This window comes from Haloarchaeobius amylolyticus (assembly GCF_042678045.1).
Classification (GTDB): domain Archaea; phylum Halobacteriota; class Halobacteria; order Halobacteriales; family Natrialbaceae; genus Natrinema; species Natrinema amylolyticus_A.
Window position 1 is genome coordinate 1 of the sequence record NZ_JBHUDI010000013.1, and the last position, 55,966, is coordinate 55,966.

Sequence of the window (55,966 nt, forward strand, 5' to 3'; positions counted from 1 at the left end):
CCCTGCTCTTCCAGCAGGGCGACACGTACGAGCTGTCTGAATCGCCAGATAACGAGGAGCTATGGCTAGATGCTTCTTCTGCTGAACACTCCAAGGCTGTGGAGCCGTCCCAGCCGGCAGAATCATGCTCCTCAGGAGAGCAATCTGTACAGATCGAACCAGATAGTGATGGCATCGAGGCGTTCGCAGCGATGTACATCAGAGAAGCAGATGGTGTGCAGATACCGAAGGAGGAATTGTTTCAGGCGTACTCGAGATGGACTGATCAGCACGACATTGATGGGACAAATGCGAGCTGGTTCGGTCGGAAGCTTGCGAACGTCGTTGAGTATGAAGATGACCGTATCAGAGACGGCGATAATCTGGTAACAGTCTACACTGGAATCGACCTGACCAGCGATGGATCAAAGCTCCTTGAATGAGATTTATATCATAACTATGTCTGTATTTCAAGAGAATAAAACACCGGATACCTTTGCACTAGCACTAGTATTCCGATCTCCGCTCATCAGGCCATTTACACGCCAATCCCCGGTTTACACCACTATTTGTTCAGGGCAAATTAATTGTTCGGGTCAAGAATCTGAAAAATGTTCAGGGCAAAATCGCAGGACGGAAGCGATGTTCATGGAAAAACGAGGGTCAAAACCAACTAGTATAGAAGGGGTAGCCCCCGTTGGACAGGGTAGCGAACAGCCCACTGGTTTTCGGTGTGTTTGTCAGCATCGTGATAGTGGATGCACGATGTCCAACTGGACGCATATTACGAGGTCGATCGATGATGTCTGAGAGCGCTGTCTCGGTACTCCCCGAGGAACTACGTGAGCGCGACCAGTGGGTCTGCTGGAAAGAAGAACCTCGAGATGGGAAGCCGACGAAGATACCCGTGACGCCAGGCAGTGGCGCGTTCGCGTCATCGACGGACCCGGAGACATGGGCGTCGTTCGAGACAGCCCTCGAGTACACTAACACGGGGAACGCTGATGGCATCGGCTTCGTCTTTACCGACGACGATCCCATCGTCGGCGTGGATCTGGATGACTGTCGAGATCCCGCAAGCGACGACGTCGACGACACAGCACTGGACATCATCGAGCGACTCGATTCCTATACGGAAATCTCTCCGTCGGGTACTGGGTTCCACGTACTCATCAAGGGAGAACTCCCAGATGGGCGGAACCGCCGTGGCAGTATCGAACTATACGACACTGCTCGGTTTTTCACCGTGACCGGCGACCGCCTCGAGGACGCACCACCTCTCGTTGCACGTCGGCAGGACGCGCTGGTTGCGATCCATCGTGAGTACGTCCAAGACTCTGACCCGGATCCAGAGCACGAATCTGGGGACCGTCGCACTAGCGACGAGACGGAAACGACGGGCAGTGCAGCCGATACCAACGTCGACCTCAAGGATCAGGACCTGCTCGAGCGAGCGCAGAACGCATCGAACGGTGAGAAATTCGAGCGGCTGTGGCGTGGCTCGACTGCTGGTTACGAGAGTCAGTCAGAGGCGGACATGGCGCTGTGTTGTTTGCTGGCGTTCTGGACTGGCGGTGACCACCAGCAGATAGACCGGCTCTTCCGCCAATCGGGACTGCTCCGAGACAAGTGGGACGAAGTCCACTATGCTGACGGCTCTACGTACGGCGAAAAGACTATCGAACGAGCGGTTGCGAGTACCCCTGAGTTCTACGATCCGGACACTCGAGAGACGGCAACCGAATCTGCTCCCAGAACGAGCGAGACGTCGACCGCTGCCACCCGTGACAAATCGGAGCGGACTCCGAATCGTGCGTATCTGGTTGAGAAGAATCGACTGTTGACTGACCGTGTCGACGAACTCGAGGCCACGCTCGAACAGAAAACTGAGCGTATAGAGCAACTCGAGGCAACGATTGAGGATCTCAAAACCGAACTTGCAGAGCGTGACCAAGAGATCGAGCAGACTCGAGAAGAACAAGCCGAGACGACATCTGACTGTGATACCGCTTCAGAGACAGCCTCTCTATGGGGACGATTATTCGGCGATAGTTCGAAATAGCAATCGTTGGGAAGATCGTTTCTTCAATTCAGAGTAAGCTATGATAGGGACATCCGATTCGGTAAGTAAGTCTGCGTAGCAAACAATCATGCCCCAGAAAACACTTATAGAGCGCACCAATCTGATCAGTATGGAACGAAGAATATGTCTTTCTGCTATTACTAGTGGTATAGCTATAACTGCTGGCTGTATTTCAAATAAGGACGGTAAGAAGACAAGCGACGACGATTCAGACGTCTATGGTCCGCCGCCGGAGTATGGTCAGCCAACAGAGTTTGATGAAGTCAAGTCTCTCCAGGTTGAGAATAATCTTAATGAAACAGTGAACATGTCAATAACCGTTACAGGCGGTGATGGGGCTGTTCTCTCAGAAAAGAATGTCACTGCTCCAAAAGATGGGACTGCCAAGGAGCGGATCCCTGTTGCTGATGAGAGTGGAAACTATACAGTAGAGGTTACTATTGAAGGCCGAGGGACAGCAACTGATAATTTCAGCTTTCGGACTCCAGTTAGTGGACCCGAGCTGCATATTAGCGGAGGACGCGAATCTTTCTCAATATCTGTCGCAGAATCACCTAATGTTTAATTCTCTTCAATTGAATGACTCGTGTCGCCTGTACTGATCGATGTGTGCTTGGCCTGGACTTACCGTTTGTCGGGTAGGTGCAGAGAAGGTATGTGAACTGGTCTATGACATCCCCGAATGAACAGAACAGTACAGCAAGTACAGGTAGGCGTTGAGCACGCCCGATTCTTTGGTCATCAACGAATAGTCAACTCACTCCTCGCGATCAGATAACTGCTCGGCCAACCGATCCAACTTCTCCTGAACAGATTCACGACGCTCTCGCGTTGCGTCCGGTCGGTACTCCATCGATACGACCTCGCTATCCTTGAGCGTCACCGACAGCACGCCACCGTCCGTTCGGGCGGGCTCTGGGAGTCGATCAGCAGGGATATCCACTTGCTCAATCACCTGCTCGTCTTCTTCAAGCAAGATGACGGCAATCTCGCCATCCTCGATTCGGTCAACAACGCCGGTGTAAGTCCCATCCATCTCTCTCACCCCATAGCAGGGGTGACAGCTCCATCAATCCCACTGGCCACACTGCCTGCGACAAGCGGAGGGGGTGCCAGTGAATTCGTCTCGTCGTCGGAATCAGGTGTCTCCGCGAGGATATCCGCTGGGTCCGTCGAGAACGACTCACTCGTCTCGACAGCGATCGACGTCCCATCGGTTCGCACTACGATATCGCCGTGGACCCCAGTCCAGTACGTTTTGATATCCCGATCGGCAAACCGTTCGAGGACCTCGTCACTCGGATGCCCATACTGTGAGTCGTAGGCACTCGAGATGATGGCCGTCTCAGGAGCGATGGCGTCTACGAAGGCGTCACTCGAGGAAGTTGATGAGCCGTGATGGCCGGCTTTGTAGACGTCGCTCTCGAGGTCGCTTCCCCACTCGTCGACCAGCCGCTGCTCGACACCAGTATCGACATCGCCAGGCGCTAAATACTGGAAGTCGCCAAACTCGAATGCCAGCACCACACTGTTATCGTTAACGTCGCTCCCAGCGTCCCCAGCAGGCGGGTTCATTACCTGAGCAGAGACATCGCCCTCAAGCGGCAGTTCATCACCGCTTTCGACGAGGAGAAGCTCGACGTCGTGCTCGTCGACGGTATCGAGGTAGTTCTCATAGGTAGCTGAATCCGATGGAACACCCGAATCGTACGCGGTCCCGACACCCTCGCCAGTCGTCTCGAAGTGCTCGATCACAGCGGCGTGGCCACCGATGTGATCGGCATCAGCGTGTGTCGCAACGAGGTGATCTATCCGATCAATCCCTTGGGCCTCGAGATAGGCGATGACCTCACTGCCGTCCTGTCGCCAGTCGCCAGTATCGATCAGAATTGTCTCATTGGCTGGCGTGATAATGAGAGTCGAATCACCTTGCCCAACGTCGATGTGGTGAATCTTGAGTTCGCCGTCAACGGGACTCTGGTTGACGTCATCACTCTCGTCACCGGTGCCGTCCTCTCCATCGCCGTCCGACTCAGACTCATCGAGATCGATATCGCCGTAGGCGTGCTCGAGCACGACTTGGCCATTGGCGTCGACGAGCCGAATCACGTCGCCATCGTCTCGCCAGATATTCACGTTGTATCCCCAGTACAGTTCGGTCTCCGTTGAGTCGCCTTCACCGGTCGTTATCTTCACCGTCTCCCCGGACTCGAGGATGAACTCACTTGGAAACGAAAACGGTGAGAGGCCGCCATCGACCTGCCCACCCTCTCGGTCTCGGAGTTCAAACCCGGACAAATCAACGGGCTCATCGGCGGTGTTCTGGAGGACAATGTACTCCTCATCGGGCGATACGTCCGCAACGTTCAGCTCGACGACATCGAGGGCATCTCCAACCGACTGCGAGTCGTCGATCGCGTCCTCGGCTCCTTCGGTGCCGCCCGCACATCCTGCAAGAACGACGAGGAGCGTCACGAAGACTACGAGGATCGCTCGGTCCATACCTGTTCATGTCAAAGGAGCCGTTTGAGTGTTCCGTCCAGTAGAATAGTACCGTCAACGCCAGACTGGAAGCTACGTCACCGAACGAAGCACCCGTGATTGTGGGAGAACACCCCACTCTTTTTATTCAAAGCCGCGGCCAACGACAGCGATGCTCTCCAATCGACAGGAGGACCTCCTGATTGCGGTCGCTTTGGCGGAGTTTAGCTACGAGACCGAAGATGTCGATCCCGACCTTGCCAACCATGCGTGGCAACTGGCTGCGGACCGACTCGTTGCGTGGGATGTCACCCCGGCTGAGGCCGTCAGAGCACTCAATATTGGAAACTACTGATGCTGAACGACAGTAGTATCGTGCTTTCTACCTCCTGCAACTTGTGGCGGGTAGATACTAATCACCCCTTCCCTGTACTTGTCATGAGTTTCGTGAGCCGTTCAGAATAAAGAAACGGAGCAACGAGCTACCGATACCGTCGCGACTGTGATGGCGTGTTTGTTCTCCCCGAGAGGGGTGCGGGGCGATCAAACTGCCCCGAGATAGCGAATGACTTCTGAGCGACAGCACCCACGAGATCGTGATATTGGTCGGACACCAACTTACCGACAGCCCTCCGAGCCACCCTGGTCGGGCCTCGAGTTACGCGTTCCGAACGACCGGAGTCGAGAGTCACTCATTTCGTTCGTCGAGTGTGTCCTCGTCGAACTCACGCATGCAGACGTCGGTGCCGAGTATCGATCGTCGAACGTCTGGGGGGTTAAACTGACGCAGTACATCGCTGCCGATACGGTTGGCGAGAGTTTCAAGAAGCGCCATTACGACGAACGACTCGGCTGGCACGAACAGACGATGTCTCGGCAGGACGTACGTGATGAACTACTCAACCGACTCGCACGACCCGCGTCACTGGCGACAAACCAGAGTCATTCCCATCCTGTTGAAGAACCAGATACGTTCAGGGTGAAGCCGACGTGGCAACTGCGAACAGGTCGCCGGACCAGCAAGAGGTAATCACCAGCCGTCAGCACTCCAGCTCGCTGTTGAATATCGATCACTGACTCCAGTATGCATCATGCAGTGTCTTCGACTTAATTGTACTTCCAGCAGTGAATTTTTTGGCGCCGTGAGGCATGAGGCGCGCTCAACAGTGAGCCGCCATGTGATTGACAATGACTGATCCAAATCCGATTGACGACACTGCAGACGATTACAGCCGGTTCGAGGCCAGACTCGTTGTCCACGATCAAGATGCAACTCGCATTGTGACAGCAGATGTCGGCGAGACAACCGCCCGACAGCTCGTTACTGAACTCATCGATAACAGTGTGGTGACGCCGGTACCTGGCAAGCGGGTGTTCGTCCACGAGCCAAGTGGGACCGCCTTTGACTCGAGTACTCAGCTTGCTGTTTTTCATCAAGGCTGGACGGCAGCCTGCAACGCCGACAAGGAGGGTGAGTGATGCAGCAGACGCTCGCTGGCTGTGGCTTCTGCGACGCCCTGCCCGACACCGAGGCTGGTGGGGCACATACGTGGGGAAAAGACGAGCGAGTCTCTCACCCCATCTGTGTCGACTGCGCTATCCAGGCGGAGCCGGACCCTGATGAGCGCGATCATTGTACCTGCGATGGCTGTGGGCTCGTCGTCGACGCACTTGCGGCCCTCACGCGATTCCGCGTCGAACTCGGCCATCTCGAGGGCTCGCTACAACTATGTGCGCGATGTAGTCCGGATGGGTCAGCTACCTACTGGACGCGTGATCTCGAGGAGCACCTCATCACGATACCGACAGAGTGAATGACAGAGTCAGACCGGCCTTCAGATGTGAGTGTACACCTCCTGTAACAAACACCCAAAACAGCTATGCACCCACGGTACCAACAACAATCTATGTCGAGCGGCACCATCGATATCGACGAGTTCGAGAACGCCGACGACGACGAATTCGAGGAACGAAACGACACCGAGCGGATCGTGCTATTCCTCGACGAGAACGACGACCGGGCGTGGAAGGCGGCGACGATCGCTGACCAACTCGAACTGGATACGGACGCCGTCAGTGCGATCCTCTCGCGACTGAAGGAACGAGGTCTTGTGCGGCACAAGCGCCCGTACTGGGCGATCACAGACAACGAGGACCGGCTTCGAGCCGCCTACCGGCTTCACCAGCACCACCAGACTGCAAACGAGCAGTACGGCGAGGAGGATCTCGAGGAGTTGAAAACTGACGAGATGGAGGAAGTGCGGTGACCGCGTTCGAGGAATTGGAACGCGGCGACATTATCTGGGGAACCGATCCGCTCTCGAACAAAGGTCGTCCGATGCTTGTTTTAGGAACACCTCGGTTCCCGAACCACGGCGTACAGCTGATCACCGTCCTGATCTCCACGAAGACCTACCACGAGGAGTCTCTCACGATCCGCGACGACGACTACGAAGGCGAGCCACTCGGGGAACGAAGTCACGTCCTTCCGTGGTCGCTCGCGACCCTCAACAGTGCGACAGAGGTGGAATTCCATATGACCGCTCTCGTTGACGAACGGACCGAGGACGTGGCCACACAGCTAATCAGCTACATTTCTTCTTGAGCGAACCATGCTGTCGTTAACGGCGACACCGGGAAGTAGGAGTGATATCGGAGTAGGTAACACGAATACGTGATGGCAGGACAAGCGAGTCGCCTCCCCGATCTGTGACAACTTCCAGACGCGGCCGGATCCGGACGAGCGTGACCACCACGCTTGCGACGGGTGTGGAGTGGTTGTCGACACGATTGCTGCGTCGCCGGCGTTTCACGCCGGCTTCCAGCGGGACCGAGAGTGGTCTGCGTCACTTCTGAATCGTAGCTACGCCGGTACGCTATTCGAATTCGGCGACTCGAGCAGACGCTTCCGAAACGAGTATTCAAATCAAACCCTGATCGCTCAAGGTCTCGCCTGGCTCACGCGGTTCCGCGTCGAACTTGGCCATCTCGAGGGCTCGCTACAGCTGTGTGCGAGGTGTAGTCCCGTAGGCCCGGCAACGTACTGGATGCGCAACATCGACGGCATTCGTATCGGGACGACGGCCGGCTGGTTCCTTGAGAAGCTGAACGAACAGTAAGACGACTGAGACAAGTCTCGTGAAATCCCCGGACCGATCGACATTCTACATAGACAAGGCGAGCGCCTCGGGGCTTGACCCCGAGGAGATCAACGACCGTCGCTACCAGCCTCGTTATGCTCGGTGATTGCTGGATTAGGCATAGTCGCGACGATGTCCAACGGAGATCGAAGCTACAGGCACACGACGATATTTGGGTGTCCGATTCCTGACTCTGAGACTTTGATGTGCAAGTTCTGTGCATACGCCGAAACCGTTATCACTCTATGTGCAGAACTTGCACATAGAGTGAGCGCGAGTGACGACCCACGACGGGTTCATTTCCAGTCGCCGGAGTACCTCGTCGACCGGCTCGATGCGATTGCAGAGCTCTTCGACAAGGATCGGACGGATCTCCTCGTCGAGGCCATCCGGGAGTACATCGAAGACACTGCCGACAGCGAGACGTTTCAGGAACTCGTCGCGACGAAGTACTACGACGACCAGCTCGAGTTCGAGACGGTCAAGCAGTTGGTCGGTGCCGAGATGGCCCAGCGGCTCCGCCTTCTCAAAGCAGACCTCGAAGACGAGCCACTTGATCTCGCTGCCCCCAACGACGTCGACGTCTACAAGGGCGATGTGACGACGGTTGACACCGCGGCTGATGACGATCGATGAGCGGTCCACGACTGCGAACGGTCGTCGCCGACACCAGTGCACTCGTCAGTCTCTCCGTGCCCCGTGCCGACGCTGCCGTTGACACCGGCTCTCCGGACCCATTTCAGTATCTTCTCACCTCCTGTGACGTGTTCGTGCCACCGAAAGTGGTCGAAGAACTCCGCAACATCACACAGTATCAGGATATCCACGCCGCGGCTGCAAGTAACGTCCTCGCGGCCCGCAACCACTACACGGTTGAGTATCCCTACGAAGGCGACGATACCACAGACTCCCGGCCGACGTTTGGCCTCGATGACGGCGAAACTGATGGCATTGTCCTCGCGAACGCACTCGCAGTCGACGGGTTTCTTACCGACGAGTTCGGCGGAACGAACTTTCCACTCATCCACGCTGTGCTCCAGGGGCCGCGGATCGTCCCAACGCCGCGGCTCATCTGCGACTACGCCCGGAACGGGTATATGACCAAGGAAGAAGCGAGAATACTGATCACAACGATTAGCCCACACCGGAGCTGGGAGAACAGTCCCTACGTCACGCGATTGCTCCAGCGCCTCGAAGAGTAGCCCGTCCTGAGAGCGGCCTTCATCCATTTTCGGTTACGCCGAGAATCCAGCGACGGCGACGACTCCCGAAAGCCCTCGGCCGCTCGGCATCCCGCAACCGCCGCTGCGCTCCCCGTGCCTGCGGTGTTTGCGGGGTCGGGGGATAACCGAGGCAGCCTCACCCTTTCTGAGTCCCCTAGGGTAGTAAATGGTTCGCCAAGCGACACGACCGGCTGGACATGCGTGTACACGTATCGGCCCGCTCGCTCGCCGCTGCCGCTCCCCGCACCGCCCGCGTCTGTTCCGGGCTAAAGTACAAGCGGATTCAGAGTTGACGATCGTTTGTTGGGTCCGGTCTGAGTAACGAAGTCAGAGATACTGTAGCGTTTCCGTGATAGTCATGCAAATAAAATAGCCGATGGGATTATACTTCTTTGACCTGATGTGCAGATGCTATGTCAAACGATCAGGTCATTGATCTCCTCAAGCAGGCGTACAACGATGAAATGGAGACGGTAATGAACTATCAAGCACTCTCGATTATTCTTGATGGAATCCATGCGGAGGAGATCAAAGAAAGCCTCCGGCAGGACGTGCAGGAAGAACTCGGCCACGCCGAACAGCTCGGCCAGCGGCTCAAGCAACTGGATTCTAGTCCACCAGGATCTGAAGAGTTCGTCGCTCATCAGGATACGCTTCAACCGCCAGCGGATACCACGGATGTCGCCTCAGTTATTGACGGAGTACTTGATGCCGAAGAAGATGCGATCAACACATATCGTGAATTAGTCGACGCCGCTGAGGCCGCAAACGACCCCGTCAGTGAGGATCTCGCAGTAACGTTACTTGCTGACGAGGAAGCACACCGTACTGAGTTCCGTGGCTTCAAGAAGGAATACAAGGGCAACTGATGATCGGTACGCTCTAGGTGGTACTGCCGAGCCAGTCACGTTAGCGGGTCAGCAACGAGACTGTCACCTCGTAAAAATAGGGATGTAATTTTTGTATATCAGAGGTTGAGTTTCTTGTATGGTTTCAATAGCTGACAGTGTTGTCGTTGTTACCGGTGGAGCATCGGGCATGGGCCGATCGATGGCACTCGAGTTTGCAGATGAAGGTGCATCTGTCGTCGCCGTCGACATCGACGAAGATGCTCTCGACGAGGTCACGAGCAAGATTACAGGCGACGGTGGTGAGGCAATCGGCGTGGTCGGCGACGTCTCTGATCGCGATAGTGTCGAGGCAGTCGTCGAGCAAGCAACCGACGAATACGGCACGATCGACGTGCTCTGTAACAACGCAGGCATCCTCGACGATTACGCTCCGGTTGGGGAGACGTCTGAGGAACTGTGGGACAGGGTCATGGATATCAATCTCAAGGGCGTGTTCCTTCTCACGAAAGCAGCATTGCCAGCGCTCATGGATGGGGACGAGGAAGGCGTCGTAATCAATACCGCCTCCATTGCTGGCAAGGTCGCCGGTGGTGGTGGTACTGCCTACACGTCTTCGAAGCATGGCGTAATCGGGTTCACCAAGCAACTCTCACACGATTACGGTCCCGAGATTCGGGCAAACGCTGTCTGTCCAGGCTTCATCGAGACCGGAATGACTGAGGACATGATCGAGCAGACGCCCGACGAGGTCAACGAAATCGTCCAAGAAACACCAGCTGAACGCTACGCTGAGCCAGAGGAAGTCGCGCAGGTCGTTGCTTTCCTCGCGAGCGACAACGCCTCCTTCATGCACGGGACTGCCGTCGACGTTGACGGTGGCTGGCTCGTCGACTAACTGCCAGTCAAACCAGCCAGCCATTCTGCTTTGGAATGCTCTGTGGGCGTAAGACGTTGTAACTCTTGGAAAAGCTCGAGAGCAGAATGTGAATTTCCGTGTTGTCACTTGTTCTCGGAACGTTCATCAACTGAGACACATATCTCCAGGTATGTACGATCTCACCAAATTCCAGCGAGATCTGCTGTACGTGATCGCCGGTCAGGACGAGCCACATGGCCTCGCGATCAAAGACGAACTTGAAGAATACTACGAGAACGAGATCCATCACGGGCGACTGTATCCGAATCTCGACGACGTCGTCGACAAGGGACTCGTCGAGAAGGGGAAGGTCGATCGTCGGACGAACTATTACACGGTCACAGCGCGTGGTCGGCGCGAACTCGAGGCCCGGCAGGAGTGGGAAAATCAGTACGTCGGTGAGCTGCTCTCGAGTTCGGAGTGAGACGATCACGACCGCTGAGCGTGCGTATTGGATCCAATCAGGAAACTATTCCTCGAAGTAAGAATTATATCGGTAGGCGCGCAAGATCGAGTATGTCCAATACAGAGTCTCCAGATGGTCCCCCATCTTTTGAGGATGCGTTTCGTGACGATGATGTCGAACAGCGCATTTACGGGACAATCCTTCAGACCCGCGAGCCTGCAACGGCGAGCGCTATCGCAGAGCAGGCCGAATGCGACCCGAAGACAGCCCGAAAATATCTGGGCTGGTTCAGTGACCTCGGGATCGTCACGCGCCACGACGGCCATCCGACGACCTACGAGCGCAATGATGCATACTTCCAGTGGCGGCGCATCAATCAGCTCGCTGCCGAGCACACCATCGACGAACTCCAAGAGCACGTCCGCAACCTCACGACACGGATTACCGATTACGAAGACACGTACGACGCCACAACGCCGGCAGCCGTCAACGCCGTCGATGCTGCAGAGACGAGCGACGAACGGACAATCGACGATGTGTATAGCGACCTTGCCGACTGGGCGACCGCTCGAGATGAGCGCAAGCGCTACGAACGCGCCCGTCAGCAACGCGCTGGCGCTGATACCGACCAAGCATCCGGGTAATTCCATCGATGACGCCGCCTGCAGGAGATGGACGTAGCCCCGCGCCTATCGACCGCCCAGTTCTCGAGTTTCTCCAGACACGCCTCCAAGCCACAGCGCAGGCCGCTCGAGCGACGATCACGGATGCGAGTGGACATCTCGAACTCTATGTGACACTCGCACCATCGTACTATCCCGAAACCGTAGAGGAGACGAGCCTCACTGTTCGCTGGTACACGAACGACGACTTCAAAATTCATTACCGAGAGGTACATCCGGAGCACGCTTGGGAGTGCCGGTGGGACCGGCATCCGAACCCTCACAATACGCGAGACCATTTTCATCCTCCGCCTACTGCCCCGACACCCGGCGAGGACGAATCATGGCCAGGTGATCATCGAGATGTACTGCGTCTCGTCCTCGATACGGTCGAAGAACGAATTACCAGCTTATGGGACGAGTAAGTCACAGTGATGGCAGTTTTCTGCGCCAAAGTGGTTCTCCCACTTCCAACGTTGACATCTTGTACGTGAGCGCCGGCCAGAGCGACCCACATGGGCTCGCGATCAAAGACGACTCGAGGAGTACTACGAGAACGAGATCAACCACGGGCGACTGTATCCCAACCTCGACAGGGTCGTCGACAAAGGGCTTGTCGAGAAAGGCGAGGCCGACAAACGAACTACTACACGGTCACAGCGCGTGGTCGGCGCGAACTCGAGGCCCGTCGCGAGTGGGAAGATCAGTATGTCGATGAAGTCCTCTCGAGTTCGGAGTAAGACGGTTACGACCGTTGATCGTGCATACTGAGTCGGATCCCTCGAGTGTCGGTCCATTACGACCACAGTCTCAGGATGTCGTGAGCGGAAAGAGAGCCAGCTAGTGGTATAAGTAACAGACTAGTTGGATCAGCTTACATCTACGTACGTGTGGAATAACAAATATCACCTCGCCTGAATGGCTTGGCCATGGACGACCTTACGGGATTCCAACGAGACCTGCTGTACGTGATCGCGGGCGCTGACCAGCCATCTGGACAGGACGTCAAAGACGAAATCGAGCAGTACTACAGTTCAGAGATCAATCATGGTCGGCTGTATCCCAATCTCGATACGGTTGTGAATAAGGACCTTGTCGAGAAAGGACAACTCGACAGGCGCACAAACTATTACTCGATTACAGACGAGGGAGAACAAGCGATTGAGGATCGGCGTGAGTGGGTATTACAGTACATCGACTGATCGAGATCGGAGGCGATCTAGATTCTTGCTTTGCTCCCCGAATCGGTAAGTACAGGGGAAGTGGTTACCGGAGGTGCAATCGGTCTCACCGATAGCTATCAGGAACAGTGTACTGCTCCCGTGGACGGAGACGTTACCGGCTTTTTATAGCCCGAGGTTTCTCTTCGTCATCACCTTCTTGGTGATCATCCGATTCTCTGTTGTCAATCACCATCTCTTCGGCTACGTCGTCGGTCAGCTGTGTGGGTGGCACCTTCTGCGTCACGCGGAAGGTTTTGGTCGGACGGAGAATCGCCCACAGCGCCCCTGTTGCGTGGAGTACTGCAACGACTGGGAGCGAGACGAATAATCCAACTAATACGCGGAATCGTTCTGCGTAGTACCAATAGCCGATAAATCCCCACGCAAACATCCCCACGATCTGAATGCCAATGGCGACTTCATAGAGGGACGGTAGGAAGACGATTGACACGGGCGTCACTAGTGGAATCAAGAGCAACGGGGACAGCGCCACAAGTCCCCAGGCTGCGTTCCGGAGCAACGACAGCAGTTGGTACTGTCTGGGTAATAGATGCGAGTCGAGGGATGCACCCGAAATCCACCGACGTCGTTGTCTGATCAGTTCCCCGACTGACGGCGGAGCCTGATTGAGAAGTTTCACTGGGAGGACTGCCATCTCCCGGTCTGGGTCAGCGAATGCACGCCAGATGAAATTCGTATCCTCGGTGACTGTCGGGACGTCCCACGTGACCTCTTGCTCGACAGCTGTTTTGACGGCGAACCCACCACCCCAGGCATATAATGGATAGCGAAATCGCGGAAACACGCGCTGTTCAATTTGAAAGCCCATGCGGAAGATTTCCGCAAAATAACTCAACCACGACCCGGTCCGAACCGGCCGTTCCATCAACTGGACGATATCGGCATCGGGAAACGGAGGGAGTGATGGAACAATAGTATCTTCGTCAAGGTAGAGGACAAACGTTTGATCTGTGGGCACGTGGCGACGAGCCCACTCGGCAGCTCGTGCTTTTCGCGTTGCTTCACAGGTAAACGACTCAGGCACGACGTGAACCGTTGCACCATCGATGTCGATATCATGTTCGGCGATCACCCGCACGTCGCTCAGTTTTGCAGGAAGCGAATTGACGGTCTGCTGGACAACCTCTTGGGCATCGATAGTCATCACCCGAACCTGAATGTCGGAGAGGTCGTGCTCGGCAGGTCGCTTTCGTGCTTGCCCAACAACGATGACTTCTACAACCCAGAACGCCGTCGCCACAAAGAAAATTATGAGAAATGTCCAAGCTACTACTGAATAAACAGTATTAATCACAGTAGAAACGTCTGACGTGCTGCATCGTATTGACTGTTCATCTTGTGGTAAAATAATTCTTGCTTATACACACTTCTTTGAGTTGGGTTGTGCTGGATCGTGTAGGGACGGTCAGTTCGCATCTGTAGTGTGCGGATGGGTCACTGAAACAGTTGTGAAGGAGTAGGTCTCGGTAAGTGGCTTGCAACCATCGCTTTTGATAACAGGGAGAAAGCCCCTGGCACGCTCGAGTCCCGCGTCTCGCTGCGCTCCTCACAGGTTGCGGTGCTTACGTCGGCGGGGTTCCTCGAGCGCGCCAGCCTCTTTCAGACCCACCCACGTGGATTGATCGGGCTGCTGTTGCGTCGGTTGCTCGCGCTTGGGTATCGGCCCGCCCCGCTCGCCGCGTGCCGCCCTCCGCGTCGCTCGCGACCGACCATTCCGGGCTGCGGTTCGCTCCTGACGTCGCTCACCGTTCCGGGCTAAAGTGAATCTGGTCTCGACGCCAGCATTAAGCGCGTTTTCGGTTGCGCCCCTCGCGGGCTTTCGCGTTCCAGCGCTTGGTGCCGCCTGCGCTGTCGCGCGCCACACTGCGGCGCGCGTTCTCGACGACAGTCGCGCTGGACACGAACCCGCAGTCCGGGCCGGACACGAGAAACGGCTTAAAGCTGGCCGCTCGCTCCGGGCGGATCGCCGCGCGGTGCTGGTTGGAACACCGCATTCAGGCGCGCTCTCGCTCGCGCCCAGATGGGCGCTCGCGAAGGCGCGAGCGCGAGCGCGCAGATGGATCTAGTCGGTCGGTGTCGTCGGAAAACCGCGATGTAGTAGCATCGCGGTGGCAGACGCGTGAGCGCCTTCAGTGATCTGCAATGTCTAGTAACAACTCGAGTAGCAAGGTCGTTACGGTCGATGAACAGGCACTCAAACAGGCGGATGAGCAAGCAGTCGATGAAGACGGCTACCCAGTCGTCGACGAGACGCCGGAATTCGAGGCAACAGTCGAGCAAGAGGTCCAAGCAAAGGTGGATGCGAACCACCCGGACGGAATCGTCGATACAGATAATGAGCGGATCCACGGTGCGACCCTCGAGCAGGAAGAGCGGATTCGAGCACGAGAGGATGAACTCGAGCGAATCAGTGCCCAGGCCAAGATAGGAACACAAGAAGGTCGTGCAAAGCGGACGCGAACGATCGCTGCGAACCAGAACAAAGCGCGGCGTGTGGAATTCCAGAAACGGGCGGCAAGCGTGGATCCGATGGCGGATCCGGAACGAGCGGACCCCCGTACAGAACTCACCCAAGAGCAGTTGGCGGCCGTGAACAAGCAGTCGATGCGACTCGAAAAGCAGTTGGATGGCTGGTCTCGAGCGGCGATCAGCCGGCGGCTGAGTGAGGCCGTCGTCGGTGGCCAAGACCTGACGAGTGCGGTCGTCAACGTGTTCGAGGAGCGGCAGACGGCGCCCGGACACGTCATCCCCATTGGAAAACTCGAGGAGGTCTCTCGGAAGGAGGTGAGCATCGAAGGGCGTGTCGAAACCCTGTGGGATCCCTCGCATCCGAGCATCGCACAGGTCGGTCTCATCGCAGATGATAGTGGCCAGACGCGTGTGACGATCTGGAAGTCATCAGACGCGCCATGGATTGAGGAAGGCGAGCAGGTGCGGATTCACAAGGCTGCCCGGAACTGGCACGAAGGCCGTGTTTCACTGGCCGTGACCGGGTGGTCGATGATCCACTTCCCTGAGCGCGGCCGCTGGTGGGAATAGCCGGGGAGAAGCCCCTTTTTTGCTGGTGTGAACGCAGTCACCGCCACCTCCCACCACCTCCACGGTCCGGGCTGCTCACGGCCGGTGGCCGCTGCGCTGCCGGGCTTTCGCCACAGCATGAATCTGTTTCATGACGCTGCCATCTCCTGGTGAGTTTCTGTGCCCTACAAGTGGGTGAGGGGCAGTCGGAATTGCTCATCGCCCCTCGTGAGCACCATGACTTTTAGAGAGATTTACGAGATTACATTCGACGAAGACGTCCAGCCCAACTCGAACTCCAGTCCGTGTCCCAAATGCAACGGACGGGTGACCACCAACGCAGTCGAAACTCGTTGTGAGGGCTGTGGACACCTTATTGAACCACAACAATACCAGGCCCGGAAAAGAGTCAATCACACTCAGATAGACTGTCCTTGATGAAAGTAACACAAGTATTGAAACAAGATATTTACTGGAGTAGAAACATAGATTTGGATAATGCCAGAATGTGATGATTGTGGCTCTCATGTCACCGAGAACTACTATCGAGTTTTCTCCGTTAATGACGATCTGCCAGCGTGTATCCATTGTGCCAGCAACCGTGAAGCTCGAGAAGCAGGACTTCGCCAGCAATAGCGTCTCAGTGATCTCATTTCCAGATCTTCTCTCCCGAACTGGCCTGATCAAGATGTGAGACATACAACCCACTACCCAATCAATGACTGATCGCGATTCTGACTTTGAGGAGCTTCGTCCGACCGGCGAAGCGTCGCATATCCCAGATGAGACACTCAGCGAGTGTACTGACGGTGAGCCTGATCGACAACGAGTTGCGGCGACGACAGCTGGATATCCAGATACTCCAACGGAAACGGATACCGAGTGTCGGTCCTGTGGCGCACCGATCCCAGCTGACCGGACCAAATGCCTGTTCTGTCTCACCAACCATCTCGAAGACTGCTCTTCTGAGACAGACGCACCAGCAGCAGAGTGGACGATCCTCGGCGTTATTCACATGCTTGTCGAGTCGTCGACGTTCTACGGCGCCGTCGCGAAAGGAGCAGCCGCTGCGACACTCCTTGCCTCGAATGCGACCGAACAGGCTGTCGACGACTGCACGATCATCTACGATTTCGAGAACGAGCCTGCAGCCCAATTGACCGATCGGTGGCCCGTGCTTCCTGCTGCAGCACAGATTACGTCCACTGACGGTGAGCAACTTCTCGCGGCCGCTCGCGATCGAACAACATGGAGTGACCAACCCCAACCAGCTGCAGGTGACCACGAGCCAACAACGTATCTCTACGACGAAGGTGGGACTGGTATCCGCGACGAGCAACGACTTGCGACGCTGCTCGACAACGTCGGTGATGATGCGTGGTTAGTCCCCGCGATTGCCCTCCAGCAGGTACCCGAAGAGAGTGAACCTGAGCATCAGGACAGTGGCATCCCGACCAAAGAACGTCTCGAGTGTCACCAGTGCGGACGCACAACCGATCATCAATTCAGCGACCATGAATCGGTCCCCGACGAAACGTGGACCGGCCACGCAATCTGGGAGTGCCAGATCTGCGGGATGCCGCGCTATGGGCCGAGCCCAAAATGAACAAGATGTGAAATCACTTAGCAGTAAAATACAGGCGTCGGTTCCTGGATCGGAGGAAAGACTGTTTCACGGTTCAGAGACGCCGTAATTGACGTGTACAATCGGTGTGCATTTCAGCAGTATCCGACAGTCAGCCGGTGCTTTCCGGGTCGACGACTTCACCGCATTCAGGGCATTCTGCAAATACTCGTTGCTCGCCGTTCGTTTCGAACTCGATGATAGATTGATGTTTCAGGACTTTAGCGTTGCAGAACGAGCAGTTACCGAGCACCTGGTTTTCGGCTGTCATAGGGGTAGTGGTGGAACCATGGAGCGTGTGACAGGGGGAATCCACGGCTCCATTCGATGTGTTTGGCGTTTTGGCTGAAAAAGGTGAGCCAGCCACAGTGAAAGTAGAATAGCCCTGTGAACCCCCTCGGGATCAAGCCTCGAGGCACTCGCCTTGCTTATCTGCAGAGGCTTGATGATCCCCACTTGCAGCAAAACACACAGCAGTCCGGTTTTTGATGCCTCAATAGGGGCAGAGGCAACACTCAATGAACGACACGCCAGAACACTTCCAAGACTCGAGCGAACTCTCACCAGCACAGCGGCTCGAGGCACCGAATACGCGGCTCATCGACGCCGGCATCACGACGATCAACGATATGGACACGCTGCGAGCTTGCATTGCCTACGAAAACCAACATCAGCAACGCGTCCCAATTCTCCGCCAACTCGAGAAACGGGCCAACGAACTCCGCTCACAGGACGACGATGACTAGCTCGACACTGCCAGTGTCAGATTGCAGGACGACCGGGAGAAACTCTGCCAATCCCTTGCTCTGTACGTGATGCCACAAAAGCCGTCAGTAGTCATTCCTGTACCTCCGTCCCTGCTCGGAAGCTCGTGAGGTCGTCAATACGCTCTTCGAGTGCTTCGATTTCCTGTTGCAGTTCCTCAGCTTCCGTCTCTTCACTAGCGTCAAGGCGGTCCTTCAAGCCCTGGAGGCGCGACTCCTTGACGTCGTCATCGACCTCCGCATTGCGAACGTACTCGCTCTCATCGATCTCGTAGACATCGGACTCGGTGAGTGTCGTCATCTCGAGTGCTTCGTCGACTTTCTGGCGATCAACGCTCATGACGCGCTCGCGGTCGATCCCTTCCGCCTCGAGCATGGAGAGAACTTCCTCGTCATCTCTGAGCGAGCGGTTGCGGCGACTCGTACGCTGGACCGAGCCGTACTGACCGGCAACAGGACGGTCGTGATGAAGCCGTGAGAGAAGTACGTCAGCGACCTCCTGGCGAAAGTCGTTGGCGTCACGCTGGACATCCGACAGCAGCGTGTAGAGATTTACGAGGGTGGCCGTCTCCAAGTCAGGGAGGTCGGTTACGTCGTGGCGCTCGAGTGCATCGATCAGTAGCAGCGCATCCGAGTAGATGTCCAGACCGTCGGGTTCGGTGCGGTCGTCGTCATCGATATCTAGTTCGTGTGCTGTGTCAGCTAATTGGATCGTCGTCGGCCCGTCTGTCTCGGCGATCACACCCGCGTCTTCGTCGATCTCGAACCGAGGATGAACACTCAACACCGCTGGATACGGGTCAGCATCTAGCGGGAGCCGGTCGAGATCGAACCCATCGTGCGCGGTCTGTATCTGATGGTAGAGTGTCTCGAACTGCTCACGTTGGAGCGGACGCTTCTCGTTAGACTCGTCAAATCGGCCGATGACACGGTGTTTCTGAACATCTGTGATATGGATACGAGAGTTCGACAACGGTGTGATCAGTGTCCCGTCCGCCGGCAACTCATCAAGATGCTCGAGAAGCGTGTGCCAACTGACGCTGAATGGCCTACGGAGAAGTTACGCGCCATCCCGACTAAACCTTGTTCTCAGCGGTATCAGAGAATACATTCACTGGTTTGATATGAATGTTTTCGCGTTAGATTGCTTGGTAAATAGATGGGCGTACTTAGCCAAAATCAGAGAAGACCGTTCAGCGATCCCCGTACGTCATCCTCTTTCATAACCCTGTTACGGTTTTCCACACACTCTCCTGAGAATTGAAGATTCTGCTCCTTGTCTTCCCACTCAGTGTCATGTGTGTTCTTGCGTTCAGAAGCAGTGCTTCGGGAGTCATCTTGAGGCCATTCAGTGTATGGTACGACCTCAACGAACTTTTGCTTATTCTCCAGTTTCAGTTCGACGAACAAGTGCTTATTTCGATTGATCTTCTCCTTCGGAGAATCGACATCAGAATGGCACTTATTTCGTAGGATAAGGTGATCTGCTTCCCAGAGATCGATTGAGTTCACCACTAAAATATTTCCAGTGTTACTCTCTCGAATTGGTTTGGTCCAGAATCTTACACCGGGCTGGATACTCACGCCGGGTGCAACGGACAAATCTCCGGGTGTGTTGAGTGCAGCCACGATACTCTAGTACTACGCGAATTATAAAATATCTATTCCTATCCAGATAAGCCATAACATCATAATCGGGACGGCGTACGGTACATACCCAGCATCTCTCCTGAACAAGAGCGGAACACCAGACGACGCGCCGATCAAAGTGGAGATCGTGGCGTCCGCTGATTAGCGGCTCTCCAGCTGCTCGAGTCCGGCGTCTTTTTGAGCCCCACTGAGGGGTGGAGGTCTTCTCGAGTTCAATTCAATTCAGTTCGATTCGACTCGACTCGAGAAGCACTGATCGAACATGGTTACGAGCAGCAGCTCCCGGGAAACGTTCGACGATTCGGATACCCGGCACGACGAGATGCACAGTACGATCGAAGCATGGATTCAGGACCTCGTCAAAGAGGTCGATGACGCCGTCTCAAGCGAACAGTTCACAGAGTGGTTGGACGTTCAGAGTCGCTTCCATGACTACTCGCACCGAAACACGCTGTTGATCAAACTTCAGTGTCCAGAGGCAACGCGCGTTGCTGGCTATCGAACGTGGCAAAACGAGTTCGACCGGCACGTGAAAGAAGGAGAGACAGCGATCTGGATTTGGGCACCCATCATCGCAAAGCAGTGTCCCGACTGCGGAAACTCGCCGTCATACCACGAGCGCAGTGACTGTGAATACGATGAGACACCGCCGGATAGCTGGGAGAAAGGACTCGTGGGCTTTCGGCCAGCGCCTGTCTTTGATATTTTGCAGACTGACGGCGAGCCACTGCCCGACCTCGAGACAGAAGCCAGAGGACAGGCTGAAGAGTTGGTTCCCGCACTCCTCGAGGCAGCAAACTCACTCAAAGTAGATGTAGAGGTCGTGTCACCCCAAGACTGGTCGCATGGAAACGCCAAGGGCGTCTGTGAGTACCGCCCTCTAGAGCAGCCACGCGTCGCTGTTCGTGATCGCGAGAACGACGCTGACCTCGCCGTCACGCTCGTTCACGAGTACGCCCACGCGCTGTTACACAGTGGCGTCGACGACGAGGCTGAGCGATCGAAACGTGAGCTCGAAGCCGAAGCAGTCGGCTACATCGTTGGACGGTACTTCGAGTTAGATACCAGTGGGTCAGCGTTCTACCTTGCCGCGTGGCACGGAGACGAGCCAGAGACGATCATCGACCGGCTTGAGCGGATCAGTTCGACAGCCCAGGAGATCATCGATATCGTCAGTGAGGTGGTCGACAATGAGTGACCGACCGCTTCTTCTCGAGATCAGAAACGAACTCGACAAAGAGTGGTGTTGGATTCGGTGACTACACCAGAGTTCGGGTGTCGCCAGCAGACTGCCGTTCAGTGGGTCCGTGAGTTAGTTACTGGTCGCGGGTAACGAACCACCAGTCGTAGTAGTTCAGCTCCTCGTCGTCAGCAGCCTCGGCTTTTCGGTCCTGGGCGTCCGCTTCGGCACCCGGCGGTGACAGGAGGACCTGGTCACCGAACTTCTCGTTGTTCGGCCAGTCTGCGGGGGCAGCGACGCCATCATCGTCGCTCTTCTGGAGCGCACGCAGCGAACGGAGGACTTCGTCGATGTTGCGACCGATCTCCATCGGATAGGTCAGGCGCAGCCGAACTGCTCCCTCCGGATCGATGACGAAGACGGTGCGGACGGTTGCCGTTCCTGCACCGGGGTGGAGCATGCCGAGTTGCTGGGCAACCGTTCCCTGATCGTCAGCGATGATCGGGAACTGGATGTCGACGTCGAGGTTCTCAGCGATCCACTCAGTCCACTTGATGTGCGAGTGGACACGGTCGACCGACAGCCCGAGCAGTTCGGCGTTCAGTTCCTCGAACTCCTCGCGACGCTGCTCGAAGGCGACGAACTCAGACGTACAGACCGGCGTAAAGTCACCGGGATGGCTGAACAGGACGAGCCACTTGCCCTCATAGTCGTCGGGCAGCGAGCGCTCACCCATGCTCGTCTCGACAGTCAGGTCGGGGAACGTATCGCCAATACCAGGTACGTCAGTCGTCGCTTCGTCAATTTGATCTGTTTGTTTCGTCATCTACAGTTTTTCTTTGGGTAGCAGATTACTAAAGCACCTTCTTACAAACTATATTTTTGGATTCGACAACCCACTCTCTCGAGTGCAACACATAATTGCTGGTTGTTCACTCGATCGACCGTGTCAACGGATTAAAATTGAGTCTACTCGATTCCCACGTGACCGCCCGGTGCAGTTTGTATGTTATCATATAATTGATACCATGGCGGAACATCCGACGTTATCCGAGTTTGCGACGAACGAGACAACCGACTCGAGGCCAGCCAGTCAGCCATCGACTGACGAGACCATAACGATGACAGCTGACGAGCGGGTTGCAACGTATCTCATCGAAGATCAGATGGCGGATTTCACAGATGCGATCCGTGAAGCGGTCCAAAATGGCATCGACAGTCCGGGTTCATCTCGTGTTTTGGTTAGCATCTCACCCGAGCGATCGATTATCCTCGATGATGACGCTGGTGTTGACCTCGAGTCGACCGAAGGGCGACGCAACCTCTCAGTACTCGGCGCAGGAAGCAAGCAGCGATCGGACGACGAGACAATCGGCGAGTGGGGCATCAGCAAGGGTTCGATCATCGCGAAGGGTGCTGTTCGTATCTGGAGTCATAACACCGCACTGTGTTTCGACTACCAAGATCGACGCAACTCTGACCGTGGGCAGACATCAGCGGGCGCGATGGTCAACTCGTGGACGCTGAGCATCATCTCAAGGGGATGCTCGTCGAAATCGATCACTACGAAGACGAAGTGCCGGATCCAGACAGCTACCGGTGGCGGCGCTACGTTCGCGATCTTCGCAAGCGCTTCGCGTACGTGCAATCACGAACCGGCGTCTCGGTCGTGATCAACGGCGAGTCAGTCGACAAGGGCGACCCACTCGAGGCAGTGGCTGACTCGCCACATCCGTCACTCACACGCGAAATGGACGAATCGCAGTTGAACGCTGATCAGCGACAGTATCTCCGCTTCGCGCGAGTGCTCGCACGGGAGCTTGGGATTGAGCGGGACGTGTACTACGGCGAGACGAGTGCCGATGCCTGGACCGACAGCAGAACGTACATCGTGATCACCGACTCGGCCATGACGAGCCGCCAGCGTGCAGTCTGGATGCACGATCTGTATCTCGTGATGTTGCACGAGGCAGTCCACGAAACCTCGAGTCGTGATCGTCCCTCGCACGGACATCACTTCGAGAGTTCGTTTCGGTCACTCGTTGAGGAGCCAAGTAATCGACGTTCGTTCGCGGAGCTTGTTCAACAGGTCGTCGACGAGGGATTTGAGTCCGTATTTGAAGGTTATCGTGAGAAGCTAGTAAGGTGACAGAGCGGAAAGACAGGGTCGGTTTTACTCATCTATTTCACGCATGTTTTAATTGTAGTGTAGCTATCGTTCAAGTTCACTGCCACCGCGAGTGTGAACAGACGAACGGAAGATCTCGCGAATCAGACGGAGCATTGATTCATGTGCATCCGGCGGCATCCCGTCACACCAGGCATTTGTTCCGCCTACGATTCCATCGATACTACCAGCCATCGATGCCTGAACGAGCATCCGACGCTCTACTTCGGGATCATGTAATATGGGAGTCTGTGTCACGTGTGAGAGGCAGGCTGCGATCGCGTGCCCGCCCCAATTCGAAACTGTTGCTGGAACCAAGAGATCCGTTTCAATGTCCGCTGCTGTCCCTGCTCCACAGCCACATTGACACTCGTCCCCGTACTGAATTTCGTCTTCGACTGTTTCTTGAACAAGACCCATGCCGACCTCATTTCCCGCGTCGCCGACAGAGACCGTCAACACATCAGCCGGAAGTCGACTGTAGAGTTCATCCACTTTAGCTGTCTGTTCGGTCACGTCGTATCCAGCCATATTGTGGTAGACACCCTCCTTGTTCGGAGCGGCCTTCTCTACGGCGACGACCGCAGCCGGGTCAACCTCTGACAAGAGTTCCTCTACATACTTCTGAGCCTCGGAGCGGTCGGCGGGGAATGGTTCGACCGAGACAGACCGTTTGTTATTGGATACTGCCTCTCGATCAAGGACACTGAGTTCACCAGCCATTGCCGTTGCCTCACAAATATCGACAGCCGCAGGCTCACATGCAATGATCGCGTTTGCATCGAGAGCACTGTCGACAGCACGTGCAACAGAGACTGCACCGAGTGGTCCATCTGTCTCCTGAACCATCGACGGCGGAATCAAAAAACCAGTGAGCACAAGCACAGTATCTCCGGGATCGACAGCCTCATTCAGACGTTCAGCAGCTTGCATCGAAGGATTTCTCCCCTGTTTTTCGCGAGCTGCAGAGGAAATGGGGCAAATCGCATCGCGATTCCCGATATCAGTCGTCGTTAGGTCATCGACAATCGTAGCCACGTCTTTTGTATTTTCAGACACCATTATCTTAATTGAGGTATATTTAATGTTCTACAAAAATTTATCAGCGGTCACTCGTCTGCCTGGTCATCGAACTGGATTAGCTCTCGTTCCTCAAGTTGCATGAGGAAGTGAACAAGCGTTTCGTTTACTGGTTCGGCGCGATTGTATCTTCCGATGGTCCGTGAGACATGTTCGAATCAGGCGGCCGGCCCTGTTACTCAGTGCCGGAAAACAACTTGAGTGTCACAACGGAGAGCATTTCCGTGGTGATGCACCGAGTTCGTGGGAAAGCGGTGCCACATTCAAGCTTGATGTAGTCAGTTGCAGCTATAAATACAGAACGTTCTTCGGAAACGAATTGCTGGCCGGGTGAGCCGCCTCGGGATCAAGCCCCAAGGCACTCAGCCTGCTCCACCTGTAGAACTGATCTGCTGTCGTGCAAGGCAGTTCTTTGAAACATAACTATCACTGTTCTTCCGGCGACTTGACCCGAAGTTCGTTCTCGACTTCGTAGAAGTAGCCCCGCTCGAGGAGCCGCGTCAGTGCGTACTCGACGTCCCGTTGCTCGAGTGCTAACTCTGTATCGGCGGTCAGAATGTCAGTGGCATCGTCATAGTCGATCAACGGAACGCCGTCCCCTCCATGGTCTGGCTGACATGCCTGGGAACACAGTCGGTCGTAGCACTCGAGAATCCACTCCGGAAGTGGTGGCCGTGGATCTGTAATGCCAGCTATTGTAGTTCTAGTTGGTTGTTTCGACAATTGTCCGCTTAACAGTACTCGTCGAATCCGCTTCTCTGGCAGGGATAGAGCAATCTCCTGTCAGATTGAACTGACCACCTCTGCCTTATTGTTGAGCCGCGCGAGGATACAGATACCGATGGTATTCCCGAACGCAGCAAAGCGTCACTGCAGGCCTGTCTCGAGCTCGTCGACAGTTTCGTTCGTAGATGTCACGTACAAAGGAAGTCGATCACGAAGCCATACAAGACAGGCGCAGCGATTCGACGGAACCCATTCTGGCTAACTGAGAATTGAAGTGGGGTTGATAGTAACTCTCCCAAACATTTCACCTGTCGCGTTACCTGCGCGACAGGCCAGTTAAATCATCCACGACCCTATTTATTTCAGTTTGCCCGGCGGCCACCACTCTACGCCCATCCGGGCGGCTTTTGAGGTCCGATCAGGGACGTTGAATGCCAGCTACTCGATCCCGAGTGTATCGACGGCTTCACGTGGTTCAGCATTGTGTTCGAAGAGATGATTGACAGCCAACTGCCAGGAATGCTCGACGGGTTGCCTGAGCAAGTGAGCGTCAAGTTAGGGTGTGCATCGATGTCCCCTGTGGGTTCCAGATCGCAGTCGGTTCTGCGCCGCTGAGAAGCGGGAAGAATTGATAAATCCCGAATTAGTTGCATCACTTGTCGCGCTTCTCCTGTGCGACAGAGACAGAACCAACCGCCTGTTCGCCTCTATTCCATTACGCTCGGCGCCACCACCCTGTGCCCATCCGAGCGGGTTTGAGAACTATTCAAAGATGTCGGGTTATGGCTACCCAATCTCGGTCCCGTCAACGGCTTCGCGAGAGTTCGAGATCGGCCTCTTCATAGTGAACAGAGAACTCGGTCAGTACGACGGCAGTCAGGATGTCTTCTTGGCGATCAGTCAGTGGCATCGTAAGCGTTGGCTGCAGCTTCGCGTGTATAGCGTGATATTGACTCCACATCGAAACAATCAGAGGATGCAGCGAGGTTTCGGATAGCTGACCTCGTACCGCTCAAAGGCGTATCACAGCATCACACTGAGGGATGTGAGTTTAGCAGTCGCCAGATTCAGAGTTAGCCAACCCAGTCCGTCGGTCGGACAGCGACTGCACTCTGGGAGAGTGGTTTGTGAACCTTGAAAATACAGATCATACCCATGATTGCCGCAATCGTGAACATCCAAAGTTGTTTCCGGTAACGCTGGCCCAGTTCTCCATCCGACACTTCCCACGGACGTAGAATGTATCTCGAGACGACAGGGTCCCGGTGACAGCTGGCGTCTTCAGACACACCCACAGGAAAGTCATTGGAGTAAGACCGACAACAACCGATCAAGTGACGTACTATGGAGTAACAGTACACTGCATACAACGGCTCTTGTGCTAGATATTAGTTGAGTGGATAGAGTGAGACCCTTCCTAGGGGTTGTGGGTAGTCGGGAGACACTCTCAACTGTCGACGTCAGGTGTCTCCGGAACCGGCCATTTCACCGGGGATGTCGACATCGTCCATCAACAAGACACGTCGTTCAGTATACTCGAGGCCGTTCTTGCGCTGTGTCCGCTTTGGGACAGTGGGCCCGATCTACGAGGTCGAGAGTGAGAGCGGTGCTACCTACGAGGTCGATATCGAGGCAGCGACATGTACTTGTCCTGATTTCGAGCAGTGCCAGCCAGATGACGGCTGTAAGCATCTTCGCCGTGTCGACCTCGAGATCCGCACGGGACTTGTCCCTGCGCCGGATAGCACGTTCAGTCGCTGACTATTGAGCTATCTCGTCACTCGAGACGGTTTGTATCCCCCGAAAGGGGTGCGGGGGCTCAAAGGGAGTCCACCGCAGCAACCCCATGAGACAAAGAGAGACAGCAATCGTGTCGACAGACGTTGAGGCGACTCGACTCCTGAAGCGAGGGATCGACAGATGACAGATCGAGATGAGTGTCGAATGCCGACGTGTTCGGAGCCTGCTCGCGATCGTGCAGGATATTCTGGTCGGTTCTGACAGCTGTGAGGTCCGCTACGAACATCTCCAAGCAGACGGTCGAGATGCCGCAGTGGATGAAGCCGAGGATCGGTACTGATGCTCGAGCAGATCGATGAGCTTGCTGATCAGCTCCAAGAATGGGGCTATGACTTCGAATGAGAGATCATAGAGTCTTAGATTAGACTCTTAGGTTAGTATCTTGGCTTCAAATCTTAGAAAATTTAAGAACAAGCACGATTTGTAGGACCGAAGCGTCGAAACTGGAGTTCTTGAAGCTTCGAAAGACGGCATAGGAGCAATTCGACTGATGTGATCTATGGCTCAGAACAATCTCGAGTAATAGTGAAGGAAGCGGTTGAACTACAGTAGCCACTGAAAGTCAATGCACATCCGTTCGCACGACTGCTGTGCGATCGGTGTGTGAATCGTTTCAGTTGTTACTATAGGTACCTGATTCATCCGCTATCAGAATACACACCGGTGAGCCTGTCGGTTTAGGCTGCCCTAAGAAAACTGCATCGTATTGTTCACGACGTGTGATCCGCGAATATCCATCATCCATACTTAAGTCGAGAAAACGAGAATGGTGTTTTAGGCCAACCTAAACCGGTAGCTTTATATTTTTTAGGCTGGCCTAAAACTCATATGGGTCAATCGAGTACAAGAGCACAGGCGTCTCGTGCAGTAGTTTCGGCCTGTCGAGGAGGTGGCGTACGATGACCTACCTGGAACAGGGAAACAGCGCTATCCTCTCCCAGCAGGCCGGACGGGAATCGAATGCGCGGACGTACCCTCGGCATCTCCCCTTGGCCATCCGCGAAGCGCAGGGCGTCACCGTGACCGATATGGACGGGAATGAATACTACGATTGCCTCGCCGGGGCGGGGACGCTCGCGCTTGGTCACAATCACCCGCGGGTCGTCGAAGCGATGGAGCGCACGCTCGAGACCGGGCGACCGCTCCACACGCTCGACATCTCTACGCCCGCGAAAGAGCGGTTCGTCGACTCGCTGTTCGAGAGCCTGCCCGACGAATTCAGCGAGCGAGCGAAGGTCCAGTTCTGTAGCCCGGCCGGCACGGATGCCGTCGAAGCTGCACTGAAGCTCGTCAAAACGGCCACCGGGAACCGGAGTATCCTCGGGTTCCAGGGTGCCTATCACGGGATGACGAGCGGGGCGCTCTCGCTGATGGGCGATACCGATGCCAAGGAGCCGATTTCGGGGTTGATGAACGAGGTCCATCACCTGCCGTTCCCGTACGACTATCGATGCCCGTTCGGCGTCGGCGGCGAGGACGGACACCGAATCGGGAGCGACTACGTCGAAAACCTCCTTGATGACGGAGAAGGTGGGCTCACCGACCCTGCCGGGATGATTCTCGAGTCCGTCCAGGGGGAAGGGGGCGCGATCCCCGCACCCGATGCGTGGCTCCGAGAGATCCGTCGCATTACGCGTGAGCGCGACATTCCTCTCATTTTGGACGAAATTCAGGCGGGTCTCGGACGGACAGGCGAGACCTACGCCTTCGAGCATGCCGGAATAACACCCGACGTGGTCACACTCTCGAAGGCCATCGGTGGCGGTCTCCCGCTCGCCGTCGTCGTCTACGACGAGGAACTCGATGTTTGGGAACCCGGTGCACACGCCGGAACGTTCCGCGGGAACCAGCTCGCGATGGCAGCCGGGGAAGCGACCATCGACTACGTACTCGAGAACGACCTCGATGATCACGCCGCCGACGTAGGCGCACGTCTGCGGGATCACCTCGAGACGACGGCCGAGCGATTCAGTGCGGTCGGAGACGTCCGGGGTCGCGGGCTGATGCTGGGCGTCGAGTTTGTCGACACCGACGCCGACTGGCAGGGTCCAGGTCCTCACGCTCCGGACGGCGATTTCGCGGCGGCAGTTCAGGCCGAGTGTTTCGACCGCGGGCTCATCATCGAACTTGGTGGTCGCGAGAGCGCGACCGCCCGGTTCCTCCCGCCACTGATCGTCTCCGCGTCGCAGATCGACGAGATCGCCGCTATCTTCGAGGAGGCCATCGCTGCCGTCGCCGATGTCGAGGCAGAACCGGCGGGGGTGACCGTATGAGCGCAGACGAGTTGTTCCTCGACTCGGAAGCGGGCACTACCGCCTACCGTGAGGCCATGCAGCGGGCGACCGACGCCGTCGTGGATAGCTTCGCCGCCGCCGAGAACCCGTACTCGGGGCGGTCACCCGAAGCGCTCTCCGAGCAGTTCACGGACCCGATCATCCCTGAAACCGGAACGGGTCTGGATACTGCCATCGATGAAGTCGCTACCAAGGTTCTCGCCCACTCGGTTGGGACTTCGAACTCGCGGTGCGCGGCTCACCTCCAGTGTCCGCCGATGATTCCGGGGCTCGCCGCAGAGGCGATGCTCACCGCGGCGAACCAGTCGCTCGACTCCTTCGATCAGGCGCCCGCAGCCACCGTCCTCGAGCAGGAAGTCGTCGGCGCACTCTGTGAGCTGTTCGACCTTCCGGACGTCGCGGATGGCGTCTTCACGAGCGGGGGGACGCAGTCGAACCTCCAGGCCCTCCTGTTGGCCCGCGACCGATACTGTCGTCGGCAGTTCGACCGTGACGTGCAGGCAGACGGGCTCCCGCCAGCGGCCGAGTCACTTCGCATCCTCTGCTCGGAGGAGGCCCACTTCACTGGCAAGCAGGCCGCCCACCACCTCGGGCTCGGCGAAGACGCGGTCGTCGCCGTTCCGACCGACGAGAAGCGCCAGATGGACCCCGACGCACTCGACGAAATACTCGCTGAGCTCGATGCTAACGATGCGGTGCCCTTCGCGCTCCTCGGGACTGCCGGAACGACCGACTTCGGCAGCATCGACCCGCTGGACGCACTCGCCGACCGGGCTGCCGAGCACGACCTCTGGTACCACGTCGATGCAGCGTACGGCGGTGCCCTCGCGCTGACCGACTCCGACGACCTGCTCGAGGGCATCGAGCGTGCCGACTCTGTCGCTGTGGACTTCCACAAACTCTTCTACCAGCCCATCAGCTGTGGCGCGTTCCTCCTCGGCGATGGGGGCGATTTCGAGTGGATGGCGCGTAACGCCGCCTACCTCAACCCGGAGGAACACGACGAGACCGGCGTTCCGAACCTCGTCGCGAAATCGGTCCAGACGACACGCCGATTCGACGCGCTGAAACCCTACCTCGCGTTCCGTGCCCTCGGTCGCGAGGGAATGGCGGATCTCGTCGAGGAGACCGTGGCGTTGGCGTCCGATGCGGCATCGCTCATCGAGGATGCCACCGACTTCGAACTGTTGCACGAACCGACGCTGAACGCGGTCGTCTTCCGCTATCGGCCGCGCGAAGCGATGAGTGAGCAAGCTGTCAGCCGGTTGAACGCGGACATCCGGGAGCGGTTGCTCCACGACGGCCGTGCGATCGTCGCCAGGACGGAAGTCGCAGGCGTGACAAGCCTGAAGTTTACGCTGCTGAATCCGACCGCGACGCTTGATGACGTCGCCGAGATGTTAGACGTCATCAGGGACTGCGGCGCGGCGGTCGCCCGAGAGCAGGAGGTGCTCGCATGACACTGGCGTTCAACGGTCGTGCGGACCGGGACGTCGATCCGGCCGAACGGGCCGACAACGCCACGGTGCACGCGTTCCTCAACTGCTATCTCCGCGAGACCGGCGACTATACGGTCTCCGACGAGTCCGTTGCAGACGTCGCACCCGGGCCCGACGGCCTGCTTCGGACGCGGCTTCCCGAACAGGGGATCGACGTACTGGCACCCCTCGAGTACCGGTCACCGACAGAGCGCCATCTGTTCGACCTGCCCGTTCGATACCGTCTCCCTGACGGCACAGTCCACCCAGTCGACGCCGCGACGCTCGCCTCGCTCGTCGTGAAAGACCTCTCGCGAACACGAGAGGGCGGATCCGTTCCGGACGAACTGCTCGAGCGGGTCCTTCGGAGCAAGCGAAACGTCGAAACCTTCGTCCGTGCACGGACGGGCGACGAAGCACACCTCTACGACGAGCAGCTGTCGTTCCGCGATGCAGAGCAGGCGCTCGTCTTCGGCCACCACCGTCATCCGACACCCAAGAGCCGACAAGGTATCGCTGCCCGAAACCAGGAAACGTACGCGCCGGAACTTCGCGGGGAGTTCTCCCTCCACTATTTCCGCGCGGATCCCGATCTCGTCGCGGAGCGGTCGGCCCTCGATCGGCGCGCCACGACCTGGGTGAAAGACGCTCTGCGCGAGGACGACACCGTGCCCGAGACGTTCGTCGACGATCACGTCGAAAGCGACGACATCCTGTTGCCGGTCCATCCGTGGCAGGCGAACTACCTCTGTGACCAGCCACACGTCCAACGCCATCTCGGGGACGGGCTCGAACACCTCGGTGCAGTCGGACAGGAGTTCTATCCGACCACCTCGGTCCGGACGCTCTACAGCCCGGATACCCCGTTCATGGTGAAATCATCGTTACGCGTGAAGATCACGAACTCCGTACGGACGAACAAACGCCCGGAACTCGACCGCGGTGTGGCCGTCGCGGAACTCCTCGAGACCGCGTTCGGCGACGAACTTACCGAGGCGTTCCCCAACTTCGACATCGTCCGCGATCCCGCCTTCCTCGCGCTCGACATCGGGGACGAACCCGAGTCCGGACTCGAGACGGTCCTCCGGGCCAACCCCTTCCGCGGTGACCTGGCCGAGCGGTCGACCCCACTGGTTGCGCTCTGTCAGGACGCCATCACAGGCCAGTCGCGTCTCGGTCGTCTCGTCACGACCATCGCCGAGCGCGAGGGCCGCGATACCGCGGCGGTCAGCGAAGAGTGGTTCCGCCAGTACCTGGAAATCGCGATTCGCCCGGTGCTGTGGCTCTATCTCGTCCAGGGTGTCGGCGTGGAAGCCCACCAGCAGAACTCGGTGCTCACGCTCGACGAGGACGGCTATCCCTGCGAGTTCCGCTATCGCGACAATCAGGGGTTCTATTTCCCTGAGTCGCAGTATCCCGACGTCGACGCCTATCTCCCGGGCGTCGGCGAGCGAGCCGACACCGTCTGTGAAGACGCCATCGCCGACGAGCGACTCCGCTACTACGTTATCCTGAACAACGCGCTCGACGTCGTCAACGCCTTCGGGAGTGCCGGACTCGTCGCCGAGCAACGCCTGCTTTCGCTCCTCCGGGCGGAACTCGAGCGCGCCCGCGAGCACTACGATCGTCCCTCGTCGGACTTCCTGACGCCGCTGCTGGAATCACCGACCGTCCCGTGTAAGGCCAACCTGCTGACGCGGTTTCGCGGACTGGACGAACTGGAGAACGACCTCGAGAACCAGTCCGTCTACACGGACGTGAACAATCCCCTCGTCACCGAACTCGAACTATGACCGGACCAGACGCAACTATCGCGACGGACTACGACTACCAGACGTGCGACCCGAGCATCGAACGGACCATATCGCTTCGGCAGGCGACGCTCGACCGTGACCTCGGTCGACTCCACGCCTGGCTCGGGAGCGACCACGTGAAACCGTACTGGCAGCTCGATCTGCCACTCCCGGCGTTTCGCGACCGACTCGCGACGAAGCTCGCGGACGACCACCTGACGCCCTATATCGGGTGTCTGGATCACGTTCCGATGAGCTACTGGGAGTGCTACTGGGCCGCCAAGGACGACGTCGCGAACCACTACGACGCCGACCCAGCCGACCAGGGCGTCCACCTACTTATCGGCCCCGACGAGTATCTCGGCCGTGGCTACGCCCTCCCGCTGTTGCGGGCCGTGGTTACGATGCAGTTTCGCCACCCCGAGACGGAACGGGTAATCGCGGAACCCGACGCTCGCAACGACCACGTTATCCACATCTTAGAGCAGTGTGGGTTCGAATCGCGAGCGGAGTTCCACTTCGACGAGGCCGAGAAGGATGCTGTACTGATGGTTTGTGACCGAAACCGGTTCGAGACCGAGGTACTCACCGATGCGACGGCTGCACCACCGCAGAACGCGGACGACGGCAGCGAGGTGAGCGCCGATGACTGAATCGGAGCGCATTCACGACGTCGTCGGTATCGGACTGGGGCCGTTTAATCTCGGTCTCACAGCTCTGCTGGACGGCGTCGAGGAATCCGTCGATGCCGTCTTCCTCGAACGAGAGCCCGACTTCGACTGGCACGAGGGCATGCTACTCGAGGGGGCAACCCTCGAGGTGCCGTTCATCGCCGATCTCGTGACGCTTGCGGACCCGACGAACCCCCACAGCTACCTCAACTATCTGCGGGAGACGGGGCGCATCTACGAGTTCTACTTCTACGAGACGTTCCAGACGCCTCGTCGTGAGTACAACGACTATCTCAAGTGGGTCAGCGAGACCCTCGACAGTTGCCGGTTCAGCCGCGAGGTGACTACAGTCCGATGGAACGACGAGCACGACCACTACGTCGTCGTGGCTCGCCACCCGGAGACGGACGAGCAGTTCGAATACCGTGCTAAGAACCTCGCACTCGGAATCGGTTCGCGACCGCAGATTCCGGAGCCGCTTCAGGGGCATCCGGAGGAGGATGTCTTCCACACGGCACACTATCGGTACAACCGCGAGCGCGTAATGGACGCCGAGTCGGTCACGGTCGTGGGATCGGGACAAAGTGCCGCCGAGGTGTTCCAGGACCTGCTGGAACGCCAGCCGGATGGCGACTACCGGTTAGACTGGCTGACCCGCTCGGATGGCTTCTTCCCGATGGAATACTCCAAGCTGGGGCTGCAACATTTCACCCCCGAGTACGAGCAGTATGTCTACGACCTCCCCCAAGAGGTCAAGGACGATCTCATCCCGAATCAGGGCCTGCTTTACAAGGGGGTCGACCCGGAAACGAGCGCCGAAATCTACGATCTTCTCTATCACCGCTCGATCGGCGACCGCGAGCCCGACGTCGGGCTCTTCGCGATGACCGAGGTACGGGACATCGTCGACACGGATGGCGCATACGCTCTCGACTGTCATCAGTGGCAGACCGAAGAGTCCTTCGTCCACGAGAGCGAGGTCGTCGTCCTCGGAACCGGCTACGAGCGTCCGATTCCAGGCTTTCTCGAGCCGCTCGAAGCGGCGATCAGGTGGGACGACAAGGGCCGGTTCGAGGTGACCGAGGACCATCGACTTGAGGTCGACGTGGCGGGGGACGTCTTCCTCCAGAACGCCGAGGTCCACACCCACGGGGTCGGGGTCCCCGACCTCGGGCTCGGCTGTTATCGGAACACGAAGTTCGTCAATCGCCTCGTCGGCCGTGAAGCCTACCCTGAGGACACTGACACCGTCTACCAGGACTTCGCTGTGGAACAATTCGTCGAAGATGCACCGTCTGCCTCCCGTCAGCACGGGAGCGAAGCGATCCCAACCAACGACGACTAACAATGAACCCGAACGACACGACGCTACAGGACGCACTGGACAGCGAAACGTGGGAAACGGTCGAACGCCGCCTCCTCACGAAGATGCTCGAGGAGTTCACGTATGAGGAGATCATCACGCCGCGAAAAGTCGACGCCGACGACGAGCGCGCCACCTACCGCTTCGACCTCGGTGGGACATCGTACCGATTCGAGGCGACGGAGCGGCTGATGGATAGTCTCCACGTCTACGGCGACACTATCGAACGTCGTGATGGGGGCGAGGACTGGACCGAGTTCACGGATCCGCTCGGGCTCCTTCGCGACCTCGGCGAAACCACCGATCTCGACGGACTGACCGAAGGGAACCTCGTCCGCGAGTACAAGCGGACACTTCTCGCCGATGCCCACGTCGAGGCACGCAAGCAGGACCGTGACGATTTTGATCCGCTGGCCCTCGAGTATGCCGAACTCGAAGGGGAGATGGAGGGTCACCCATGGATCACGTACAACAAGGGCCGTCTCGGCTGGGGGTACGACGACTACCAGGCGTTCGCTCCCGAGCAAAAGAACCCGGTGACGCTCTCGTGGGTCGCCGTCCGCAAGGAAAAGGCGACCTTCGTCGCTACCGAAGACATCGATCACGACTCGCTCGTCCAGCGCGAGCTTGGGTCCCGCTACGAGGAGTTCCGTGATCGACTGGCCGCACAGGGGCTCGATCCGGACGCCTACTACTTCCTGCCGGTTCATGACTGGCAGTGGGAGAACAGTATCGTCCCGTTGTTCCCCGATCACATCGCCGCGGACGATATCGTAGCACTCGGCGAGGGGCCCGACGAGTACCTGCCACAGCAGTCGGTCCGCACCTTCGTCAACGTCGACAACGAGGAGAAACACCACGTGAAAGTCCCGATGCGGATCCTCAACACGCTGGTCTGGCGTGGGCTCCCCGGCGAGCGGACCGAACTCGCTCCGACCGTCACCGAGTATATCAAGGGAATCTACGAGGAAGACGAGTTCCTGCAAGACCGAGAACTCATCCTCCCAGGAGAGGTTGCAGGCATCAACTACGATCACTCGGAGTTTACCGACATCGAGGGGTCGCCCTATCAGTACCACGAACTGCTGGGCACTATCTGGCGAGAATCCATTTACACCTTCCTCGAGGACGACGAGGAGGCTATCACGCTCTCCTCGCTGATGCACGTCGACGGCGAGGGCGAGCCCTACATCTCGCAATTGGTCGCGGAGTCGGGGCTTACACTCGACGAGTGGCTCGCGGAATTCTTCGATACGGTTCTCCCACCACTTTTGCACTTCCTCTATCGCTACGGCACGGTCTTCTCCCCCCACGGACAGAATACGATCCTGGTCGTCGAAGACGGGGTCCCCTCGCGTCTCGCGGTCAAGGACTTCGTCGACGACGTGAACGTGAGCAACCAGCCGCTTCCCGAACTCGACGCACTCCCAGACGAGATGCACGACGTGCTCCGAAAGGAGCCGCCGGAAGGACTCTGCCAGTTCATCTTCTGTGGACTGTTCGTCTGCGTTCTCCGGTACGTCGTGGATCTTCTCGAGGAACACGAGAACTATCCTGAAGAACGATTTTGGGCACACGCCCGGGAGACGATCCTCGACTATCAGTCGCAGTTCCCCGAACTGGAAGAGCGGTTCGAGCTCTTCGATCTGCTCCAGCCGGAGTTCACGAAGCTCAGCCTCAATCGAAACCGAATCTTCGACTACGGTTACGACGACGCGCCCGGTCGACCCCACGCCTCCGAACACGGCACAGTGACGAACCCGCTCTACGAGGTCGCATCCGATACGCCGGAGAGCGCGACCGAGCCGAGCCCCGCTGACGACTAGACCATGCGCGGTGCGCTAGCACAGCGGCTCAGGGCAGTGTTCGTCGCCGACCAGGAGCCGCCGCTGTGGACGCGCGCCTTTCTGCTCGTTTGCGGGACGCAGCTGCTCGCGTACAGCAGTTACGCTGCGATCCACCCGACGTTTGCGGTCTATCTGGAAACGATCACGCATAGCGAGTCGCTCATCGGCGTCGCCTTCGGCGCGTTCACGTTTGCAGCCGTGGTTGCACGGCCCGTCGCTGGATGGCTGCTCGACCGCGTCGGTCGACGTGGCGTCCAGGCAATAGCTGCCGTCGCACTTGCGGGTACGACCCTCTCATTTACGTGGGCAACCGTAATCTGGGTCGCGATCGGCCTTCGGGTACTCCACGGGATAGCCTGGGGTGTCAGCAGTACCGCGACACCGACGATTGCTGCCGACGTGGTACCATCCGCCCGTCAATCCGAAGGGTTCGCGTACTTCGGTATCGTGCCGAACATTGCACTTATGGTGCTGCCACCGGCTGGCCTGTGGATAGCACACCGCTACGGGTTCGTGATGCAGTTCGCTGGCGCAGCCCTGCTCGCGCTCCTCGTGTTGGGGCCGCTGGCTGCACTCGAGGAGACGACACCGGCGGCACGCAGTGATGGCGAGTTCTACGCGCCGGAGGCGCTCCCGGCCGCCACTCTGGTTGCACTCGGGAGCATCCCCGTTGGGGCGATTGACGCGCTACTGCCGCTCTATGCTCCCACCGTCGGACTCGATAATGCTGGCTTGTTCTTTACAGTCATGGGTGGGGCGATTCTCCTTACACGTGCGGTTCGTGGGCGACTCCCAGGCACGATACCCGCGTTGCTCGTGGTGTCGTTTGTCTGTCAGGCTGTCGGGCTGGCGCTTCTTGCGCTTGCTCCGCGTCTCCTGGTCGTCAGTAGACTTCCACTTGGCTTGCTGGCAGGAGCAGCAGTATTCGGGGTTGGATTCGCGCTCGTGTTCCCGCTCCTACAGAGTGTTGCAGTTGCAGCGACGCCAGAGTCGCAAAACGGGAGTGCGACTGCGACAATCCTGATCGGGATGGATCTGGGAGTCGGTTTCGGCGCGATCGGGTTCGGAATACTTGGTGACTTGGTCAGTTTCACATCGATGTACACAGCCGCCGCAGTTGTTTCCCTTACCGGAGTGTTGGCAACCATTATGATCAGTCTAGAGGATTCACTACACTGAGGTCATTGATAATCGCTGGCCGCACTATCCGCAGTATGCGCGATTCGTCGGTCTCGATGATCCCACGGAAGATCAGCTCGATACGGTCGCCGAGGCGGCCTGCGTCGAGGAGGAGACGATTCTCAATGAGCCGTTCCCGGTCGAACCCGCGATGGTTCGGGGCGCTGTTAACCGTGAACGGGCTCGGCAAACGCCACAAGTAGCGCGCCCCGTATCAGAGCGAGACCGCTTGACGATCTAGCTTCCAGTGAGCCCTCCTGTCATGCGGGCGGACGATCCCACACGTCAACCTGCACATCCAGTCCCGCCTGCCGAAGCCTGTCAGCAAGTGGGTCACCGATACCTGACGCCGGCGTGAGAATCCCACCCGCGAGCGGTGAGTCGGTCTGGTCGCGCACTAGGCACATCGCAGCTTCGCTGAGCATCTTTGCAGTCGCGCCGTACCCCGGATCCCGATCGGCGCTAATCTGACTCTCCACGACGAACGGGCCGTCAGTGGCGGTCCCACGGCCGAGTACACGGACGGTGAAATACCCACTTTCGATTTGCTCTCTCGTCGGCCCCTCGCCCGGATCCGGGAACACGAATCGACGTAATCCTTCTCGTGTCGGTCCAAACGCCATCCCAGCAGTAGCGACCGTGATCCCCGCCCAGACAGCGTTTGCACGTGCCAGGCCGCCGAGGCCGTCGCCCATGGGCAGCACTTCTGTGCACTCGAACTCACGCCCCCACGGATACCCGAGCAGCGCGTTGCTGCGTCGAACGACCCGTTCGTTCACCACCGCCATCGGCGAGGGAGCTGTCCACACCGATCGTAGAGAGTCCTTTTTTGGTACGGACTGTGCGCCCGGATCGACGCCGTCGCGCTCGCCTTTCGGTGCCAACGAGTACGGGTTCCGAAGCGTCTGCTGGGCCAGCGGGTCGGTCGACGCAGCGCGAAACATTTCGATTGCACTGGCCATCGTGCCACCGCTCACACTACCGCGACTGTCCTCCAGATAGATTTGTGCCATATCACACGGAGTCCCGAACTCGTCGATGGCGAACGATTGAACGAGTTTCGTACCGAGGTCGCTAGGGATCGAGTCGAATCCACAGCTGTGGACAATTCGAGTGTCTGCCTCGACCGCGTCGTCGTGGTATCGATCGATCATCTCCCGCACCCAGTTCACCTCGCCCGTCAGATCACAGTAATCCGTTTCAGCAGCGATGCATGCCTCGACGAGTGGTGTACCATATTTCGTGTACGGGCCGACAGTCGTACAAACGACACGCGTGTCTTCGGCGATGGCGTGAAGACTTTCAGGCTCGGTTGCGTCGCCGAGGACGATCGGGATCTCATCCCACGCAGAACGCCGTTCTCCAAGTGCTGTTTCCAATTTGTGGAGTCGACTCTCGCTGCGACCGCCGAGTGCGAGCGAGAGCTGGTCTGGTGTGTATTGTTCAGTGAGATACTCCGCGACGAGGCGGCCAACGACGCCGGTTGCCCCCCAGACGACGAGATCGTGCTGCCGGTCAGTGTTCGACATAGGTATCGGTTGCAATTAGTTATCCATGGCCTCAACTGTTGGGTCAACTACCCCGACCTGACCTGACGCTCGCTTACGCTCGCGTCTAAGAACGGGGCTTGTCCGTGGACTCCCAGTCTGGCGACTCGAATGGGTCTCGGATGTGTCCGTTCCGTTCCCGTTCAGCGTCCCAGATTGAGGGCGAGTTGACCGTCGCCTAACCCCGAGGGACGTTCGCCCTCGGGTACAGTTATCAGCCTCTTTCCGATGTCCCTGGCAGCGTTGATTTCAGTTCCCATGAACGAAGTTATCTACGCGATTTTCCGACCGTGGGCTGAAAGAAACCAGTGAATCCGGGAGTGAACTCTCCCTGCCTGGAGCACCGACGAGTTTCCGCCGCCGTGGTGAATACACCCTCCGCATCTCGCACGCTGGTTCTGACAGCCTTCAAAGAGGTTGATTCGGGGACTTGCAAATAGATAGCGCAAATGCAGCACGGATCGACGTCTGTTTCCAGAAGCATTCTGCTTGTCCGCACGGACCCGTGCGTCCCGAATCCGGCCGCGGCACGATCCATGCTCGAGACGGCGCTTGAACCGCTCTCCGAGTTTGATATTGATACTACCGAGGTTCGCGAGCAGGCAGAGGAGATTCAGCGCCAAAAACAACAGGTCGCACAACAGTTACAACAGATACAGGAGCAACAGGACGAACCTGTCCGGGGTATGTTCCGGTAGTAGGAAATCACCGATCCAGATCGACCCGCACGAAGGATTGATTGCTGTTTCACCCGAATACGTGGCTGTGACAGTATCCGGCGCCGGCTTTCACTCGCTGACCACCGAAGTCCACGACCACCGTCCGACGGTCGAGGGTTCGATCCCCGACTGGCTCTCCGGGACGCTGATTCGCAACGGTCCCGCCCGTTTCGAGGTCGGCGATCGCCGCGTCAACCACTGGTTTGACGGTCTAGCGATGCTTCGCCGCTACGCCTTCAACGACGGTTCGCTCCGCTACTCGAACCGGTTCCTCCGCACCGATGCCTACGCGGAGGCAATGGACGGTCGGCTGACCGGCCAGTTCGGCACTGACACGCGTGGCTGGCGTCGTATCCTCGAGACCGTAACCTCTCTGGGAATCCCCGATCCGACCGACAACGCGAACGTTCACGTTACCCGCATCGACGGCGAATACGTTGCACTCACCGAGACCCCACGCCGGATCGCCTTCGATCCCGAGACGCTCGAGACACGCGGGCACTTTCGATTCCACGACGACCTACCCGAACACATCACGGCCGCGCATTTAGTCGACGACCCCCACCGGGACGAACTGGTCGGCTTCGCCACGCAGTTCGGTCGGACACCACAGTATCACCTCTATCGTCTTCCGACTGGGTGTCGGACGCGGGAGGTCATCGCCTCCATCGACGCGAACGGGCCGGCGTATATCCACGACTGCAGCGTCACCGCCGACCACGTCATCATCGTGGAGTCGCCGCTCGTTCTGTCGGTGTCTCAGGCACTGAATCCGTTTACCGAGGGTGCGATCGATATGCTCGACTGGCAGCCAGAGCGCGACACGCGCGTGCTCGTGGTCGATCGGAATACTGGCGACATTGTAGCCGATCCGACGCTCGATCCAGCCTTCACCTTCCACCATGTCAACGCCTACGTCGACGGCGAGACGATCGTCCTTGACCTCGTGGAGTTCCCGGACGGCGGCATCGTCGACACGATGTCGCTGTCCGAACTCGACGGCGACGGCTTTCCCGCCGTACCTGATGCCCACCTGATGCGGTACCGCATTGACCCCGATGCGAACACGGTCAGTCGGACACGACTCTACGATGGCGCGATGGAGATGCCACGCGTCGCCCGCTCGGTCGTCGGCCAACACCACCGCTACGCGTACGGCCAAGCGACCGACCGCGCAGGGGCGAACGGACTTGTCAAAGTGGATTGTGAGACAGGCACTGCAAGGGAGTGGTGGAAGCAGTCGGTCTACATCGAGGAACCAGTTCCCGTCCAGCATCCTGATGCCGACACCGAAGACGAGGGAGTCGTGCTCGCGACGGCGCTGAACCTCAAACGTGAGCGGACGGAACTCATGGTCTTTGACGCAGCGACGCTAGCTGTTCAGGCGCGGGCCGTTCTCCCACACGCGGAGCCCTTCGGCTTCCACGGCCGTTTCTTCAAAAACGTGTAGTTCAATAGTATACACCAGTAGTGCAGCCGATCAGTATTGCTGTTCGAAGCTGAATTCGTCGTGCTTGCACGAATACGATTTGATACCAGCCTCGTCACAGCGCAAGCTAAAAAACGAAGGTAGGTCGCGTTCGCTACTCAGTCATCAGAAGGACTGGCCACCGCCTTGTGACGACGGCATCTGGCCGCCCATACCCATCTGCTGTGACTGTCCCTGCTGTGCGACCTGCTGGCTCGCCTGTTGGATCGTCTGGGAGACCTGCTGGGCCTGCTGGATAACCTGCTGGACGCCCGGAGCCTGGGACTGCTGGAGTTGCTGTGTACTCTGCTGGAGTGCTTGTTGGGTGCACTGGCCGAACGTCTGTGCGAAGTCTGATTGCCGCAGGAGAAGGGTCTTCTGGAGGTGGATGATCTGGGTGAGGTCAGCCAGCATCCCGGAGGTGAACCGGTCGCCAGCCTTCATCGCCTGTCCGTGCGCCCACTCGGCGTCCGACTCGAGCTCCTCGAGCCGGTAAATGGCCTGCGAGACCTGCTGTGGGACGGCTTGGTCGAACGACTGGGGCTGCTGAGACTGCTGTCCAGTCTGTTGCTGTGGCTGCTGAGACTGCTGTCCGGTCTGTTGTTGTGGCTGCTGTTGATATTGCTGTCTGCTCCGTTGTGGCTGCTGCTGGCGTCCGGTTCGCTGTTGAGTTGGCTGTCCCATTTGCTGTTGCGGTGGCTGTTGGTGTGACATGGTTCTCTGGACGGTATCCTACGAGGTCAGGGATTCAGCAGCGTGTTGCCTCGTAGGGTATTGCGACCAGTCCCGCCGTCTCAATAAATACCTGGGCTACTGTTTCTCCCACTCGATCTACTGTTTTTCCACTCGATTTCCTGGTATGCCTGTTCCTGTCCATTCAGGCTTCCTGCTCGAGACTACTGGCTCTTCAAGAGAGAGTTACCGGGCGTGTTCACACAGTATAGTACTATCACGCTAGATTACACCGCTGCTGACGGGATTCATCTGCGTCGACCGAAGAGACTCACTGACGCCTCGGATAACGGCGGAAAAGACACGATTCCCCGATGTCGACAGTCGCTCTTCTGACTCTCGCGCTCGAGCGGTCAACTGTATCGAGGACGCAGATTCGAACGAACTGCACGAGTTGTCGATACTACCTGGCATCTCTCGACCCAATATATGAGATTTGCTAACAGTGAGCAATGGTTTAAGTGCCGTAACGCATAGCTTCCACTAGAGAGCTATGACCGACACTCCCCACCAGAACCTGGCCATCATCGGCCACGTTGACCACGGGAAGAGCACGCTGGTGGGTCGCCTCCTGTTCGAGACCGGTAGCGTCCCAGAACACATCATCGAACAGCACCGCAAAGAAGCCGAGGAGAAGGGCAAGGGCGGGTTCGAGTTCGCTTACGTGATGGACAATCTCGCCGAGGAACGCGAGCGCGGACTGACGATCGACATCGCCCATCAGGAGTTCACGACCGACACGTACGACTTCACCATCGTCGACTGTCCCGGCCACCGTGACTTCGTGAAGAACATGATCACGGGTGCGTCCCAAGCCGACAACGCCGTCCTCGTCGTCGCCGCAGACGATGGCGTCGCACCCCAGACCCAGGAGCACGTCTTCCTGGCTCGCACGCTCGGGATCGACGAACTCATTGTCGGCATTAACAAGATGGATATCGTCGACTACGATGAGGACCGCTTCCGCGCCGTCGTCGAGGAAGTCAAACAGCTGTTCAACCAGGTCCGGTTCGATACTGAAGACGCCTCGTTCATCCCGATCTCGGCGTTCGAGGGCGACAACATCGCCGAGCCCTCGGACAATACACCGTGGTACAATGGGCGGACCCTCCTCGAGGCGCTGAACGACCTGCCGGCGCCCGAGCCACCGACGGACGCGCCACTGCGCCTCCCGATTCAGGACGTCTACACCATCTCCGGGATTGGGACAGTGCCAGTCGGCCGGGTCGAGACCGGCGTCCTAAATACAGGCGACAGTGTCTCCTTCCGGCCCAGCGACGTAGGCGGCGAAGTGAAGACGATCGAGATGCACCACGAAGAGGTTCCCACGGCAGAACCCGGTGACAACGTCGGCTTCAACGTCCGCGGCATCGGCAAGGACGACATCCGCCGCGGTGACGTCTGTGGCCCCGCCGACGACCCGCCGAGCGTCGCCGAGACGTTCCAGGCCCAGATCGTCGTCATGCAACACCCAAGCGTGATCACTCCGGGCTACACACCGGTCTTCCACGCCCACACCGCACAGGTCGCGGGGACGATCGAGTCCCTCGACAAGAAGATGGATCCCTCGAGCGGCGAGGTCGCCGAGGAGAACCCCGATTATATCGAGGCGGGTGACGCTGCTGTGGTTACCGTCCGTCCGCAGAAACCGCTCAGCATCGAACCCTCAGACGAGATCCCCGAACTCGGGAGCTTCGCCATCCGCGATATGGGCCAGACCGTCGCCGCCGGGAAGGTCCTCGCAGTCAGCGAAAAGTAACTGATGAGCAAGCACTGGTGCCATCGCGCCACCGAAAATGACCAGGTCCGACCGGCTGGGACACGAGACCCAAACGTAGAGACACCGTCCATCGAGGCGAATACGAAGAATGCACATGAGATGCGCCAACTGTGGTGACGCGGTCCCGGTCCGGCAGTACCACGTCTATCTGGCGACGGACGAGGTCGTCGAACTCTCGCTCTGTGAAGGCTGTCGCTACAAATTCGTCACCGCGGACTGGGTCACGGCCGTAGTCTGATTCGGGAGCCTGCACGGGCGATCTCGAACACCGCTAAAAAGTGGTTGCCGGATCGGTCGACCCAGAAGCCAGCGCTACCGCCGTCGACCGTTTTCAATCGCAGATTCAGGTGTGCTCGTATGGCGGGATTTCCGCTTCGACGAGCTCGCCGAGCAACTCGAGTTCTCGGCTGAGGAGCACGACGAAGTCGTCGAACGTGACGATTCCGGCGAGCTGTCCATTGTCATCAGTAGCAGGGATCCGGCGAACGTTCGAATCCGCCATCACACGGATCACGTCGAAGATACCACTGTCCATCTCCACTGTGACGGGGCTGTCGCTCATCACGTCGGCAGCGGTCGCCGTCGTGGGATCTTCCCCATGGGCGACTGCTTCGATCGTGATATCGCGGTCCGTCACGATCCCGTGCGGTTGGCTGTCCTCAACGATTACAATGCTGCCGACGTTCTCGTCGTCCATCAACTCTGCCAGTTCGGTGAGAGAGGTCGTTGGAGACGCGCTCACGACCTCTTCGCGGACGATTGTCTTGATTTCTGGCATGGAAGATCGCCTCACCCATGTGCCGGTGGCCGTTCACCGGCACTACCCGGACCTTCGCTGTCCGGGGAAATAAACGTGGTATCGAACTATAGTAGCCACTGAACGTCACTGCATACCCGCTCGTACGACGGAAGCGCGGTTCGGTGCGAGCGCCGTGAGCGAGCACCGTGGGTGATTCGATCGGTGTCTCACTCGTTTCAGTCGTTACTACAGGATCAGGAGATCGAGACTGGTCAGCGGTGGCACTGGGGTACTGTTAAGCACACCAATATCGAATGTGAACATATGGCATACGAACTCCACTGTGACACGTGTGAGTTGGACCAAACGTTCACGGAGTGGGCCGATGCGAACTGGGCTGCAAGCAACCACGAGGAAGACAATCCGACCCACTGGGTGACCATTCTAGACACCCAGCCGGCCTGATACGGACTCCTGTCAGGCAGTGCCGGTGCACTCGCATGACGGGTTGCGGGTGCGGCGGTAAATCGTTTCAGTTGTTACTACCAGTACAGGTAGTGAGAAATCCGTGTTACTCTCTATCGTACATCATCCACTATATAATTAATAACCCTTAAATTTCCCAGTACTCTTATTAGGTGGGACGTTGCCATGGCAAGCGAGGACGAATGATACTTCCGAGTGGGTCTCGGGACGGTGCTACTGACGTGACGACGCCACGACGGGCTCTTTCACGAGTGGCCGGCGTGACCGCAGGACAGTTCGCGGTCGCGCCGGCACCGACTGACAGGAGTCCGTAACGGCCATCCAGGGCCGCGATGGCCGGTTGACCGGTCGCTGCAGCGTGCTTTTCGAGGTAACAGTGACTCGGCAAGTGGCGTTCGTTCCGGAGAATCACACTATGCCAACGTACGACTTCGAGGGGAAGGTGGCTTTCGTCACTGGGGGTGCCCGCGGTCAGGGGCGGTCCCACGCGGTACAGTATGCAAAACACGGTGCAGACGTCGTCGTCACGGACATCTGTGAGGACATCGAGACGAACCCGTACGAACTCGGGACGAGCGACGAACTCGCGGAGACCGCGAGTCTCGTCGAAGACGAGGGACAGAACGCGCTGGCCATCGAGATGGACGTCCGCAACGAGGACGAGGTAGAGGCTGCCGTCGACGACGCGATCGAGGAATTCGGTCGGATCGATATCCTGGCGAACAATGCGGGGATCTTCAACGCCGCCGAGCTGGTCGAGATGGACGAGCAAATGTGGGACGAGATGATCGACACCAACCTCAAAGGTGTCTGGTTGTGTTCGAAACACGTCGGCAAGCACTTCGTCGAGCGCGGCGACGGCGGTAAGATCGTCTCGACCTCCTCGACAGCAGGACTCGTCGGAGCGCTCGCGTCGGGCCACTACGTCGCGACGAAGTGGGGTGTCCGCGGCCTGACGAAGACGCTCGCCCTCGAGTTGGCCGAGTACGACGTCAACGTCAACTGCGTCTGTCCGACCGGCGTCGAGACGCCGATGATCGCCGGCTACTCCGAGGCCTACGGCGAGGAGATGTTAGAGGAGATCGCAGAACTGACCGGCCCGTTCAACGTCTTCGGCGAGGGTGGGATGATCGACGCACAGGACATCAGCGAGGCGTACCTGTGGCTCTCGAGCGACGCCGCCCGCTACGTCACTGGAATCGAACTGCCGGTCGACGCCGGTATGACGGCGAAGTGATCCCATGGTCGAATACGATTTCAGCGGCCAGGTGGCGTTCGTCACCGGGGCCGCACACGGCCAGGGGCAGTCACACGCACAGCACTACGCGAAACACGGCGCGGACGTCGTCGTCACCGACATCGCCGACGAAATGGCGACCGTCGAATACGACCTGGGGACGAGCGACGAACTCGCGGAGACCGCGAGTCTCGTCGAAGACGAGGGGCAAGACGCGTTGGCCCTCGAGCTGGACGTCCGCAACGAGGACGAGGTCGAGGCCGCCGTCGAGGAGGCCATCGACGAGTTCGGCGGGATCGACATTCTGGCGAACAACGCCGGGATCGCCCACTTCGGCGACCTCGTCGAGATGGACGAGCGCATGTGGAACGAGATGCTCGATACCAACCTCAAGGGTGTCTGGCTGTGCTCGAAACACGTTGGGAAACACTTCGTCGATCAGGGCCACGGCGGCAAGATCGTCTCGACGTCGTCGATCTACGGGCTCTCCGCCGGTCCTGGCTCGGGCCACTACATCGCAGCCAAACACGGCGTCGTCGGACTCACGAAGACGCTCGCCCTCGAGTTAGCCGACTACGACGTCAACGTCAACGCGGTCTGTCCGACCGGCGTCGATACGCCGATGATCTCGGGCGTGCTCGAGGCCTACGGCGAGGAGGCACTGAACGAGGCCACCGACGTGACCGGCCCGTGGAATCTCTTCGACCACGACGCGATGATCGAGTCCAGAGACATCAGCGAGGCGTACATGTGGCTCTCGAGCGACGCCGCCCGCTACGTCACCGGAATCGCACTGCCAGTCGACGCGGGAATGCTCGCGAAATAAGAGACCGATGCCAGCATACGACTTCAGCGGTAAGGTGGTCTTTGTCACCGGTGCCGCACACGGACAGGGCGAATCGCACGCAGTACACTACGCGAAACACGGCGCAGACGTGGTCGCCGTCGACGTCTGCCAGGATAAAGCGACGGTCGATTACCCCCTCGGGACGGACGACGAGCTCGAGGGCACCGCCGAGAAGGTCCGGGAACACGGCGGGGAAGTGCTGACCGTCGAAGCCGATGTCTCGAGCGAAGCCGAGGTCGAAGCCGCCGTCGAGGAAGCCATCGACGAGTTCGGTGGGATCGACATCTTAGCGAACAACGCCGGCATCGAGTCGATGGCGGCCGCGACGAAGATGGACGAACGGATGTGGGACGAGTTGATCGACACCAACCTCAAAGGCGTCTGGTTGTGTTCGAAACACGTCGGCAAGCACTTCGTCGAGCGCGGCGACGGCGGCAAGATCGTCAACACCGCCTCAGTCTCCGGGATGACCGGCATCCCCACCGAAAACGCACACTACGTCGCCTCGAAATGGGGGGTTCGCGGCCTGACGAAGACGCTCGCCCTCGAACTCGCCGAGTACGACGTCAACGTCAACGCCGTCGCGCCCGGTGCGATCGACACGCCGATGGTCGACGGGATGATCGAAGCCTACGGCGAGGAAGCACTCAGCGGCTCGGAAGAACTGGGCGGGCCGTTCAATATCTTCGACCCGGACGAGATGCTCGAGTCCCGAGACATCACGGAGGCGTACCTGTGGCTCTCGAGCGACGCCGCTCGCTACGTCACTGGCATCACGCTGCCGGTCGACGCCGGCTTCACGGCGAAATAATCTACGAGATACTGTCAAACCATGCCAGAATACGATTTCAGCGGCCAGGTAGCGTTCGTCACCGGGGCCGCACACGGCCAGGGACGCTCACACGCACAGCACTACGCGAAACACGGTGCAGACGTCGTCGTCACTGACGTCGGCGGCGACGTCGAGTCGGTTCCCTACGAGCTCGGAACCACGGACGAACTCGAGGAGACAGCGGGTCTCGTCGAAGAAGAGGGGCAAGAGGCGCTCGCCCTCGAGATGGACGTCCGGTACGAAGACGAGGTCGAAGCCGCCGTCGAGGAGGCAGTCGACCACTTCGGCCGGATCGATATCCTCGCGAACAACGCGGGCATCGTCACCGTCGCGGATACGGTCGAGATGGACGAAGCACTCTGGGACGACCTGATCGACACCAACCTCAAAGGCGTCTGGCTCTGTGCCAAACACGTCGGCAAGCACTTCATCGAGCGCGGCGACGGCGGCAAGATCGTCTCGACGGCCTCAACGGCGGGGCTCGTCGGTACGCCAGGGATCTCTCACTACGTCGCCGCGAAACACGGCGTCATCGGGCTGACCAAGACGCTGGCACTCGAACTCGCCGAGTACGACATCAACGCCAACGCGGTCTGTCCGACCGTCGTCGATACACCGATGGTCTCGGGGATGTCCGAAGCCTACGGCGAGGAAGTCCTCGGCGAGATGGGGGAGATGGCTGGACCGTTCAACGTTTTCGACACCGAAGACCCCGCGATCGAGGCCCGAGACATCACGGAAGCGTACATGTGGCTCTCGAGCGACGCCGCCCGCTACGTCACCGGAATCGCACTGCCGGTCGACGCAGGGTTCACCGCGAAGTAACGCTACTCCCAGGGAAGCTTCGGGTTTTCTTCGCTCCAGAACGACGCGAGCACGGCTGCAAGCGCGACGCCGGATGCGAACGCCGTCGCGAGCGAGACGCCGTCGATCGCGTCCCGATACTGCCACGCGAGTCCACCAGCGACGGCAGCGTTCGTGCTCCCCCAGAGGACGTTACAGAGGGCACTCGAGTCCGATCCGAACGGCGTCATGTGACGCTGACCGGTGATCCCACGGACGAAATGCGGAATCGCGTTCGTGCCGAACAGTCCGACGAGGGCGAAAACCGCCAGTTTCCGCGAGCGAACCATGCGACTGTCCACCACGGCGTCTGGAAAGTACCTGTCGCCAATCCCGGTCGGAGACAGGTCCCATCGTATCCGGTCGGCCCGTCGAAAGCTAATTCACCCTTGTTGACGAATGACGAGGAGATGCCGACGTACGACTTCGACGACGTGGTCGTGCTCGTCACCGGCGCGGGCCGAGGACAGGGGCGCTCGCACGCGGTCCGCTTCGCCGACCACGGCGCGGACGTGGTCGCTCTCGACGTCACCGCAGACCTCGAGACGGTCGCGTACTCGCTTTCGACGCCCGCCGACCTCGCGGAGACGGTCCGGCAGGTCGAGGCCGTCGGCGGTCGCGCCCTCGAAGTGACAGCCGACGTCCGCGAGGAGTCACAGGTCGAATCGGCGGTCGCGGACGCCATCGCGGCGTTCGGACGAATCGACGTCCTCGTGACCAACGCCGGGGTCTGGCACTCGCGGGACCTCCTCGCGCTCGAGGCGGCAATGTGGGACGAGACCCTCGAAACGAACCTCAAAGGCGCGTGGCTCTGTGCGAAACACGTCGGGCAGCACTTCCGCGAGCGCGGCGAGGGCGGCCGAATCGTCACCGTCGCTTCGACGGCCGGCCTGGTCGGCGCACGCGGGTCGGGCCACTACGCCGCCGCGAAACACGGCGTCGTCGGCCTGACGAAGACGCTGGCGCTCGAGCTCGCCGACGACGACGTCACCGTCAACTGCGTCTGCCCGACCGGCGTCGACACGCCGATGATCGATGGAGTCTTAACACAGGTCGGCACCGAGCCGTTCGAACGGCTCTCGGACGTCGCCGGCCCGATGAACGTCATCGACGGCGGCTTGATCGATCCCGCGGACGTAAGCAAGGCCTGCCTGTGGCTTGCAAGCGACGCCGCCCGCTCCGTCACTGGGGCGGTCGTCCCCGTCGACGCCGGGATGACCGCGAAGTAAGCGCGGTATACGGACCCCTATAAGTTATTCCAGGTACAACCGCGACACACCCTGCGATTGTACCTGAAAGTCGTTACAGCAGACCGTATCAGAGCCGCCGTCCGAGCATCTCGCCGTCGTAGTAGGCGCGATCGAGCTTTCGCGGCGAGACGGCGTCGCCGATCCGGTACACCGAGTCTCGCTGGGAATCCAGTTCGAGGTAGAGGTCCTCGTCGGCGTGCCGTCGCCCGACGACGACGACGGTATCCGGCGACCGGGTCTCCCGATCACCGGTCAGCGTGTTTCGCAGCGTCGCCGTCCCGGCCGCGTCGACCGCGTCGAGCGTGTGGTTCCCGGTGAACGTCGCACCGCGTCGCTGTAGCTGAGCGACGAACTCCGGGAGGTTCGGCTGTTCGGTTCGGAACCCGGGATAGTGATCGCGCGAGACCATCTCCACATCCTGGTCCCGGGAGAGCAACTCGAGGCCGGTCTGGATCGTGATGACCCACCGATTGTCGTCGAACAGGAGTACGTCCTCACCGACCTCGGCGCCGGTGAGGACATCGAACGCGTTCACAACCTCTCCCTCGAAATCGTACTCGTCGACGTCCGGTGGCGTCGCCCCCGTCGCGACCACGACGGCGTCCCACGACGGGTCGACGTCCGCGGCCGTCACGGGCGTCTCGAGTTCGACGGTGACGCCGGCGTCGATCACCGCAGCCTCGAGATCCTCGAGCGACCGCCGGAACGGCTCGAACGCCCCATTGGCTGCGAACTCGAGTTGTCCGCCGAGGCTGTCGCTCGCCTCGCGGATCGTGACGTCGTGACCACGGTGGGTCGCGACCGCGGCGAAGCGCATCCCCGCCACACCGCCGCCGACGATGAGGACGGTCTGGGGAATCGCGGCGGGCTCTTCGTCGGCGAGCGGCGGCAACTGGGTCTCCCGACCCGTCCGTGGGTCGACCACACACTCGACGTGACCGCCGTGAGCGTGGCCGTAGACGCCCTCGAGACACTTCTGGTTGCACTGGATACAGCGGTCGAAGCGCTGGTCCGCCCGCGCCTTCTCGAGGGTCTTCGCATCGGCGAGCAACTGGCGAGTAAAGGAGACGAAATCGACGCCAGCCTCGAACAGGTCCGCGGCGTCGTCGACCGACGTGAATGGGAGTCGTCCCATGACCGGGACATCGACGATGTCGACGACCGTCTCGATCGGTTCGCGGAGGTCCGGCGGCGTCGCGCCGACGCCCGCGTGGGTCATGTGATAGGTCGCTCTGGTCCCGAGCGTACACGAAAGATAGTCATAGCCTTCGAGGGCGTCGAGAATGGCCGGCACGTCCTCGAACTCGTAGCCGCCGTATTCGAGTTCGGCCAGCGAGAGGTGGAGTCCGACGGGACCTGTGGTCCGGTCGCCCACCGCGGCGAGCGCCTCGTTGACGAACCGGGCTCGGCCGCACCAGTCGCCGCCGTACTCGTCCTCGCGTGTGTTGTATCGGGGCGAGAGAAACTGTCGCAACACCGAGAACGGTCCGGCCGCGAGTTCGACGCCGTCGAAGCCGGCCCGCTCGAGGTTCGCCGCAGCGGTGCCGAAGCCAGCGATCACGTCGTCGATCTCGGCGTGGGACATGGGCTTCGGCATCTCGTAGGTGGCGTCGGAAGCAGCCGGGGACGGTGCAAGCTGGGGTTGCATCCGCCAGTCGCCGGTCTCCTCTGCACCCGTGTGCGTGAGTTGGCCGACGATCGGCGTTCCGGTCTCGTGGACGGCATCGGCGACGTTGCTGAGTCCAGTGACGGCACGATCGGCGTACGCGTCGATGAACGACGGACCGCTCGCGGACGAGTGGGCGAGCATCTGGGCAGGGCCGACGATCAGGCCAGCGCCACCTGCCGCCCGCGCCGCGAGGTGTGCCGCGAGTTCGGTCGATGGGACGCCGTCGTCCACGAATCGGGTTCGAACGGGTCGAAACACACCGCGTGTCGACGTCTCGAGCCCGTCGAAAGTCCCCTCTTCGAACAGATTCATGACAGTATGTACCAAAGTAACACACTTGAAGGTAGCGTCCGATCGTCGCGTCGATCAGGGACGAGGGTGTCGTCTCGATACCTGCCAGCGCGTATCTGACAGACCTAGTCTATAACGAATAAATATACTCAATTTGTTGTGAAAATCAGGAAATTGAGTTAGTTTTAAAACACCACCAGCACTCGATCGAATATGGATCGACCACTGCTCGTACCGCAGTTTTTAGACCGTGCCCGAACGTATTTCGGCGATCAGGAGGCCATCGTCGCTGCGAACGGCGATCGGTTTACGTACGATGAGTTCGGCGACCGGGCCGACCGACTCTCGGCAGCACTGCAGGAACGCGGCGTCGAAAAAGGCGACCGCGTCGCCGTCCTCGCGCCGAACACCCACTACCACCTCGAGTCCGTCTACGGGATCACCCAGATCGGCGCCGTCCACACGCCGCTGAACTATCGGCTCGTCCCGGCGGATTTCGAGTACATGCTCAACGACTGCGACGTGACCGCGATCATCGCGGACCACGAGTACGCCGACCAGGTCGAGGCCGTCCGTGACTCGGTTCCAGTCGAGACGTTCATCGCATCCAACGCCGACGCGGTCGACGGTGACTGGGAGGACTTCGACGAGGTCCTCACGGACACCGAACCGACGTACGAGCGGCCCGAGATGGACGAAGAAGACATCATCACGATCAACTACACCTCGGGGACGACGGGCGACCCGAAAGGTGTGATGCGAAACCACCGCGGCGAGACCATCCACGCCTACTGTTCGTCGGTCCACCGCGAGATCAGCGACGACGACGTCTATCTGTGGACGCTGCCGATGTTCCACGTCAACGGGTGGGGTCACGTCTTCTCGATTACCGGGATCGGTGGTACGCACGTCTGTACCCGCGGCGTCGACGCGGCCGACGTATTCGAGGCGATCCAGAACGAAGACGTCTCGTACTTCTGTGCCGCCCCAACCGTGCTCAACATGCTGCTCGACTACTACGATGACAACGACCCGGCGACGACCGGCGACAACGACGTCCGCGTCGCCACTGCCGGCGCCGCCCCGCCGGAAGCGACGATCCGAACCGTCGAGAACGAGTTCGGCTGGCAGCTCGCCCACGTCTACGGCGCGACCGAGACTGGCCCCCTCATCGCCACCTCCGAAGTCAAGCGCCTCCTCGAGGACGATCAGGCCCGCTACGACATCAAGAAGCGACAGGGAATCCCGATGCTCGGCACGGAGATCCGCGTCGTCGACGAGGACGGCAACGAAGTCCCGTGGGACGACGCGACGATCGGCGAGATCGTCGTCCGTGGCAACCAGGTTATGGAAGGCTACTGGGAGAACCCCGAGGAAACCGAGCGAGCGTTCAGCGACCGCCTCGAGGGCTGGTTCCACATGGGTGATCTCGCGACCGTCGACGAGAACGGCATGCTCGCGATCCAGGACCGCAAGAAGGACATCATCATCTCCGGCGGCGAGAACATCTCGAGTATCGAACTCGAGGACACGCTCTACGAGCACCCCGAGGTCGCTGAGGTCGCCGTGATTCCGTCCCCGAGCGACCAGTGGGGCGAGACGCCGAAGGCGTTTATCGTGCCGGCCAACGGTAATCCGAGGGAGCCAGGTGTGACTGCCGAGGAGATCATCGACTTTACCCGCGAGAACCTCGCGAACTACAAGGTCGTTCGCCGGGTCGAGTTCGTCAAGCAACTGCCGACGACGGCCACCGGGAAAGTCGAAAAGTACGAACTACGCGAACAGGAGTGGGACGACGAGGAGTCGCTGGTCGGTCAGGGATAACAGGAGCTAGTAGTGCGTTTTTATAGAGGTGTGTTTCTGACTTAAACGAGCGCGCTCCTCCTTACTCACTCGCTTAGCTCGTTCCTTGCGGAAGGGGACTCCGCGCTACCGCTTCAGTTGAACCTTCGGAACGTCTGCTCTCCGTTACCCGTTCGGAAAGGTGTCATGGAAACCGCTACACACGAGGGTATTTTTGTTCACGTAACCCGATCTGCCAGTATGTCCGAACGGAACGTCCTCGGCGGAGACCTTGCCACCTGTAGTACTGATCCGATGACCGGTGTCGAGCGCGACGGTTGCTGTGGAACCCATCCCAACGACCGGGGTAGACACGAACTCTGCGCAGTGATGACCGAGGAGTTTCTGACGTTCAGCAAAGAACGGGGCAACGACCTCGTGACACCACGCCCGGCGTTGCAGTTTCCCGGACTCGACCCGGGAGATCGCTGGTGTCTCTGTCTCGGCCGGTGGATCGAGGCGACGCGGACCGAACGCCTCCCGGAGACGACCGTCCCGCCTGTCGTGCTCGAAGCAACGAACGAGGCAGTGTTGGATTCCGTGGCAATGGAAACGCTCGAAGCTCACGCGTACGACGTGTAAGCAGCGTGGAGGGACGAAATCGGAGGATCGTACACAGGGTTCCGGATCTCCCCCTCCTCAGTATTCGACCTGCTCCCGGGGAAGGAACCGTTCTATGACGCTATTAAGTCTTGTCAACACATCCTTCCCAGGAGTAAAGAACGGAGAACGCCCGGTCAGTTGGCCGCGCAGTTGTTCGGGCCGAGTTCGAGCGCTTCGACGTCGCCATCGGGCTGTTCTTTGCCCCAGTTGATCTGCTTGATCTGGTTGTAGTTTGCGGGTTCGTCGGCGAGGCTCTCGACGATCGTCTCGACGAACGCGTCTTCGTCGCCGGCCTCAACATAGCTCAGGAGTTCGTTGGTCGATTTCTCGTGGAGGTCGCCGAGGTCGGTGGCAAGCGGGCGGATCGACTCGTCGCTGAAGTGCCCGGGCAACACGACGGTTCCGTCGTCAAGATCTGTCAGGCCCTCGAGACTGTCGAACAGTTGGCTCGCAGCCTCGCGGACGGCATCCTCCGCGCTATCCTCGAGGTCCGGCCGACCGACGCTGCGCAGGAACAGCGTATCGCCGGACAGCAGGGCCTCGCCGAACTGGAACGAGACGCTCCCCGGCGTGTGGCCCGGCGTGTAGACGACCTCGAGGTCGCGCTCGCCGACGGAGATCGTGTCTCCGTCCTCGATCGTCGTCACCGAACCGAGGTCGCCGGTGTCGGCTTCGTGGAGATAGTACGGGACGTCGAGTTCGCCGGCGAGCTGGCGCGCGCCCGAGACGTGGTCGGCGTGAGCGTGTGTGTCCGCGACGCCGACGATCTCGAGGTTGCGCTCGTCGGCCGCGTGCAGGTATTGATCGATGTACTGGCTCGGATCGACGACGATAGCCTCGTCGCCGTCGGAGACGAGATACGAGACACAGCCGGTTCCAGGACGGACGATCTGGACGACGCCGTCGACAGCTGTGACGTCGTACTGACGGTGGACACGCCCCCAGCCGTTCATCCCATCAGCGACCGATTTCGCGTCGAAGCCGTGGTCGCGAAGGAACTCCGCGGCGCGGGCTGACGTGATGCCAGCGACACAGACGACGGCGATCTCCGTCTCTTCGGGCAACTCGTCGAGATTCGTCTCGAGCGACGAATACTCGGACTCGAGCAACTCATCGTAGATGGGCAGGTTCGTACTCCCCTCGATCTGCCACTCGTCGTAGTCGTCTTCGTTTCGTACATCGAGGACGAAGAGGTCCTCGGACTCGTCATCGTGGAGACGACGAGCGACCTCCGTAGGGTCGAAATCTTGTGTGCTCATATCATACAATACTACGCAAGACAGATTATTAAATCCGTTGGATGGATAGATGGCCAGTACCGACAGAGACAGTAGCAGTTCCTGACTGACCGTCGTCGATCGGTCACAGCACTGTTTGACGTGTTAAAGTGGTACATTCGGTACCGTCAGCGGACGTATCGGTCATCGTGACCGTCGTCAAAAGGAGATATACATCATCTCCA

General features: G+C 58.8%; 56 protein-coding genes and 6 pseudogenes. 46 read left to right on the forward strand and 16 right to left on the reverse strand.

The genetic code is table 11. The annotated features are described in order from the left end of the window. From ACFR99_RS19820 to ACFR99_RS19830, 3 genes and pseudogenes are all read left to right on the forward strand, one after another. Positions 1 to 422: pseudogene (locus tag ACFR99_RS19820) on the forward strand (hypothetical protein); the annotation flags it as partial. 359 nt (positions 423 to 781) lie between these two features. Further along, positions 782 to 2,041: a phage NrS-1 polymerase family protein gene (locus ACFR99_RS19825; protein ID WP_390291353.1), complete on the forward strand. Its 1,260-nt coding sequence runs from the start codon at positions 782 to 784 to the stop codon at positions 2,039 to 2,041. Positions 2,042 to 2,171: 130 nt separating this feature from the next. Continuing rightward, the gene (locus ACFR99_RS19830; RefSeq protein ID WP_390291356.1) at positions 2,172 to 2,627 is read left to right on the forward strand and encodes a hypothetical protein; all 456 of its coding nucleotides are present in this window, start codon (positions 2,172 to 2,174) and stop codon (positions 2,625 to 2,627) included. Between the two features lie 192 nt (positions 2,628 to 2,819). On the opposite strand, the gene ACFR99_RS19835 is transcribed toward ACFR99_RS19830, so the two are convergent. Together ACFR99_RS19835 and ACFR99_RS19840 are read right to left on the reverse strand one after the other, a co-directional pair. Further along, entirely contained in the window at positions 2,820 to 3,098 is a 279-nt protein-coding gene (locus tag ACFR99_RS19835) for a DUF3006 domain-containing protein (protein WP_390291358.1), read from the reverse strand. 5 nt (positions 3,099 to 3,103) lie between these two features. Then, positions 3,104 to 4,564: a lamin tail domain-containing protein gene (locus ACFR99_RS19840; protein ID WP_390291361.1), complete on the reverse strand. Its 1,461-nt coding sequence runs from the start codon at positions 4,562 to 4,564 to the stop codon at positions 3,104 to 3,106. Between the two features lie 151 nt (positions 4,565 to 4,715). Here ACFR99_RS19840 and ACFR99_RS19845 point away from each other — a divergent pair, with 151 nt between their 5' ends. From ACFR99_RS19845 to ACFR99_RS19915, 17 genes and pseudogenes are all read left to right on the forward strand, one after another. Continuing rightward, positions 4,716 to 4,898, forward strand: coding sequence for a hypothetical protein (locus ACFR99_RS19845; protein ID WP_390291364.1), 183 nt, complete (start codon positions 4,716 to 4,718; stop codon positions 4,896 to 4,898). Positions 4,899 to 5,108: 210 nt separating this feature from the next. Further along, complete coding sequence (locus ACFR99_RS19850; protein WP_390291367.1) at positions 5,109 to 5,573, forward strand: hypothetical protein; 465 nt, start codon at positions 5,109 to 5,111, stop codon at positions 5,571 to 5,573. A 158-nt stretch (positions 5,574 to 5,731) separates the two neighbouring features. Continuing rightward, complete coding sequence (locus tag ACFR99_RS19855) at positions 5,732 to 6,022, forward strand: hypothetical protein (RefSeq protein ID WP_390291370.1); 291 nt, start codon at positions 5,732 to 5,734, stop codon at positions 6,020 to 6,022. Further along, the gene (locus ACFR99_RS19860; protein ID WP_390291372.1) at positions 6,022 to 6,357 is read left to right on the forward strand and encodes a DUF7558 family protein; all 336 of its coding nucleotides are present in this window, start codon (positions 6,022 to 6,024) and stop codon (positions 6,355 to 6,357) included. Before ACFR99_RS19855 ends, ACFR99_RS19860 begins: the two co-directional genes overlap by 1 nt. 93 nt (positions 6,358 to 6,450) lie before the next feature. After that, entirely contained in the window at positions 6,451 to 6,810 is a 360-nt protein-coding gene (locus ACFR99_RS19865; protein ID WP_390291374.1) for a MarR family transcriptional regulator, read from the forward strand. Further along, the gene (locus ACFR99_RS19870; RefSeq protein ID WP_390291377.1) at positions 6,807 to 7,148 is read left to right on the forward strand and encodes a PemK-like protein; all 342 of its coding nucleotides are present in this window, start codon (positions 6,807 to 6,809) and stop codon (positions 7,146 to 7,148) included. Before ACFR99_RS19865 ends, ACFR99_RS19870 begins: the two co-directional genes overlap by 4 nt. 76 nt (positions 7,149 to 7,224) lie before the next feature. Continuing rightward, a pseudogene (locus ACFR99_RS20400) lies at positions 7,225 to 7,341 on the forward strand (DUF7558 family protein); the annotation flags it as partial. Next, positions 7,318 to 7,662: a DUF7558 family protein gene (locus ACFR99_RS20405; protein WP_465260911.1), complete on the forward strand. Its 345-nt coding sequence runs from the start codon at positions 7,318 to 7,320 to the stop codon at positions 7,660 to 7,662. The pseudogene ACFR99_RS20400 and the gene ACFR99_RS20405, both read left to right, overlap by 24 nt. Positions 7,663 to 7,950: 288 nt before the next feature. Further along, positions 7,951 to 8,319 carry a hypothetical protein gene (locus tag ACFR99_RS19875; RefSeq protein WP_390291379.1) on the forward strand — a complete coding sequence of 123 codons (369 nt, stop codon included), beginning with the start codon at positions 7,951 to 7,953 and terminating at the stop codon, positions 8,317 to 8,319. Continuing rightward, complete coding sequence (locus ACFR99_RS19880) at positions 8,316 to 8,885, forward strand: hypothetical protein (protein ID WP_390291381.1); 570 nt, start codon at positions 8,316 to 8,318, stop codon at positions 8,883 to 8,885. Before ACFR99_RS19875 ends, ACFR99_RS19880 begins: the two co-directional genes overlap by 4 nt. Before the next feature lie 434 nt (positions 8,886 to 9,319). Further along, positions 9,320 to 9,775 carry a ferritin-like domain-containing protein gene (locus tag ACFR99_RS19885; RefSeq protein ID WP_390291384.1) on the forward strand — a complete coding sequence of 152 codons (456 nt, stop codon included), beginning with the start codon at positions 9,320 to 9,322 and terminating at the stop codon, positions 9,773 to 9,775. A gap of 118 nt (positions 9,776 to 9,893) precedes the next feature. Then, positions 9,894 to 10,652, forward strand: coding sequence for an SDR family NAD(P)-dependent oxidoreductase (locus ACFR99_RS19890; protein ID WP_390291387.1), 759 nt, complete (start codon positions 9,894 to 9,896; stop codon positions 10,650 to 10,652). A 151-nt stretch (positions 10,653 to 10,803) separates the two neighbouring features. Continuing rightward, positions 10,804 to 11,097, forward strand: coding sequence for a PadR family transcriptional regulator (locus ACFR99_RS19895; RefSeq protein WP_390291390.1), 294 nt, complete (start codon positions 10,804 to 10,806; stop codon positions 11,095 to 11,097). Positions 11,098 to 11,189: 92 nt separating this feature from the next. Beyond that, entirely contained in the window at positions 11,190 to 11,723 is a 534-nt protein-coding gene (locus tag ACFR99_RS19900) for a DUF7342 family protein (protein ID WP_390291393.1), read from the forward strand. An 8-nt stretch (positions 11,724 to 11,731) separates the two neighbouring features. Further along, complete coding sequence (locus ACFR99_RS19905; RefSeq protein WP_390291395.1) at positions 11,732 to 12,166, forward strand: toxin-antitoxin system TumE family protein; 435 nt, start codon at positions 11,732 to 11,734, stop codon at positions 12,164 to 12,166. 20 nt (positions 12,167 to 12,186) lie between these two features. Next, a pseudogene (locus ACFR99_RS19910) lies at positions 12,187 to 12,481 on the forward strand (PadR family transcriptional regulator). Between the two features lie 189 nt (positions 12,482 to 12,670). Beyond that, on the forward strand, positions 12,671 to 12,943 hold the full coding sequence (locus ACFR99_RS19915; protein WP_390291397.1) for a PadR family transcriptional regulator: 273 nt from the start codon (positions 12,671 to 12,673) through the stop codon (positions 12,941 to 12,943). A gap of 133 nt (positions 12,944 to 13,076) precedes the next feature. Here the strand turns inward: ACFR99_RS19915 and ACFR99_RS19920 are convergent, their stop codons facing one another. After that, a complete protein-coding gene (locus ACFR99_RS19920) occupies positions 13,077 to 14,279 on the reverse strand; it encodes a glycosyltransferase family 2 protein (protein WP_390291400.1) in 1,203 nt (400 codons plus the stop codon). Positions 14,280 to 15,127: 848 nt separating this feature from the next. Here ACFR99_RS19920 and ACFR99_RS19925 point away from each other — a divergent pair. The 3 genes from ACFR99_RS19925 (at position 15,128) to ACFR99_RS19930 (ending at position 17,609) form a co-directional block, all read left to right on the forward strand. Beyond that, the gene (locus ACFR99_RS19925; RefSeq protein ID WP_390291404.1) at positions 15,128 to 16,024 is read left to right on the forward strand and encodes a DNA-binding protein; all 897 of its coding nucleotides are present in this window, start codon (positions 15,128 to 15,130) and stop codon (positions 16,022 to 16,024) included. Positions 16,025 to 16,501: 477 nt separating this feature from the next. Continuing rightward, positions 16,502 to 16,639, forward strand: coding sequence for a DUF7563 family protein (locus ACFR99_RS20410; protein ID WP_465260909.1), 138 nt, complete (start codon positions 16,502 to 16,504; stop codon positions 16,637 to 16,639). Positions 16,640 to 16,721: 82 nt separating this feature from the next. Next, positions 16,722 to 17,609 carry a biosurfactant protein 1 gene (locus ACFR99_RS19930; protein WP_390291407.1) on the forward strand — a complete coding sequence of 296 codons (888 nt, stop codon included), beginning with the start codon at positions 16,722 to 16,724 and terminating at the stop codon, positions 17,607 to 17,609. 130 nt (positions 17,610 to 17,739) lie between these two features. On the opposite strand, the gene ACFR99_RS20415 is transcribed toward ACFR99_RS19930, so the two are convergent. Further along, the gene (locus tag ACFR99_RS20415) at positions 17,740 to 17,898 is read right to left on the reverse strand and encodes a DUF7837 family putative zinc-binding protein (RefSeq protein ID WP_465260910.1); all 159 of its coding nucleotides are present in this window, start codon (positions 17,896 to 17,898) and stop codon (positions 17,740 to 17,742) included. A gap of 247 nt (positions 17,899 to 18,145) precedes the next feature. Between ACFR99_RS20415 and ACFR99_RS19935 the strand changes: the two genes are divergently transcribed. Next, the gene (locus tag ACFR99_RS19935) at positions 18,146 to 18,373 is read left to right on the forward strand and encodes a DUF8129 domain-containing protein (RefSeq protein ID WP_390291410.1); all 228 of its coding nucleotides are present in this window, start codon (positions 18,146 to 18,148) and stop codon (positions 18,371 to 18,373) included. A 91-nt stretch (positions 18,374 to 18,464) separates the two neighbouring features. Here ACFR99_RS19935 and ACFR99_RS19940 read toward each other — a convergent pair whose 3' ends face one another. Next, positions 18,465 to 19,394: a DUF7983 family protein gene (locus ACFR99_RS19940; protein ID WP_390291413.1), complete on the reverse strand. Its 930-nt coding sequence runs from the start codon at positions 19,392 to 19,394 to the stop codon at positions 18,465 to 18,467. A 176-nt stretch (positions 19,395 to 19,570) separates the two neighbouring features. After that, the gene (locus ACFR99_RS19945) at positions 19,571 to 20,020 is read right to left on the reverse strand and encodes a hypothetical protein (protein WP_390291416.1); all 450 of its coding nucleotides are present in this window, start codon (positions 20,018 to 20,020) and stop codon (positions 19,571 to 19,573) included. A 283-nt stretch (positions 20,021 to 20,303) separates the two neighbouring features. On the opposite strand from ACFR99_RS19945, the gene ACFR99_RS19950 reads away from it, so the two are divergent. Beyond that, the gene (locus ACFR99_RS19950; protein ID WP_390291419.1) at positions 20,304 to 21,239 is read left to right on the forward strand and encodes an ArdC-like ssDNA-binding domain-containing protein; all 936 of its coding nucleotides are present in this window, start codon (positions 20,304 to 20,306) and stop codon (positions 21,237 to 21,239) included. Between the two features lie 118 nt (positions 21,240 to 21,357). On the opposite strand, the gene ACFR99_RS19955 is transcribed toward ACFR99_RS19950, so the two are convergent. Beyond that, the gene (locus tag ACFR99_RS19955; protein ID WP_390291422.1) at positions 21,358 to 22,047 is read right to left on the reverse strand and encodes a peroxiredoxin; all 690 of its coding nucleotides are present in this window, start codon (positions 22,045 to 22,047) and stop codon (positions 21,358 to 21,360) included. Between the two features lie 202 nt (positions 22,048 to 22,249). Between ACFR99_RS19955 and ACFR99_RS19960 the strand changes: the two are divergent. Next, positions 22,250 to 23,370: pseudogene (locus ACFR99_RS19960) on the forward strand (hypothetical protein). Positions 23,371 to 23,433: 63 nt separating this feature from the next. Here ACFR99_RS19960 and ACFR99_RS19965 read toward each other — a convergent pair. The 3 genes and pseudogenes from ACFR99_RS19965 to ACFR99_RS20420 form a co-directional block, all read right to left on the reverse strand. After that, a complete protein-coding gene (locus ACFR99_RS19965) occupies positions 23,434 to 24,450 on the reverse strand; it encodes a glutamate cyclase domain-containing protein (RefSeq protein ID WP_390291425.1) in 1,017 nt (338 codons plus the stop codon). A 444-nt stretch (positions 24,451 to 24,894) separates the two neighbouring features. Further along, positions 24,895 to 25,164 (reverse strand): hypothetical protein, encoded by a 270-nt coding sequence (locus tag ACFR99_RS19970; RefSeq protein WP_390291591.1) that lies wholly within the window; start codon positions 25,162 to 25,164, stop codon positions 24,895 to 24,897. Between the two features lie 1,490 nt (positions 25,165 to 26,654). Then, a pseudogene (locus ACFR99_RS20420) lies at positions 26,655 to 26,765 on the reverse strand (DUF8008 family protein); the annotation flags it as partial. Here ACFR99_RS20420 and ACFR99_RS19975 point away from each other — a divergent pair. From ACFR99_RS19975 to ACFR99_RS20010, 8 genes and pseudogenes are all read left to right on the forward strand, one after another. Then, positions 26,749 to 26,955: pseudogene (locus ACFR99_RS19975) on the forward strand (SWIM zinc finger family protein); the annotation flags it as partial. The pseudogenes ACFR99_RS20420 and ACFR99_RS19975 overlap by 17 nt on opposite strands. A gap of 938 nt (positions 26,956 to 27,893) precedes the next feature. Then, complete coding sequence (locus ACFR99_RS19980) at positions 27,894 to 29,267, forward strand: diaminobutyrate--2-oxoglutarate transaminase (RefSeq protein ID WP_390291429.1); 1,374 nt, start codon at positions 27,894 to 27,896, stop codon at positions 29,265 to 29,267. Then, positions 29,264 to 30,748, forward strand: coding sequence for a pyridoxal phosphate-dependent decarboxylase family protein (locus ACFR99_RS19985; protein WP_390291431.1), 1,485 nt, complete (start codon positions 29,264 to 29,266; stop codon positions 30,746 to 30,748). The genes ACFR99_RS19980 and ACFR99_RS19985 overlap by 4 nt, the downstream gene beginning before the upstream one ends. Next, on the forward strand, positions 30,745 to 32,559 hold the full coding sequence (locus ACFR99_RS19990) for an IucA/IucC family protein (RefSeq protein WP_390291434.1): 1,815 nt from the start codon (positions 30,745 to 30,747) through the stop codon (positions 32,557 to 32,559). Before ACFR99_RS19985 ends, ACFR99_RS19990 begins: the two co-directional genes overlap by 4 nt. Beyond that, positions 32,556 to 33,212: a GNAT family N-acetyltransferase gene (locus ACFR99_RS19995; RefSeq protein ID WP_390291437.1), complete on the forward strand. Its 657-nt coding sequence runs from the start codon at positions 32,556 to 32,558 to the stop codon at positions 33,210 to 33,212. The genes ACFR99_RS19990 and ACFR99_RS19995 overlap by 4 nt, the downstream gene beginning before the upstream one ends. After that, positions 33,205 to 34,575, forward strand: a complete 1,371-nt coding sequence (locus ACFR99_RS20000; protein ID WP_390291440.1) for a lysine N(6)-hydroxylase/L-ornithine N(5)-oxygenase family protein — start codon at positions 33,205 to 33,207, stop codon at positions 34,573 to 34,575. The genes ACFR99_RS19995 and ACFR99_RS20000 overlap by 8 nt, the downstream gene beginning before the upstream one ends. Before the next feature lie 2 nt (positions 34,576 to 34,577). Further along, positions 34,578 to 36,419: an IucA/IucC family protein gene (locus tag ACFR99_RS20005; RefSeq protein WP_390291443.1), complete on the forward strand. Its 1,842-nt coding sequence runs from the start codon at positions 34,578 to 34,580 to the stop codon at positions 36,417 to 36,419. A gap of 3 nt (positions 36,420 to 36,422) precedes the next feature. Beyond that, positions 36,423 to 37,619: an MFS transporter gene (locus ACFR99_RS20010; RefSeq protein ID WP_390291446.1), complete on the forward strand. Its 1,197-nt coding sequence runs from the start codon at positions 36,423 to 36,425 to the stop codon at positions 37,617 to 37,619. A gap of 260 nt (positions 37,620 to 37,879) precedes the next feature. Here the strand turns inward: ACFR99_RS20010 and ACFR99_RS20015 are convergent, their stop codons facing one another. After that, positions 37,880 to 39,148, reverse strand: a complete 1,269-nt coding sequence (locus tag ACFR99_RS20015) for a saccharopine dehydrogenase family protein (protein WP_390291449.1) — start codon at positions 39,146 to 39,148, stop codon at positions 37,880 to 37,882. Positions 39,149 to 39,615: 467 nt separating this feature from the next. Between ACFR99_RS20015 and ACFR99_RS20020 the strand changes: the two genes are divergently transcribed. Together ACFR99_RS20020 and ACFR99_RS20025 are read left to right on the forward strand one after the other, a co-directional pair. Then, entirely contained in the window at positions 39,616 to 39,864 is a 249-nt protein-coding gene (locus ACFR99_RS20020) for a PAC2 family protein (RefSeq protein ID WP_390291452.1), read from the forward strand. Between the two features lie 67 nt (positions 39,865 to 39,931). Beyond that, positions 39,932 to 41,335, forward strand: coding sequence for a carotenoid oxygenase family protein (locus ACFR99_RS20025; RefSeq protein WP_390291455.1), 1,404 nt, complete (start codon positions 39,932 to 39,934; stop codon positions 41,333 to 41,335). Between the two features lie 144 nt (positions 41,336 to 41,479). Here the strand turns inward: ACFR99_RS20025 and ACFR99_RS20030 are convergent, their stop codons facing one another. Then, complete coding sequence (locus tag ACFR99_RS20030) at positions 41,480 to 42,037, reverse strand: hypothetical protein (RefSeq protein ID WP_390291458.1); 558 nt, start codon at positions 42,035 to 42,037, stop codon at positions 41,480 to 41,482. Positions 42,038 to 42,578: 541 nt separating this feature from the next. Here ACFR99_RS20030 and tuf point away from each other — a divergent pair. Together tuf and ACFR99_RS20040 are read left to right on the forward strand one after the other, a co-directional pair. After that, a complete protein-coding gene (tuf, locus tag ACFR99_RS20035; protein ID WP_390291461.1) occupies positions 42,579 to 43,844 on the forward strand; it encodes a translation elongation factor EF-1 subunit alpha in 1,266 nt (421 codons plus the stop codon). Positions 43,845 to 43,959: 115 nt separating this feature from the next. Next, the gene (locus ACFR99_RS20040; RefSeq protein ID WP_390291597.1) at positions 43,960 to 44,103 is read left to right on the forward strand and encodes a hypothetical protein; all 144 of its coding nucleotides are present in this window, start codon (positions 43,960 to 43,962) and stop codon (positions 44,101 to 44,103) included. 105 nt (positions 44,104 to 44,208) lie between these two features. Here ACFR99_RS20040 and ACFR99_RS20045 read toward each other — a convergent pair whose 3' ends face one another. After that, positions 44,209 to 44,643 (reverse strand): CBS domain-containing protein, encoded by a 435-nt coding sequence (locus ACFR99_RS20045; protein ID WP_390291464.1) that lies wholly within the window; start codon positions 44,641 to 44,643, stop codon positions 44,209 to 44,211. Positions 44,644 to 44,928: 285 nt separating this feature from the next. Between ACFR99_RS20045 and ACFR99_RS20050 the strand changes: the two genes are divergently transcribed. The 5 genes from ACFR99_RS20050 to ACFR99_RS20070 all read left to right on the forward strand — a co-directional run bounded on the left by ACFR99_RS20050 (position 44,929) and on the right by ACFR99_RS20070 (position 48,831). Next, on the forward strand, positions 44,929 to 45,069 hold the full coding sequence (locus ACFR99_RS20050) for a hypothetical protein (RefSeq protein ID WP_390291467.1): 141 nt from the start codon (positions 44,929 to 44,931) through the stop codon (positions 45,067 to 45,069). 436 nt (positions 45,070 to 45,505) lie between these two features. Beyond that, complete coding sequence (locus ACFR99_RS20055; protein ID WP_390291470.1) at positions 45,506 to 46,327, forward strand: mycofactocin-coupled SDR family oxidoreductase; 822 nt, start codon at positions 45,506 to 45,508, stop codon at positions 46,325 to 46,327. 4 nt (positions 46,328 to 46,331) lie between these two features. Then, positions 46,332 to 47,153 carry a mycofactocin-coupled SDR family oxidoreductase gene (locus ACFR99_RS20060; RefSeq protein WP_390291473.1) on the forward strand — a complete coding sequence of 274 codons (822 nt, stop codon included), beginning with the start codon at positions 46,332 to 46,334 and terminating at the stop codon, positions 47,151 to 47,153. Between the two features lie 7 nt (positions 47,154 to 47,160). After that, positions 47,161 to 47,985: a mycofactocin-coupled SDR family oxidoreductase gene (locus tag ACFR99_RS20065; RefSeq protein ID WP_390291476.1), complete on the forward strand. Its 825-nt coding sequence runs from the start codon at positions 47,161 to 47,163 to the stop codon at positions 47,983 to 47,985. A gap of 21 nt (positions 47,986 to 48,006) precedes the next feature. Beyond that, the gene (locus ACFR99_RS20070; RefSeq protein ID WP_390291479.1) at positions 48,007 to 48,831 is read left to right on the forward strand and encodes a mycofactocin-coupled SDR family oxidoreductase; all 825 of its coding nucleotides are present in this window, start codon (positions 48,007 to 48,009) and stop codon (positions 48,829 to 48,831) included. Positions 48,832 to 48,833: 2 nt separating this feature from the next. Here ACFR99_RS20070 and ACFR99_RS20075 read toward each other — a convergent pair whose 3' ends face one another. Continuing rightward, on the reverse strand, positions 48,834 to 49,139 hold the full coding sequence (locus ACFR99_RS20075) for a hypothetical protein (RefSeq protein ID WP_390291482.1): 306 nt from the start codon (positions 49,137 to 49,139) through the stop codon (positions 48,834 to 48,836). A gap of 120 nt (positions 49,140 to 49,259) precedes the next feature. Between ACFR99_RS20075 and ACFR99_RS20080 the strand changes: the two genes are divergently transcribed. Continuing rightward, entirely contained in the window at positions 49,260 to 50,078 is an 819-nt protein-coding gene (locus tag ACFR99_RS20080) for a mycofactocin-coupled SDR family oxidoreductase (protein ID WP_390291485.1), read from the forward strand. 88 nt (positions 50,079 to 50,166) lie between these two features. Here the strand turns inward: ACFR99_RS20080 and ACFR99_RS20085 are convergent, their stop codons facing one another. Then, positions 50,167 to 52,080 (reverse strand): oxidoreductase, encoded by a 1,914-nt coding sequence (locus ACFR99_RS20085; protein ID WP_390291488.1) that lies wholly within the window; start codon positions 52,078 to 52,080, stop codon positions 50,167 to 50,169. A gap of 192 nt (positions 52,081 to 52,272) precedes the next feature. On the opposite strand from ACFR99_RS20085, the gene ACFR99_RS20090 reads away from it, so the two are divergent. After that, entirely contained in the window at positions 52,273 to 53,883 is a 1,611-nt protein-coding gene (locus tag ACFR99_RS20090) for a long-chain-fatty-acid--CoA ligase (protein WP_390291491.1), read from the forward strand. Positions 53,884 to 54,102: 219 nt separating this feature from the next. Further along, positions 54,103 to 54,483: a DUF2237 family protein gene (locus ACFR99_RS20095; RefSeq protein WP_390291494.1), complete on the forward strand. Its 381-nt coding sequence runs from the start codon at positions 54,103 to 54,105 to the stop codon at positions 54,481 to 54,483. 155 nt (positions 54,484 to 54,638) lie between these two features. Here ACFR99_RS20095 and ACFR99_RS20100 read toward each other — a convergent pair whose 3' ends face one another. Then, positions 54,639 to 55,763: an MBL fold metallo-hydrolase gene (locus tag ACFR99_RS20100; RefSeq protein WP_390291497.1), complete on the reverse strand. Its 1,125-nt coding sequence runs from the start codon at positions 55,761 to 55,763 to the stop codon at positions 54,639 to 54,641. Positions 55,764 to 55,966 lie beyond the last annotated feature (203 nt).

What these genes read in the sequence shown, in the direction of transcription:
- ACFR99_RS20085 (WP_390291488.1), bottom strand. Translation starts at nt 52,080, where the DNA reads ATGAATCTGTTCGAAGAGGGGACTTTCGACGGGCTCGAGACGTCGACA.
- ACFR99_RS19950 (WP_390291419.1), top strand. Translation starts at nt 20,304, where the DNA reads ATGGTTACGAGCAGCAGCTCCCGGGAAACGTTCGACGATTCGGATACC.
- ACFR99_RS19840 (WP_390291361.1), bottom strand. Translation starts at nt 4,564, where the DNA reads ATGGACCGAGCGATCCTCGTAGTCTTCGTGACGCTCCTCGTCGTTCTT.
- ACFR99_RS20415 (WP_465260910.1), bottom strand. Translation starts at nt 17,898, where the DNA reads ATGACAGCCGAAAACCAGGTGCTCGGTAACTGCTCGTTCTGCAACGCT.
- ACFR99_RS20100 (WP_390291497.1), bottom strand. Translation starts at nt 55,763, where the DNA reads ATGAGCACACAAGATTTCGACCCTACGGAGGTCGCTCGTCGTCTCCAC.
- ACFR99_RS19905 (WP_390291395.1), top strand. Translation starts at nt 11,732, where the DNA reads ATGACGCCGCCTGCAGGAGATGGACGTAGCCCCGCGCCTATCGACCGC.
- ACFR99_RS19915 (WP_390291397.1), top strand. Translation starts at nt 12,671, where the DNA reads ATGGACGACCTTACGGGATTCCAACGAGACCTGCTGTACGTGATCGCG.
- ACFR99_RS20075 (WP_390291482.1), bottom strand. Translation starts at nt 49,139, where the DNA reads ATGGTTCGCTCGCGGAAACTGGCGGTTTTCGCCCTCGTCGGACTGTTC.
- ACFR99_RS19890 (WP_390291387.1), top strand. Translation starts at nt 9,894, where the DNA reads ATGGTTTCAATAGCTGACAGTGTTGTCGTTGTTACCGGTGGAGCATCG.
- ACFR99_RS19835 (WP_390291358.1), bottom strand. Translation starts at nt 3,098, where the DNA reads ATGGATGGGACTTACACCGGCGTTGTTGACCGAATCGAGGATGGCGAG.
- ACFR99_RS20040 (WP_390291597.1), top strand. Translation starts at nt 43,960, where the DNA reads ATGAGATGCGCCAACTGTGGTGACGCGGTCCCGGTCCGGCAGTACCAC.
- ACFR99_RS19865 (WP_390291374.1), top strand. Translation starts at nt 6,451, where the DNA reads ATGTCGAGCGGCACCATCGATATCGACGAGTTCGAGAACGCCGACGAC.
- ACFR99_RS20055 (WP_390291470.1), top strand. Translation starts at nt 45,506, where the DNA reads ATGCCAACGTACGACTTCGAGGGGAAGGTGGCTTTCGTCACTGGGGGT.
- ACFR99_RS19995 (WP_390291437.1), top strand. Translation starts at nt 32,556, where the DNA reads ATGACCGGACCAGACGCAACTATCGCGACGGACTACGACTACCAGACG.
- ACFR99_RS20090 (WP_390291491.1), top strand. Translation starts at nt 52,273, where the DNA reads ATGGATCGACCACTGCTCGTACCGCAGTTTTTAGACCGTGCCCGAACG.
- ACFR99_RS19860 (WP_390291372.1), top strand. Translation starts at nt 6,022, where the DNA reads ATGCAGCAGACGCTCGCTGGCTGTGGCTTCTGCGACGCCCTGCCCGAC.
- ACFR99_RS19990 (WP_390291434.1), top strand. Translation starts at nt 30,745, where the DNA reads ATGACACTGGCGTTCAACGGTCGTGCGGACCGGGACGTCGATCCGGCC.
- ACFR99_RS20045 (WP_390291464.1), bottom strand. Translation starts at nt 44,643, where the DNA reads ATGCCAGAAATCAAGACAATCGTCCGCGAAGAGGTCGTGAGCGCGTCT.
- ACFR99_RS20070 (WP_390291479.1), top strand. Translation starts at nt 48,007, where the DNA reads ATGCCAGAATACGATTTCAGCGGCCAGGTAGCGTTCGTCACCGGGGCC.
- ACFR99_RS20030 (WP_390291458.1), bottom strand. Translation starts at nt 42,037, where the DNA reads ATGGGACAGCCAACTCAACAGCGAACCGGACGCCAGCAGCAGCCACAA.
- ACFR99_RS19845 (WP_390291364.1), top strand. Translation starts at nt 4,716, where the DNA reads ATGCTCTCCAATCGACAGGAGGACCTCCTGATTGCGGTCGCTTTGGCG.
- ACFR99_RS19880 (WP_390291381.1), top strand. Translation starts at nt 8,316, where the DNA reads ATGAGCGGTCCACGACTGCGAACGGTCGTCGCCGACACCAGTGCACTC.
- ACFR99_RS20410 (WP_465260909.1), top strand. Translation starts at nt 16,502, where the DNA reads ATGCCAGAATGTGATGATTGTGGCTCTCATGTCACCGAGAACTACTAT.
- ACFR99_RS20050 (WP_390291467.1), top strand. Translation starts at nt 44,929, where the DNA reads ATGGCATACGAACTCCACTGTGACACGTGTGAGTTGGACCAAACGTTC.
- ACFR99_RS20020 (WP_390291452.1), top strand. Translation starts at nt 39,616, where the DNA reads ATGCAGCACGGATCGACGTCTGTTTCCAGAAGCATTCTGCTTGTCCGC.
- ACFR99_RS19925 (WP_390291404.1), top strand. Translation starts at nt 15,128, where the DNA reads ATGTCTAGTAACAACTCGAGTAGCAAGGTCGTTACGGTCGATGAACAG.
- ACFR99_RS19850 (WP_390291367.1), top strand. Translation starts at nt 5,109, where the DNA reads ATGACTTCTGAGCGACAGCACCCACGAGATCGTGATATTGGTCGGACA.
- ACFR99_RS20095 (WP_390291494.1), top strand. Translation starts at nt 54,103, where the DNA reads ATGTCCGAACGGAACGTCCTCGGCGGAGACCTTGCCACCTGTAGTACT.
- ACFR99_RS19825 (WP_390291353.1), top strand. Translation starts at nt 782, where the DNA reads ATGTCTGAGAGCGCTGTCTCGGTACTCCCCGAGGAACTACGTGAGCGC.
- ACFR99_RS20080 (WP_390291485.1), top strand. Translation starts at nt 49,260, where the DNA reads ATGCCGACGTACGACTTCGACGACGTGGTCGTGCTCGTCACCGGCGCG.
- ACFR99_RS20000 (WP_390291440.1), top strand. Translation starts at nt 33,205, where the DNA reads ATGACTGAATCGGAGCGCATTCACGACGTCGTCGGTATCGGACTGGGG.
- ACFR99_RS20065 (WP_390291476.1), top strand. Translation starts at nt 47,161, where the DNA reads ATGCCAGCATACGACTTCAGCGGTAAGGTGGTCTTTGTCACCGGTGCC.
- ACFR99_RS20060 (WP_390291473.1), top strand. Translation starts at nt 46,332, where the DNA reads ATGGTCGAATACGATTTCAGCGGCCAGGTGGCGTTCGTCACCGGGGCC.
- ACFR99_RS19830 (WP_390291356.1), top strand. Translation starts at nt 2,172, where the DNA reads ATGGAACGAAGAATATGTCTTTCTGCTATTACTAGTGGTATAGCTATA.
- ACFR99_RS19955 (WP_390291422.1), bottom strand. Translation starts at nt 22,047, where the DNA reads ATGACGAAACAAACAGATCAAATTGACGAAGCGACGACTGACGTACCT.
- ACFR99_RS19855 (WP_390291370.1), top strand. Translation starts at nt 5,732, where the DNA reads ATGACTGATCCAAATCCGATTGACGACACTGCAGACGATTACAGCCGG.
- ACFR99_RS19930 (WP_390291407.1), top strand. Translation starts at nt 16,722, where the DNA reads ATGACTGATCGCGATTCTGACTTTGAGGAGCTTCGTCCGACCGGCGAA.
- ACFR99_RS19980 (WP_390291429.1), top strand. Translation starts at nt 27,894, where the DNA reads ATGACCTACCTGGAACAGGGAAACAGCGCTATCCTCTCCCAGCAGGCC.
- ACFR99_RS20015 (WP_390291449.1), bottom strand. Translation starts at nt 39,148, where the DNA reads ATGTCGAACACTGACCGGCAGCACGATCTCGTCGTCTGGGGGGCAACC.
- ACFR99_RS20010 (WP_390291446.1), top strand. Translation starts at nt 36,423, where the DNA reads ATGCGCGGTGCGCTAGCACAGCGGCTCAGGGCAGTGTTCGTCGCCGAC.
- ACFR99_RS20005 (WP_390291443.1), top strand. Translation starts at nt 34,578, where the DNA reads ATGAACCCGAACGACACGACGCTACAGGACGCACTGGACAGCGAAACG.
- ACFR99_RS19965 (WP_390291425.1), bottom strand. Translation starts at nt 24,450, where the DNA reads ATGGTGTCTGAAAATACAAAAGACGTGGCTACGATTGTCGATGACCTA.
- ACFR99_RS19895 (WP_390291390.1), top strand. Translation starts at nt 10,804, where the DNA reads ATGTACGATCTCACCAAATTCCAGCGAGATCTGCTGTACGTGATCGCC.
- tuf (WP_390291461.1), top strand. Translation starts at nt 42,579, where the DNA reads ATGACCGACACTCCCCACCAGAACCTGGCCATCATCGGCCACGTTGAC.
- ACFR99_RS19900 (WP_390291393.1), top strand. Translation starts at nt 11,190, where the DNA reads ATGTCCAATACAGAGTCTCCAGATGGTCCCCCATCTTTTGAGGATGCG.
- ACFR99_RS19885 (WP_390291384.1), top strand. Translation starts at nt 9,320, where the DNA reads ATGTCAAACGATCAGGTCATTGATCTCCTCAAGCAGGCGTACAACGAT.
- ACFR99_RS19985 (WP_390291431.1), top strand. Translation starts at nt 29,264, where the DNA reads ATGAGCGCAGACGAGTTGTTCCTCGACTCGGAAGCGGGCACTACCGCC.
- ACFR99_RS19935 (WP_390291410.1), top strand. Translation starts at nt 18,146, where the DNA reads ATGAACGACACGCCAGAACACTTCCAAGACTCGAGCGAACTCTCACCA.